The 56,927-nt window shown below is 66.5% G+C and carries 47 protein-coding genes and 4 tRNA genes (2 of these 51 cut by a window edge); 27 read left to right on the forward strand and 24 right to left on the reverse strand.

Annotated features, from left to right (window positions below):
• The 3 genes from AB0N24_RS19400 to AB0N24_RS19410 form a co-directional block, all read left to right on the forward strand.
• On the forward strand, positions 1-125 hold the 3' end of the coding sequence (locus tag AB0N24_RS19400; RefSeq protein ID WP_364127732.1) for a histidine phosphatase family protein. 406 nt of this gene lie to the left of the window's left edge; the window shows 125 of its 531 coding nt (coding positions 407-531); the start codon falls outside the window, past its left edge; the stop codon is at positions 123-125.
• A gap of 95 nt (positions 126-220) precedes the next feature.
• Entirely contained in the window at positions 221-892 is a 672-nt protein-coding gene (locus AB0N24_RS19405) for a hypothetical protein (protein WP_364127735.1), read from the forward strand.
• A gap of 43 nt (positions 893-935) precedes the next feature.
• Positions 936-2,042 carry an EamA family transporter gene (locus tag AB0N24_RS19410; RefSeq protein ID WP_364127737.1) on the forward strand — a complete coding sequence of 369 codons (1,107 nt, stop codon included), beginning with the start codon at positions 936-938 and terminating at the stop codon, positions 2,040-2,042.
• 431 nt (positions 2,043-2,473) lie between these two features.
• On the opposite strand, the gene AB0N24_RS19415 is transcribed toward AB0N24_RS19410, so the two are convergent.
• From AB0N24_RS19415 to AB0N24_RS19430, 4 genes are all read right to left on the reverse strand, one after another.
• Positions 2,474-3,091: a TetR/AcrR family transcriptional regulator gene (locus tag AB0N24_RS19415; protein WP_364127740.1), complete on the reverse strand. Its 618-nt coding sequence runs from the start codon at positions 3,089-3,091 to the stop codon at positions 2,474-2,476.
• Positions 3,088-5,124, reverse strand: a complete 2,037-nt coding sequence (locus tag AB0N24_RS19420) for a YhgE/Pip domain-containing protein (RefSeq protein ID WP_364127743.1) — start codon at positions 5,122-5,124, stop codon at positions 3,088-3,090. Before AB0N24_RS19420 ends, AB0N24_RS19415 begins: the two co-directional genes overlap by 4 nt.
• A complete protein-coding gene (locus AB0N24_RS19425; protein ID WP_364127746.1) occupies positions 5,121-5,858 on the reverse strand; it encodes an ABC transporter ATP-binding protein in 738 nt (245 codons plus the stop codon). Before AB0N24_RS19425 ends, AB0N24_RS19420 begins: the two co-directional genes overlap by 4 nt.
• A gap of 87 nt (positions 5,859-5,945) precedes the next feature.
• Positions 5,946-7,415, reverse strand: a complete 1,470-nt coding sequence (locus tag AB0N24_RS19430) for an NAD(P)/FAD-dependent oxidoreductase (RefSeq protein WP_364127749.1) — start codon at positions 7,413-7,415, stop codon at positions 5,946-5,948.
• A 173-nt stretch (positions 7,416-7,588) separates the two neighbouring features.
• Between AB0N24_RS19430 and AB0N24_RS19435 the strand changes: the two genes are divergently transcribed.
• Positions 7,589-8,317 carry an FCD domain-containing protein gene (locus AB0N24_RS19435; RefSeq protein ID WP_364127752.1) on the forward strand — a complete coding sequence of 243 codons (729 nt, stop codon included), beginning with the start codon at positions 7,589-7,591 and terminating at the stop codon, positions 8,315-8,317.
• 123 nt (positions 8,318-8,440) lie between these two features.
• Here AB0N24_RS19435 and AB0N24_RS19440 read toward each other — a convergent pair.
• Positions 8,441-8,514: transfer RNA gene (locus AB0N24_RS19440), tRNA-Arg, on the reverse strand.
• Between the two features lie 278 nt (positions 8,515-8,792).
• Here AB0N24_RS19440 and AB0N24_RS19445 point away from each other — a divergent pair.
• The 4 genes from AB0N24_RS19445 to AB0N24_RS19460 all read left to right on the forward strand — a co-directional run bounded on the left by AB0N24_RS19445 (position 8,793) and on the right by AB0N24_RS19460 (position 15,542).
• The gene (locus AB0N24_RS19445) at positions 8,793-10,619 is read left to right on the forward strand and encodes a phosphoenolpyruvate carboxykinase (GTP) (RefSeq protein WP_364127755.1); all 1,827 of its coding nucleotides are present in this window, start codon (positions 8,793-8,795) and stop codon (positions 10,617-10,619) included.
• Between the two features lie 220 nt (positions 10,620-10,839).
• On the forward strand, positions 10,840-12,387 hold the full coding sequence (locus AB0N24_RS19450) for an MDR family MFS transporter (RefSeq protein ID WP_364127758.1): 1,548 nt from the start codon (positions 10,840-10,842) through the stop codon (positions 12,385-12,387).
• Complete coding sequence (locus AB0N24_RS19455; protein WP_364127761.1) at positions 12,380-14,920, forward strand: PEP/pyruvate-binding domain-containing protein; 2,541 nt, start codon at positions 12,380-12,382, stop codon at positions 14,918-14,920. Before AB0N24_RS19450 ends, AB0N24_RS19455 begins: the two co-directional genes overlap by 8 nt.
• 1 nt (position 14,921) lies before the next feature.
• Positions 14,922-15,542, forward strand: coding sequence for a TetR/AcrR family transcriptional regulator (locus AB0N24_RS19460; protein WP_364127763.1), 621 nt, complete (start codon positions 14,922-14,924; stop codon positions 15,540-15,542).
• A 9-nt stretch (positions 15,543-15,551) separates the two neighbouring features.
• Here the strand turns inward: AB0N24_RS19460 and AB0N24_RS19465 are convergent, their stop codons facing one another.
• The 4 genes from AB0N24_RS19465 to AB0N24_RS19480 form a co-directional block, all read right to left on the reverse strand.
• Entirely contained in the window at positions 15,552-16,712 is a 1,161-nt protein-coding gene (locus AB0N24_RS19465; protein WP_364127765.1) for a globin domain-containing protein, read from the reverse strand.
• A gap of 159 nt (positions 16,713-16,871) precedes the next feature.
• Positions 16,872-17,321: an Rrf2 family transcriptional regulator gene (locus tag AB0N24_RS19470; protein WP_214952323.1), complete on the reverse strand. Its 450-nt coding sequence runs from the start codon at positions 17,319-17,321 to the stop codon at positions 16,872-16,874.
• 20 nt (positions 17,322-17,341) lie between these two features.
• Positions 17,342-17,812, reverse strand: coding sequence for a hypothetical protein (locus AB0N24_RS19475; protein ID WP_104173962.1), 471 nt, complete (start codon positions 17,810-17,812; stop codon positions 17,342-17,344).
• Positions 17,813-17,821: 9 nt separating this feature from the next.
• Positions 17,822-19,240 carry a phosphomannomutase/phosphoglucomutase gene (locus AB0N24_RS19480; protein ID WP_364127769.1) on the reverse strand — a complete coding sequence of 473 codons (1,419 nt, stop codon included), beginning with the start codon at positions 19,238-19,240 and terminating at the stop codon, positions 17,822-17,824.
• Positions 19,241-19,390: 150 nt separating this feature from the next.
• Between AB0N24_RS19480 and AB0N24_RS19485 the strand changes: the two genes are divergently transcribed.
• Both AB0N24_RS19485 and AB0N24_RS19490 read left to right on the forward strand, forming a co-directional pair.
• Positions 19,391-21,580: a RecQ family ATP-dependent DNA helicase gene (locus AB0N24_RS19485; protein WP_364127772.1), complete on the forward strand. Its 2,190-nt coding sequence runs from the start codon at positions 19,391-19,393 to the stop codon at positions 21,578-21,580.
• A gap of 93 nt (positions 21,581-21,673) precedes the next feature.
• Complete coding sequence (locus AB0N24_RS19490; protein WP_364127775.1) at positions 21,674-23,119, forward strand: MFS transporter; 1,446 nt, start codon at positions 21,674-21,676, stop codon at positions 23,117-23,119.
• 62 nt (positions 23,120-23,181) lie between these two features.
• Here the strand turns inward: AB0N24_RS19490 and AB0N24_RS19495 are convergent, their stop codons facing one another.
• The 3 genes from AB0N24_RS19495 to AB0N24_RS19505 all read right to left on the reverse strand — a co-directional run bounded on the left by AB0N24_RS19495 (position 23,182) and on the right by AB0N24_RS19505 (position 27,386).
• Positions 23,182-24,789, reverse strand: coding sequence for an NAD(P)/FAD-dependent oxidoreductase (locus AB0N24_RS19495; protein ID WP_364127777.1), 1,608 nt, complete (start codon positions 24,787-24,789; stop codon positions 23,182-23,184).
• A gap of 118 nt (positions 24,790-24,907) precedes the next feature.
• A tRNA-Ser gene (locus AB0N24_RS19500) sits at positions 24,908-24,995 on the reverse strand.
• Between the two features lie 102 nt (positions 24,996-25,097).
• Positions 25,098-27,386, reverse strand: coding sequence for a prolyl oligopeptidase family serine peptidase (locus tag AB0N24_RS19505; RefSeq protein WP_364127779.1), 2,289 nt, complete (start codon positions 27,384-27,386; stop codon positions 25,098-25,100).
• A 61-nt stretch (positions 27,387-27,447) separates the two neighbouring features.
• On the opposite strand from AB0N24_RS19505, the gene AB0N24_RS19510 reads away from it, so the two are divergent.
• Positions 27,448-29,436 carry an FAD/NAD(P)-binding protein gene (locus AB0N24_RS19510; protein ID WP_364127782.1) on the forward strand — a complete coding sequence of 663 codons (1,989 nt, stop codon included), beginning with the start codon at positions 27,448-27,450 and terminating at the stop codon, positions 29,434-29,436.
• 187 nt (positions 29,437-29,623) lie between these two features.
• On the opposite strand, the gene AB0N24_RS19515 is transcribed toward AB0N24_RS19510, so the two are convergent.
• The 3 genes from AB0N24_RS19515 to AB0N24_RS19525 form a co-directional block, all read right to left on the reverse strand.
• Positions 29,624-34,213: an ExeM/NucH family extracellular endonuclease gene (locus AB0N24_RS19515; protein WP_364127785.1), complete on the reverse strand. Its 4,590-nt coding sequence runs from the start codon at positions 34,211-34,213 to the stop codon at positions 29,624-29,626.
• Between the two features lie 362 nt (positions 34,214-34,575).
• Positions 34,576-35,397: a VOC family protein gene (locus AB0N24_RS19520; RefSeq protein WP_364127788.1), complete on the reverse strand. Its 822-nt coding sequence runs from the start codon at positions 35,395-35,397 to the stop codon at positions 34,576-34,578.
• A gap of 171 nt (positions 35,398-35,568) precedes the next feature.
• Positions 35,569-35,656, reverse strand: a tRNA-Ser gene (locus AB0N24_RS19525).
• 123 nt (positions 35,657-35,779) lie between these two features.
• On the opposite strand from AB0N24_RS19525, the gene AB0N24_RS19530 reads away from it, so the two are divergent.
• The 7 genes from AB0N24_RS19530 (at position 35,780) to AB0N24_RS19560 (ending at position 42,362) form a co-directional block, all read left to right on the forward strand.
• Entirely contained in the window at positions 35,780-36,763 is a 984-nt protein-coding gene (locus AB0N24_RS19530) for an NAD(P)H-quinone oxidoreductase (RefSeq protein ID WP_364127791.1), read from the forward strand.
• Positions 36,764-36,911: 148 nt separating this feature from the next.
• Positions 36,912-37,448, forward strand: coding sequence for a PadR family transcriptional regulator (locus tag AB0N24_RS19535; protein ID WP_364127794.1), 537 nt, complete (start codon positions 36,912-36,914; stop codon positions 37,446-37,448).
• 177 nt (positions 37,449-37,625) lie between these two features.
• On the forward strand, positions 37,626-39,926 hold the full coding sequence (locus AB0N24_RS19540; protein WP_364127797.1) for a carbon starvation CstA family protein: 2,301 nt from the start codon (positions 37,626-37,628) through the stop codon (positions 39,924-39,926).
• 13 nt (positions 39,927-39,939) lie between these two features.
• Entirely contained in the window at positions 39,940-40,131 is a 192-nt protein-coding gene (locus tag AB0N24_RS19545; protein WP_364127799.1) for a YbdD/YjiX family protein, read from the forward strand.
• A gap of 180 nt (positions 40,132-40,311) precedes the next feature.
• Positions 40,312-40,935: a bacterial proteasome activator family protein gene (locus tag AB0N24_RS19550; protein ID WP_364127802.1), complete on the forward strand. Its 624-nt coding sequence runs from the start codon at positions 40,312-40,314 to the stop codon at positions 40,933-40,935.
• A 7-nt stretch (positions 40,936-40,942) separates the two neighbouring features.
• The gene (locus tag AB0N24_RS19555; protein ID WP_214952352.1) at positions 40,943-41,398 is read left to right on the forward strand and encodes a hypothetical protein; all 456 of its coding nucleotides are present in this window, start codon (positions 40,943-40,945) and stop codon (positions 41,396-41,398) included.
• 118 nt (positions 41,399-41,516) lie between these two features.
• Positions 41,517-42,362, forward strand: coding sequence for an aldo/keto reductase (locus AB0N24_RS19560; protein ID WP_364127805.1), 846 nt, complete (start codon positions 41,517-41,519; stop codon positions 42,360-42,362).
• 86 nt (positions 42,363-42,448) lie between these two features.
• Here the strand turns inward: AB0N24_RS19560 and AB0N24_RS19565 are convergent, their stop codons facing one another.
• Positions 42,449-42,685 (reverse strand): hypothetical protein, encoded by a 237-nt coding sequence (locus AB0N24_RS19565; protein WP_364127808.1) that lies wholly within the window; start codon positions 42,683-42,685, stop codon positions 42,449-42,451.
• 39 nt (positions 42,686-42,724) lie between these two features.
• Positions 42,725-43,741: a hypothetical protein gene (locus AB0N24_RS19570; RefSeq protein ID WP_364127811.1), complete on the reverse strand. Its 1,017-nt coding sequence runs from the start codon at positions 43,739-43,741 to the stop codon at positions 42,725-42,727.
• Between the two features lie 219 nt (positions 43,742-43,960).
• On the opposite strand from AB0N24_RS19570, the gene AB0N24_RS19575 reads away from it, so the two are divergent.
• A complete protein-coding gene (locus AB0N24_RS19575; RefSeq protein ID WP_364127814.1) occupies positions 43,961-44,245 on the forward strand; it encodes a hypothetical protein in 285 nt (94 codons plus the stop codon).
• Positions 44,246-44,349: 104 nt separating this feature from the next.
• Here AB0N24_RS19575 and AB0N24_RS19580 read toward each other — a convergent pair.
• Positions 44,350-44,422 (reverse strand) — tRNA-Thr (locus tag AB0N24_RS19580).
• 271 nt (positions 44,423-44,693) lie between these two features.
• Here AB0N24_RS19580 and AB0N24_RS19585 point away from each other — a divergent pair.
• Positions 44,694-45,449 (forward strand): HAD family hydrolase, encoded by a 756-nt coding sequence (locus tag AB0N24_RS19585; RefSeq protein WP_364127816.1) that lies wholly within the window; start codon positions 44,694-44,696, stop codon positions 45,447-45,449.
• A gap of 27 nt (positions 45,450-45,476) precedes the next feature.
• On the opposite strand, the gene AB0N24_RS19590 is transcribed toward AB0N24_RS19585, so the two are convergent.
• From AB0N24_RS19590 to tmk, 3 genes are all read right to left on the reverse strand, one after another.
• Entirely contained in the window at positions 45,477-47,051 is a 1,575-nt protein-coding gene (locus AB0N24_RS19590; RefSeq protein WP_364127819.1) for an alpha/beta hydrolase, read from the reverse strand.
• Positions 47,052-47,128: 77 nt separating this feature from the next.
• Positions 47,129-48,271, reverse strand: coding sequence for a DNA polymerase III subunit delta' (locus AB0N24_RS19595; RefSeq protein ID WP_364127823.1), 1,143 nt, complete (start codon positions 48,269-48,271; stop codon positions 47,129-47,131).
• A complete protein-coding gene (gene tmk, locus AB0N24_RS19600; RefSeq protein ID WP_364127825.1) occupies positions 48,268-48,924 on the reverse strand; it encodes a dTMP kinase in 657 nt (218 codons plus the stop codon). Before tmk ends, AB0N24_RS19595 begins: the two co-directional genes overlap by 4 nt.
• Before the next feature lie 89 nt (positions 48,925-49,013).
• Between tmk and AB0N24_RS19605 the strand changes: the two genes are divergently transcribed.
• On the forward strand, positions 49,014-50,198 hold the full coding sequence (locus AB0N24_RS19605; protein WP_364127828.1) for an aminotransferase class I/II-fold pyridoxal phosphate-dependent enzyme: 1,185 nt from the start codon (positions 49,014-49,016) through the stop codon (positions 50,196-50,198).
• 9 nt (positions 50,199-50,207) lie between these two features.
• Positions 50,208-50,561, forward strand: coding sequence for a DUF2516 family protein (locus AB0N24_RS19610; RefSeq protein WP_364127830.1), 354 nt, complete (start codon positions 50,208-50,210; stop codon positions 50,559-50,561).
• Positions 50,562-50,588: 27 nt separating this feature from the next.
• Here the strand turns inward: AB0N24_RS19610 and AB0N24_RS19615 are convergent, their stop codons facing one another.
• Positions 50,589-51,320 (reverse strand): class I SAM-dependent methyltransferase, encoded by a 732-nt coding sequence (locus tag AB0N24_RS19615; RefSeq protein ID WP_364127880.1) that lies wholly within the window; start codon positions 51,318-51,320, stop codon positions 50,589-50,591.
• 274 nt (positions 51,321-51,594) lie between these two features.
• Here AB0N24_RS19615 and AB0N24_RS19620 point away from each other — a divergent pair, with 274 nt between their 5' ends.
• Complete coding sequence (locus AB0N24_RS19620) at positions 51,595-52,341, forward strand: phosphoglyceromutase (RefSeq protein ID WP_364127833.1); 747 nt, start codon at positions 51,595-51,597, stop codon at positions 52,339-52,341.
• Between the two features lie 140 nt (positions 52,342-52,481).
• Here AB0N24_RS19620 and phoU read toward each other — a convergent pair whose 3' ends face one another.
• Positions 52,482-53,144 (reverse strand): phosphate signaling complex protein PhoU, encoded by a 663-nt coding sequence (phoU, locus tag AB0N24_RS19625; protein ID WP_364127836.1) that lies wholly within the window; start codon positions 53,142-53,144, stop codon positions 52,482-52,484.
• A 204-nt stretch (positions 53,145-53,348) separates the two neighbouring features.
• Between phoU and AB0N24_RS19630 the strand changes: the two genes are divergently transcribed.
• Positions 53,349-54,569, forward strand: coding sequence for an ATP-binding protein (locus AB0N24_RS19630; protein ID WP_364127883.1), 1,221 nt, complete (start codon positions 53,349-53,351; stop codon positions 54,567-54,569).
• Positions 54,566-55,246 carry a response regulator transcription factor gene (locus AB0N24_RS19635; RefSeq protein WP_011690590.1) on the forward strand — a complete coding sequence of 227 codons (681 nt, stop codon included), beginning with the start codon at positions 54,566-54,568 and terminating at the stop codon, positions 55,244-55,246. The genes AB0N24_RS19630 and AB0N24_RS19635 overlap by 4 nt, the downstream gene beginning before the upstream one ends.
• 99 nt (positions 55,247-55,345) lie before the next feature.
• Here the strand turns inward: AB0N24_RS19635 and AB0N24_RS19640 are convergent, their stop codons facing one another.
• Positions 55,346-55,882 carry a hypothetical protein gene (locus tag AB0N24_RS19640; protein WP_364127886.1) on the reverse strand — a complete coding sequence of 179 codons (537 nt, stop codon included), beginning with the start codon at positions 55,880-55,882 and terminating at the stop codon, positions 55,346-55,348.
• A 339-nt stretch (positions 55,883-56,221) separates the two neighbouring features.
• Between AB0N24_RS19640 and AB0N24_RS19645 the strand changes: the two genes are divergently transcribed.
• The gene (locus tag AB0N24_RS19645; RefSeq protein ID WP_011690592.1) at positions 56,222-56,704 is read left to right on the forward strand and encodes a CarD family transcriptional regulator; all 483 of its coding nucleotides are present in this window, start codon (positions 56,222-56,224) and stop codon (positions 56,702-56,704) included.
• A 112-nt stretch (positions 56,705-56,816) separates the two neighbouring features.
• A protein-coding gene (gene ispD, locus AB0N24_RS19650) for a 2-C-methyl-D-erythritol 4-phosphate cytidylyltransferase (protein ID WP_364127840.1) crosses the window boundary here: on the forward strand, positions 56,817-56,927 show its 5' end (the start). 714 nt of this gene lie beyond the right edge of the window; the window shows 111 of its 825 coding nt (coding positions 1-111); the start codon lies at positions 56,817-56,819; its stop codon lies off the right edge, out of view.

Genomic DNA, 56,927 nt, shown 5'->3' on the forward strand with positions numbered 1-56,927 from the left:
TGGACGCTGCCAACCGGTTTCCCACGAGCGGCCTGACCGTCCTGGAAACTGAAAAGACCTGGGCTGAACTGGACGGCCAGGACGCCCGGCTGACGCACTTCAAGGTTCCCCGGGCGCACAAGTAAGCCCCGGCAATTTACCGCCGCGGTTCATGGTCAGCAGTGGGTTTGTGATGTTTACTGGAGATATTCATCGGCGGCCCAGGTTAGAGGAGATCATCGTGGACTCAGGACAGCTTGTGGGCATCATCATCGGCGTTGTGGTGGTGGCTGCGATCATTGCAGCGTTACTGTTCTTCAACCGCAAGCGCAAGGTGGAGGCGGACAGGAACCGGGCCGCCGAAATGCGTGAAAAAGCGAAGGCCGATGAGCTCGGAGCACGGGAGCGCGAAGCCAAAGCCGCGCGTGCCGAGGCCGATGCCAAGCAGGCAGAGGTGGAGGCCGAGCGCCTGCGCCGGGATGCCCGCGAAAAGCAGGATGAAGCGGAACGCGTGCGGGCCTCTTCGCAGGAGCAGCTCCGCGAAGCCGATGAAGTTGACCCGGACGTGGTCACCGCCGACCGGCAAGACACCGACCGGCAGGACACCGACGAGTACGATGAGGCCCCCGTCCCGCCGCAGACGCGTGCGGAAGCCGGCACCCGCGGACGCGGGGACAACATTCCGCCAACTGGTGGCCCAGCCGGCGCAGAACCCCGCACAACCGACCCCCGCACTGCTGCCCCCACCACGAACGAACCCCGCACCACCGACTCCCGTACTACGGAATCCACCACCACCGAGGCGGGCGCCGCGGAACCCGGGACGACACGGCGGACCGATTCCGTCCCGGGCGGCGACAAGCATGACGGCGGAGCGGACGGGTCTCCCGGAGAGCGCCCCCGGAACCTTTGACCGGCGTACCGTGGCGCTGCAGTACTGAACCGGCAGCCGGAGCGTGAACCTTCGCCATTCCGCCCTTGCGGTCCTCGTGGCCGTCCTGTGGGGCGCGAATTTCGTTGCGATCGACCTCGGCCTGCACGCCAACGGCACGGAAGTGCCGCCGCTGCTATTTGTCGCTATGCGCTTTGTACTGGTGGTCTTTCCGTGGATCTTCTTCATCCGCAGGCCCGACGTCAGCTGGCGGGCCATCCTTGGCGTCGGCCTGTTTATGAGTGCCGGACAATTCGGCCTCCTCTACCTGGCCATGGCCCTGGGTATGCCTGCCGGGCTGGCCTCACTGGTCCTGCAGGCACAGGTGCTGCTAACGGTGCTGCTGGCTGCCGGAATCCTTGGTGAACGTCCCAGCGGACGCCAGTTCGCCGGCGTCGTGCTCGGTGTGGCGGGCCTTGCAGTGGTGGCAGTCGGCCGCAGCATGGTGGCGCCTGTACTTCCCCTGGTTATCGTGCTGGCGGCCGCGCTGTCCTGGGCGGCGGGCAACATCGTTGCCCGGCAGGCCAAGGCGTCCTCCGGCCTGGGCCTCGTTGTGTGGTCCGGTGCCGTGGTTCCGCTGCCGCTGATCGGGTTGTCGCTGTTGATCGACGGTCCGGCCGCCGTGGGCGGCACTCTCACCGGGCTGCAGTTGGTCACCATCCTGAGCGCCATCTACACGGCTGTCCTCGGGTCCCTGGTGGGCTACGGAATCTGGAACTGGCTCCTGGGCCTCTACCCGTCCTCGGCAGTGGTCCCCTTTACGTTGCTTGTCCCGGTGGTGGGAATGACGACGGCGTGGCTGGTCCTGGGAGAGGTCCCCTCACCTGCTGAGATGGCCGGCGGGCTGCTGCTGCTGTGCGGAGTGGCTATCGCCGTCCTCCGGCCGGGCCGGCAGGGGGCCACTCCGGGCCAGCGCAGATGGCATGCTCAGCGACGTGATGTGGCCTTTGCGGGCGACTTGGGCGATGGCTTGGGCGCCGGCTTGGGCACGGCGGGCTTAGGCGCGGCGGACTTGGGTGCTGGCCGGGACACGCGCGTCACGGGGGCCTTGGCGGATGACGACGCCGACGCGGGCCGTTTGGCCGCCGGGGCGCGGGTGGCTCCTGACCTTGACGCGGGAACGCGTCCGTAGGCGGTCCCGGCACCGGGCCGTGCGGCCGGCCACACTGCGCCGGTGAACAGAACCAGCAGCGTTCCCGCCCCGGAAACGGCAGCGAGGTAGAAGTAAATATCGGAGTCCTGCGTGGTCACGGCCGTGCCCAGCGAATCCGGTTCCGCGGTGAAGGCGAGCCCCCACATGCGCAGGAAAGCAATGGCGAAACCGATGAACAGGCTGGTTCCCACGCCTCCCGCCAGCAGGGCCACGTTGCGTCGCCGGGCCACCACCTGGACGACACAGGCAAGGTATCCCACGGCCACGGCTCCGAGGAACGTGTACATCACTGCCTCTTCGAGCGTGATCGCGGTGAGCACCAGAAGGCCCGCGGCGGCGAAGGCCGCAATGATGGCTAGTCTTCCACTGTTACCCATGTGGCGCATGTGACTAATCTTCCCCGACGCACGCTACTTCCTGACGTAGCCACGCATGATTGCCATGATGGCCGCGACGCTCTGTTCGCGCGTGCGCTCGGGGTTGTACGTCTGGCGGTCCAGGCCCACCACAAAGCATGCGCCGAAGATGGCGGTCTCCAGGCTGCCACGGGAGATGGATTCGTCAACGTCGTACCGTCCGGCCACGCCCTCGATCGCGGCGCCGATCACTTCCAGCAGGCGGCCGCGGAGCTCGGCAAAGGTGTCCTGCCACTCGCTGGGGGTCCGCCAGTTCTCGCTGACCCAGAGCCTGGCGAAGGACGGGTACTCGGCCATGAAGTCCATCGCCTGGCCGATCATCTCGTCCATGGCCGCCAGCGGGTCAGCGGAGGAGTCCTTCACGCTCAGCAGCCTGGCCAGCAGGATGTCCACGCCGTGGCGCAGCAGCTGGGCGATCAGGTCGGACTTGCTGCCGAAGTTGTAATACACGGTTCCCTTGGAAACGCCGGCGGCCGCAGCGATCTCGTCCACCGTGACGCCGGCCGCACCGCGTTCCCCGATGAGTTCCATGGAGGCTTCGAACAGCTTCTGCTTGGTGGCATTGGTGCGGGCGGGGCGGAGCTTCTTGTCGCCGGCTTCCTGCCTGCTCATACGGCGATCTCCGGTTTCAGGGACTTCAGGGTCCAGAACTTGTGCTTGTGGACGGCCAGCGTTGATAGCGCGGCCCCCAGCACAGTGTAGCCAAGCAGGCCGGCCACGGTGGGCAGGATCATCGACAGGTCCGCGCCATAGATCAGGTGCCGCATCCCGGTGACCACGTAGCCCATCGGGAGGACCTCATGCACCACGTGCAGCGGCTGGGGCGTGGTCTGCCAGGGGAAGGTGCCTCCCGAGGACACCAGCTGAAGCACCAGCAGGATCAGCACCACCAGCTTCCCGGGTGAACCAAGCAAAGCCACGATGCCCTGGATGATGGCGCTGAATGCCATGGAGGCCGCAAGCATGAACAGCCACATCAGCACCGGGTGCGCGGGGTCCAGGCCCAGCGCCAGGTCCACGACGAGAGTGAGCAGGCTCGCCTGGACAACGGAGACAGCCAGGAAGGGAAGCCAGCCGCCCACGGCGATCTTCCACGACGGCGCGTTGGACGCCAGCGCCCGCTGCGTGACCGGCCGCATGGCCTGGATGAGCATAAAGATGCCGATCCACAGTGCCAGGGTCAGGAAGAACGGCGCGAGGCCGGCCCCATAGGACCCGGCCTTCGCCTGGGAGACGTTGCTGACGGCCACGGGATCGGCCATGACCTTGGCGAGGCTGTCCTTCTGGGCATCGTCGGGATTGGGAACCTTCCCGGCGCCCTTGGCCAGCTCCGAGGCAAGGGTGCCTGCTCCGCCGGCAGCCGTTGCCGCGCCGTCCTCAAGCTGCGCCGCGCCGCCGTCGAGCGTCCGGGCGCCTTCGGCCAGCTTCGCGGCGCCGTCAACGGCACTCTGCTCGCCGGCCGCCAGTGCGGATGATCCGGTGTGGAGCTGGTCGGCGCCTGCGGACGCCTGGGAGATGGCGCCCGTCAGGGCGGGAGTGGATGCCGCCAGCTTGGCGGCACCGGCGCTCACTGCAGCCGAACCGTCGGCAAGCTGTTGGATCTGCGCCGCATCAGACTGGATTTTGGCCCTGGCGTCCGCGACAGGTCCGGAGGCAGCAGCCGCATCAAAGTCCGCCAGGATGCTGTCCGCCTGGGCCTGGGTGATGATCCCTGCGGCCATCAGCCTGCTGTTGGACTCGACAACCCGGTTCCGCAGCCCCTGGTCCGCCGCGTTCAATTGTCCGACGACGTCCTGCACCTTGGTGTTCAGGGTGGCGTTTCCGGCGGCCACCTGGGCGGCGCCGTCGGCCAGCTTTTGCGAATCGGCCGGCAGCGAGGCCGTCTTGTCCTCGAGCTGGCCGAGTCCGTCGCTCAGCTGTGCCGCTCCGGCGTTCAGCTGGTTGGCGCCGTCGCGCAGCTTGAGCTGGCCGCCGTAGAGCTCGCCGGCCCCGCTGCTCAGCTGCGTGGTGCCGTCGTGGAGGGTCACGGTGCCGTCGTGGAGCTTGGTCACGCCGTCGGAAAGCTGGCCGGCGCCGTCCGCGGCCTTGACCATCTGGGTGTGGATGGTGCCGAACCCGGTGAGCAGCTGGTTGGCGGTTTCCTCGCCCACTTCCTTCGCGACGCTCGAGTGGACGGCCGTGGTCAGCTTGTCCACGATGGTGCTCAGGAGGTAGTTGTTGGCGTCGTTCGTGGTCACGTTCAGCATGGCCTGGCTGGCTGCGTCGAAGCTGCCGGGGGAGGCAAGGTTCGCGGAAAAGTCCTTGGGAATTTTGAGGGCGAAGGCGTACTTGCCGCTGCTGACTCCTTCATCGGCCTTCTCTGCGGAATCGACCGGCTGCCAGTTGAACACGTGACCGTCGATGAGGCTGTCCGCTACATCCTGGCCGGCATGCAGCTGTGTTCCGTCGCCGGACGTGGCACCGGTATCTTCGACCACCAGTGCGGCGTCGATCTGGTCCAGGTTGCTGTACGGATCCCAGTTGGCGTAGAGATACACCGCGCCGTAAAGCAGCGGCACCATGGCCAGGGCAATGATGGTCAGCTTGGGCAGCAGCCCGCCGGTCATGCGCTTGAGTTCGGAGCGGGCCAGCCGCAGCACAGTCACTTTGCGTCCTCTGTTTCGGTTTCGGTAATGGAGTTTTTGTCCAGATCCGGGGACTTCGGGGCCGTTTTGCTCGCGTTATCTGGACAAAAACTCTTGCTGGCCGGGGGGAGAGGTACGGCGTTGCCGATCACCGCGGCGGGGCCGGTCCAGTTGTCCGGGAGGGAAGCGACCGTGGCGACGACGGCGAGGTGCCGGCCGCCGTCGTACGCCAGCTCCTGAAGCCGCGGCAGCCAGTCTGCGGTGTCAGCGCTGTGGCGGTCGGGGGAGTCGACCACCAGGAGGTCGGTGTCCGGGTTGGCGAGCGAGAGGGCGGTGAGCAGTTCGATGCGCCTGGCGGGGGCCAGCTGTTCCGTCCACAGGCCAGCGATGTCCTCGAAGCGGTTGACTTTCAGCCATGGTTTGCTGAGCAGTGCACCGCGGTAGCGCCGGGGGATCAGGGCCAGGTCTTCGGTAACGAGATCGCGCACGCTCAGGTGCTGCTCGGGTTCGTTGACCCCGGGGGCGTCCACCAGGGAGCTGGCCAGCCGAATGTGCTTGGTTTTCGCCACGCCGTCCCAGAGGAGCTCGCCGGACGACGGTTTCATGCGTCCGCTCAGTGTGAGTGCGAGCGCAGTTCTCTGGTCCTGGCCGGCGCCGGTGACCAATACCAGCTCGCCCCGCCGGGCCTGGAGTGAAGTCGGCGGGAGGAGGTCATCCCGCCGGCCTTTCACGTGAAGCTGTCGAACCGAGAGCATTGGAGCCTTTCGCAGAGGGTTTCTGCTTCAAGGCTAACTGAACTGACCAGTCAGTTCAAATAGAATGCGGCGGATGTGACCAAGCAGTCAGAGGCCGTACTCCTCGAGCAGCCGAAGCCACACCTCGCTGATGGTGGGGTAGGACGGCACCGCATGCCACAACCGGTCCAGGGGCACCTGGCCCACGACGGCGATGGTGGCGGCATGGAGGAGCTCGGCCACGTCCGGGCCCGCGAACGTGGCCCCCAGCAGCACCTTCCGGTCCTCGTCCACCACCAGCTGCGCCCAGCCCTCGTAGTGCTCGGAATGCAGCGAGGAGCCGGACACGTTGATGGCGAGTTCCACAGAGGAGACGTTGTAGCCGTCCTTCTCCGCCTGCCCGACGGACCGGCCTACGCTGGCGAGCTCGGGATCCGTGAACACCACGTTGGGGATGGCATGGTCGTTGGCGGTCTGCGCGTAGCGGCTCCACGGCGCCGGCGTTCCGTGCAGCTCACCCTTGGCCCGCGCGGCGATGGCGTCGCCTGTGGCGCGTGCCGAATATTTGCCCTGGTGCGTGAGCATGACCTTGCCGGCCGCGTCCCCCACCGCATAGAGCCACGGGCCGTTGCCGCCGTCGCCGCCGCCGGCGACGATGCCCTCCACCAGCCCGGTGGTGTCCGTGCGGAGCGGCGGTACTTTGCCGTCGGCGGCGCCAAGGCCCACGGCTTCCAGCCCCAATCCCTCGAGGGCGGCATGGCGGCCGGTTGCCACCAGCAGCTTCTCGGCGCTGAGGCTGTTGCCGTCCGCCAGGGCCACGGTGACGGAGCCGTCGTCGTTCTTGCTGACCCGCTCAGTGCCGGTGTTGAGGCGGACGTCCACACCGTCCGCGCGGAGCCCGGCCAGCACCAGATTTGCGGCGTCCTGCGGGTACATGCTGAGCAGATCGCCGCGGGCCACGAGAGTCACGGACGAACCAAGTCGGGCGAATGCCTGCGCCAGCTCGGTGCCGGCCACTCCGCCGCCGAGGACCACCAGGCTGCGCGGAACGCTGCGTGCGGAGGTGGCCTCACGGGTGGTCCAGTAGTCCAGCTCCGCCAGGCCTGCTACCGGCGGGGCCGTGGGGGCCGATCCGGTGGAGAGTACGACGGCGTGCCTCGCCGAGAGGAGGTAGTTCTTGCCGTCCAATCCCGTCACTTCGACCGCACGGGGGCCGGTGATGCGGCCGCGGCCCCGGATCAGTTCAATCCCGGTGTCCTCCACCCATTTGACCTGGCCGTCATCCTGCCAGTTGGACGTGAAGTAGTCCCGGCGCTTGAGTACGGCGGACGCGTCCAGGGTCCGCGTGACAGCTTCTCCGGCACCGGGAACGGTTTGTGCGCCATGGAGGGCGGTGCCGGGGCGCAGCAGGGCCTTGGAGGGCATGCAGGCCCAGTAGGAGCATTCGCCGCCAACCAGCTCCGCCTCCACCAGGACCGCCGTCAGGCCGCCCTGGACCACGCGGTCCGCGACGTTCTCCCCCACGGCGCCCGCGCCGATCACTATGACATCGAATTCGCGTTCAATCGTCGCCGTCATGGCAACAGACTACGCCCGGCATCCAGGACCTGGGGCGGGATGCAGCCCCGGGGATTGGCGCCGGGAATCGGGCCCGGGACAGGCGCGGGAGCTTAACAGTAGGTGGGACATCCAATATTGTTTGCTGTGACCCACTGTGTCCGGTGGTTCAGGACTCTCGGTTAGGGGAACCCATGACTACATCAGGCGTCGCTTCGCAGGCGCGGTTCAGCGCCCAGGCGCGGCTCCGCGCGCTTCAGGCGGACATCATGGACCTCATTCTGGAACGTGAACTCGAAGTGGGTGATCCGCTGCCCACTGAAAACGAGCTCGCCGTGGCGTTGGGCGTGGGGCGGAATACGCTCCGTGAATCACTCAAAGTGCTGCAGGCGCTTGGCGTTGTGGAAATCCGCCACGGATTCGGAATGTTTGTGGCGCCAAGTAATTTTGATGCCCTGGCAGACGGATTGACATTCCGTGGCAGGCTGTCGCTGCGGCACAGGGGCGGTGAGGCCCTGGAGCTGGTGGACGTCAGGCAGGCCCTCGAATCCGGCCTGGTCGCCAGCGCCATGGATGCGATGAGCTCCGGGCAGCTGGCAGCTGTTGAGGAGTCCGTGGTCCGGATGGAGGAGCTGGCTGCCGCGGGGGAGGCGTTTGTGGAAGCGGACGCCGAGTTCCACCGGCGGTTGTTTGAGCCGCTTAACAACGCGCTGCTGATCAACCTGCTCGCCGTTTTCTGGAAGGTCTACCGGCAAATCCACCTCGAGGTCGGCACCGGTGCCGAGGACCTGACGGAGACGGCGGCGATGCACCGCGGGATCTATGAGGCAGTGGCGGATGGGGACAAGGCCCTGGCTGCTGAACGGCTCAACCACCACTTCGACGGCATCCGTCACCGCATCACCGAGTCAATAGAAAAGTAGGGCGGCGGCCTGACCCGAAGGGGCGGTCAGGCCTGCCGGGCGGCCGCCCTCGGCGGTCAGGCCGAAACATACTGAAACAAAAAAAGATCCGCACCGGCGAACCGGTGCGGATCTTTCTATCTGTGCGCCCAAAGGGATTCGAACCCCTGACCTTCTGTTCCGTAGACAGACGCTCTATCCAGCTGAGCTATGGGCGCATTCTCGGCTCCGGGAGTTTTTCGTTCACCCCCGAACCTCGAATTACTTTACGCGAGTTGCCACGGAGTTCCAAATCGAAACGTGTGTAATCTACGCGACTAGACCGGTCTATGTGACCTTCCTCACAAAATTGCGTGATTTCTTGGGTGCTGTTCCTTGATTTTCCGCGGTTTTTGCTTTTTAGCCCCGAGGACATCCCATCTCTAGCCCAGAAATTCCAGTGGTCTAGAGCCCTAGCATTTAGGACACACGACTGAACCCGAGGAAGGGAACCGCAATGGGCGATCTCGCACGACTGCCGCTGCTTGAGAAAGCACCCACTACACATGCTGGCCTGCTGGCATGGGTCGAAGAGGTTGCAGAACTTACCCAGCCGGACCGCATCCACTGGGTTGACGGTACCGAAGAGGAAAACAAGCGCCTCACCGACGAACTCGTCGCAGCAGGAACGCTGACGCGCCTGAACCAGGAGCTCTTCCCCAACTCTTTCGCTGCATTCTCTGATCCCGCGGACGTAGCCCGTGTGGAAGAGCAGACCTTCATCTGCTCCGAGAAGGAGCACGACGCCGGCTTCACCAATAACTGGATGGCCCCGGCTGAGATGAAGCAGAAGCTGCGCGGACTGTTCGCCGGCTCCATGCGCGGCCGCACCATGTACGTGATCCCGTTCGTCATGGGCCACCTGGATGCCGAAGATCCCAAGTTCGGCGTCGAAATCACCGACAGTGCCTACGTTGTTGCCTCGATGCGCATCATGGCCCGCATCGGCACCGACGTGCTGAACCGCATCACCGAGACCAACGCGTTCTTCGTCCCGGCCCTGCACTCCCTGGGTGCCCCGCTCGAGGCCGGCCAGGCCGACGTGCCGTGGCCGTGCAACCCGGACAAGTGGATCGTGCACTTCCCCGAGGAACGCTCCATCTGGTCCTACGGCTCCGGCTACGGCGGAAACGCGCTGCTGGGCAAGAAGTGCTACGCCCTCCGCATCGCCTCCGTGATGGCCCGCGACGAAGGCTGGCTGGCTGAGCACATGCTCATCCTGAAGCTGACGTCCCCGGAGCAGAAGACGTACTACGTCTCGGCGGCCTTCCCGTCCGCATGCGGCAAGACCAACCTCGCGTTGCTCGATCCCACCATCGAAGGCTGGAAGGTGGAGACCCTGGGTGACGACATCACCTGGATGCGCTTCGGCAAGGAAGGCGAGCTCCGCGCCGTCAACCCCGAGGCCGGTCTCTTCGGCGTCGCTCCCGGCACCGGCTGGGGAACCAACCCCAACGCGATGCGCGCCATCGCCAAGGGCAACAGCATCTTCACCAACGTCGCGCTGACCGACGACGGCGGTGTGTGGTGGGAGGGCATGACCGAGGAAGTGCCCGCGCACCTCACTGACTGGCAGGGCAACTCCTGGACTCCGGATTCGGACAAGCCTGCTGCGCATCCGAACTCACGGTTCTGCACGCCGATCGACCAGATCGACATGCTGGCCGAGGAGTACCACAGCCCGAACGGTGTGGAGCTTTCCGCGATTCTCTTCGGTGGCCGCCGCAAGACCACCATTCCGCTGGTCACCGAGGCACGCAGCTGGTCCAACGGCATCTTCATGGGCTCCACCCTGTCGTCCGAGACCACTGCCGCTGCAGCCGGCGCCGTTGGTGTTGTCCGCCGGGATCCGATGGCCATGCTGCCCTTCATCGGCTACGACGCAGGCGACTACCTGAACCACTGGGTGAACCTGTCCGCCAAGGCCAACCCGGAGCGCCTGCCCAAGATCTTCCTGGTCAACTGGTTCCGCCGCAATTCCGAGGGCGGCTTCGCCTGGCCCGGATTCGGTGACAACGCCCGCGTCCTGAAGTGGGCCATCGAGCGCCTCGAAGGCAAGGCTGACGCCGTGGAGACCCCCATCGGGTTCGTTCCCACCGGTGATGCGATCGACCTCAAGGGCCTGGACATGACCCCGGCCCAGGTTGAAGAGGCCGTCCGTGTCGACCCGGCCGAGTGGGCCACCGAGCTCGCGTCGATCGAGGAATGGTTCGCCAACTTCGGCGGTTCGCTGCCCGAGGCACTGCAGTCCGAACTGGAGGGCCTGAAGGCCCGCCTCGGCTAGGTCTTTTAGTGCCGAGTACGACGGCGGCCCCGCACCTTTCCCCCTGGAAGGTGCGGGGCCGCCGTCGTCAATTCACCGTCGATTGCTCCGTAACGGCCCTTTTCCACGGTCAAAACGGCTGTTCTGGAGCAGTCGATCATACGCCTGGCCATTGTGCGGCGCAGCGGCCGGGCGTAGCTTTTAGAGAACTAGTTGTTCTCTAAGTTGAGGGACCGGGGCCTTGGACAACGCCCAGCAGCACACCAAGCGGATCCCGACTGCCATCAGGGCGGCGCTGCCCGGCATCCTGCTCGTGATGTTCCTGGGAGCCCTTGACCAGACGGTCATGGCCTCTGCGCTGCCCACCGTTGCCGGAGACCTGGGTGGTCTGGACCAGATGTCCGCCATCATCACCGGCTACCTTGTCGCCGCCACGGCCGCGATGCCCCTGACCGGCAAGCTCGGCGATGCTTTTGGGCGCAAGCGCGTCCTCCAAGGCTCCCTGATCTTCTTCGTTATTGGCGCGGCGTTGTGCTCCCTGGCGCAGACCGTGCCGGAACTCATCGCCTACCGGGCGGTTCAGGGCATCGGCGGCGGAGGGCTCATGATCGGGGCACAGGCGATCATTGGCGAACTTGTCAGTCCCCGCGACCGCGGCAGGTTTCTTGGCATCATCGGCGCCGCCTTCATTGTGGCCGCGGTAGCCGGTCCACTTGCCGGCGGGGCGGTGGTGGACCACTTCTCCTGGCGCTGGATCTTCTATTTCTACGTGCCGTTGGGCCTGGCCGCCCTGGCCGTGGTGACCCTCACACTCCGGCTGCCGGACACCCCGCGCGGGCGGCGGGTGGACTACGCCGGCGCGGCTTTGCTGTGCCTGGCAATTGTCTCCGTGATCCTGCTCTGCAGCGGCGGCAGCTATTCGGGGCCGGGCTGGGTGGCGCCCGTCCTGGCCGCGGTGGCTGTTGCGGCCACGGCCGGGTGGTTGTTTGCCGCGCGCCGCACGGCGGATCCGATCATCCCGTTGTCGCTGTTCCGCGACGCCGCATTTGCGGTCCCCGCGGCGGTCAGCTTCCTGATCGGCTTCGCCATGTTCGCCACGCTGAGCTACCTTCCGGCGTTCCTGCAGGTGGGCATGGGCATGTCGGCCACCGCTTCGGGCGGAATGCTGATCGCCCTGATGGCCGGACTGTTGTTCACGACGGCGGCATCCGGCGCACTGATCACCCGCACCGGCCGCTACAAGCTGTACCCGGTGGCCGGGACGCTGCTGGCCGTTCCGGGAACCTGGCTGTTCAGCACCATGGATTCGAGGAGCAGCCCGTGGCTGGTGCTGGCGTCGATGCTCTTGCTCGGCCTGGGCATCGGGCTGGTTATGCAAGTCATGGTGCTGGTGGTGCAGAACTCCGTGGAGCGGCGCGACCTGGGCGCCGCCACGTCCACCGTGACCTTTCTTCGCCAGGTGGGCGCCTCTGTTGGTGTAGCAGTTCTGGGTTCCCTGATCACTGTGCGCTTCGCCGCCGCCGTCCCAGCGCCGCTGGCAGCAGCACTGGGGGAGAGCCTCAAATCACTGACGCCCAAGGCGCTTGAGCGTCTGCCTGCTGCGGACCGCAGTGCAGTGGCCGAGGCGTTCGGCCATGCACTTCCGCCCGTTTTCGGCTATGCAGCCATGGTGCTGGCCGCGGCATTCGTCCTGACGCTCTTCCTGCCCGAGCGGGTGCTGCGGACCACGGCGCACTCCGACGCCGCAGACCCTGACGACCGCAAACCACGAGGAGCCCCCGATGACTGAGAAGACCACCGCCCCGCTGGCCGATTTCGGCGCAGGAGACATCGCCTCCGCCGGTGGAAAGGGTGCCGCCCTGGGCGAGCTGGTGCGCCAGGGATTTCCGGTGCCGCCGGGCTTCATCATCACCACCGGCGCGTACCTGTCCTTCCTGGCGGAGACAAGGGTGGGTGCGGCGCTGGAGGGCCTGCTGCGAGCAGACCCCGCCGGCGGCCCGGACATTGGCACGGCTGAGGGTGAAAGCCGCGGCGCCGCCATCCGTGCCCTGTTCGTGGGCACGGAAATTCCCGGGCAGTTGAGGCAAGAGATCGCGGCAGCCTATGCGGAGCTGGGCGGCGGGGCCGTGGCAGTCCGTTCCAGCGCCACGGCGGAGGACTTGCCGGGGGCCGCGTTCGCCGGCCAGCAGGACACGTATTTGAACGTACTCGGCGAGGACGCCGTGGTCCAGGCGGTCGCCGACTGCTGGGCGTCGCTGTGGACGGACCGGGCCGTTGCCTACCGCCAGCGTCAGGGGATCGATCCGCGCGGGCTGGCCATCGCCGTCGTCGTGCAGAGAATGGTGCCCGCCGATACGGCCGGAGTCATGTTCACCGCTAACCCCGTCACGGGCGAGCGTGGTGAAATCGTGGTGGACGCGAGCCCTGGGCTGGGGGAGGCAGTGGTCGCAGGGCGGGTGACGCCGGAACACTATGTCCTGGACCGCACGGGAAAGGCGCTCAGCTTTGCGCCCGGTGGCCGGGAAGTGGTGATCACCGCGGCCGAGGGCGGCGGCACACAGGAAAACCCCGGAGCGCCGGGCACCGGGCCGGAGCTGGCCGCGGATCAACTGACGGAGCTGGCCCGTCTGGGCCAGCGGGCACAGCAACACTTCGGGCGGCCGCAGGACATTGAATGGGCGGTGTCCGGGGGATTCCTGTACGTGCTGCAGTCGCGGCCCATGACGGCGCTGCCGCCCCAGCCGCGGACGCTCAACCCCTTCCAACGTCGGCTCGGGCCGTTTTTCATGGAGATGTTCCAGGAACGGCCCTATCCGCTGGATGTGTCCGGCTGGATGAGCCGGGGGATCCTGGCCATGCTGCATCGGATGGCCGGAAGCGTGGGGGTGGTCTTCCCAACGGTTGATCACCTGCTCCCGGAGGAGGACGGCGTGGTGGTGCGGCTCGTCCCGCCGATTCCGCACCCGACCATCCGGACGCTGGCCGCGCCTGTGTCATTGGCGCGCCGCGCCAGGCAGTTCAATCCGGCCAAATGGACGCAGGATCCACGGTTTTCCGCGTTCCTTGAGAACGTGGAACAGCTGAACGGGAAGGATCCCGGCCCGTTACGGTGGCGTGCCGTCGTCGCACTCGCGGAAGAATCCTTCGCAACGATGCGGGGCATCACGGATCTGCGCGTCTCCTACCTGCCCGGAGTATTCGTGCCGTTGCTGAAAATGCGTCTGATGCTCGTGCTGCTGGGCAAGGCTAAGCTGGCGGCTGCGCTGATCGCCGGGGCGGAAACCCGGACCAGCCAGGCGAACCGCGCCCTTGAACAGCTGGCTGCGGTTGCCGCCGATGATCCCGGACTGGCACGCGCCTTTGCTGAGTCGGACCCGGGCCGGCTGCTGGAGTTGGTGGAAAAGGAACCCGAACACGTCGCCTTCCGCGAGGCTTTCAAAGCGTTTCTGCTCGAATACGGCCACCGTGAAACCATCAGCGTTGTCCTGAGCAGCGCGCCCACCTGGTCCGATGCGCCGGAAGTGGTGCTGGGGCTGGTGAAGGCCATGTTCGGAGAGCGGCTCCAGACGGTGGACCAGACCGGGATGGCGCTGTCCGAGTTGAGGAGGCACCCGCTGCTCCGGTTCGCGCCGCTGCGCCGGAGCGTGCTGGCCGCCGTCGGGTCCGCACGGAGCGGAATGGCGTTCCGCGAGGACAGCCACTTCTACGCGACAAAGGTCATTCCGCCGATGCGCCGCGCGTACCGGGAGCTCGGCCACCGCCTGGTTCTTGCTGGCGTGGTCGACGACGCGCACGACGTCTACCACCTGCGCTTCGAGGAGCTGGCGTCCATCACGGACACGGACGACGGCGGGGCGCTGCCAGCTTCCGTCCGGGAGCGTTTCCGTCCGGTGGTGCTGGCGCGGGCGGCGAAGCGGCGCGAGCTGGAGGGTATCCCGTTACTGGACCCGGCTTTGCTCTTTGGCCGGAACCGCCGTGTGAAAGATGCCCTCGTCACCGGAACGCCAGCCAGCCGCGGCCAGGCGAGCGGGCCCGTGCGGGTGATCCGTGGTCCTGCCGAGTTCGGCCAGCTGCGCACTGGTGAGGTGCTGGTCTGCCCGTATACCAACCCGTCCTGGACACCCCTGTTCCAGCGGGCCGCCGCGGTGGTGGTGGACACCGGAGGGCTCGGCTCGCATGCGGCGATCGTGGCGAGGGAGTACGGAATTCCGGCTGTCATGGGCACTGGTTCAGGTACCAGCACCCTGGCCGACGGGCAGCGCGTACTTGTGGACGGAACCGCCGGAGCGGTCCTGTCCGCGCCCACGTCGGACGGGGCCTGAGATGCCGGATCTCCAGGACCACCGAAAGCTGCCGCGCCGCCGCGGAGCTGCCCTGAACAGTGCCATCTTCGAAGCGGTCCGGGCGGAGATCGCCGAATCCGGGTATGCCGCCTTGACCATGGACAGCGTCGCCGAGCGCGCCCGGGCCAGTAAGGCCTCGCTGTACAGGCGGTGGCCCGGACGTGCGGCGTTGGTACTTGAAGCGGCTTACGATGCGATGCCCAGCCCCGCGTCCGTCCCCGACACGGGAAGCCTGCGCGGAGATGCGCTGGCAGTCCTGCGGCAGGTGGCGCAGCAACTTCAAGGAGTGGTGGGGCAGGCCATGCGCGGGCTGCTGGGCGAGGCGCTTCAGAACCCGTCGGTGGCCGCGGAAATCCACGACTACACACGGGGCAACGTCGTCAAGGTCATGCGCGCCATTATTGAGCAGGCCGTGGCCCGGGGCGAATGCGACCCCGCCCTGGCCACGGCCTGCAAGATCGAGGCGGGCCCCGCCCTGCTGCGGCAGAGATTCATCTTCTCGGCCACGCCCATCGAGGACGATTATCTGGTGCAGGTGGTGGACGAGGTGATGCTGCCGTTGCTGGGGGTCAGCCCGCCTGGGGCGCCGGCAGTCGGCTGAAGGTCTCGGCTAGCTCGCCAGCCAGATGTCCGGGCCGAAGACCTCGTAGTGGATCTTCGTGGCAGGGATTCCCGCATTGATGGCCTCGTTGCGGATGCTCTTCATGAACGGCAGCGGTCCGCAGAGGTACAGCGAGGCGTTGGCCGGCAGGTCCACTTCGCGCAGGGACATGAAGCCGGCGTTGGAACCGGCCTGCGGTTCTTCCAGCCAGAGCTGGAGGTCGGCTCCCTCGAGGCGTTCGACGTCGTCCGTCATCTGGGAGCGCAGCGCCCAGGACTCCAGATCGCTTTCCGCGTGCAGGACCAGGACCTGGCGGTCCGAGCCGGCGTCCGCGAGGGAACGCAGGATGGACGCGGTCGGCGTGCAGCCGATGCCTGCGGAGGCCAGGACAACCGGGCCCTCGCCTTCCTTGAGCGTGATCTCGCCGTAGGGGTTGGAGATCTCGAGGATGTCGCCCACCTGGACGGTGTCGTGCAGGACGGGGGAGACCTCGCCGCCGTCGTCCTTCTTGGTGGTGAAGCTGCGGCTCGTGCCGGCGTCGCCGGAGAGAGAATACTGGCGGACCTGGCGCAGCCCGTCCGGGAGGGTGACCTTGACGCTGACGTACTGGCCGGGCAGGGCGGGCGTGATGGGGGTGTCGTCGGCCGGTTCCAGGGTGAAGGTCATCGACCCGGTGCCGGCGGGGGTCTTGGCGGCGACCTTCCACGGGCTCCACATGGTGCCGTTGGCCTGTGCGGCGTAGAGGCCCTTTTCGAGCTTGATCAGGGCGTCCGCCATCAGCCAGTAGACCTCGGTCCAGGCTTCGGCGATTTCCGGGGTGATGACCTCGGCAAGGTCTTCGGCGATGGCGGCGAAGAGGTGCTCGTAGACCACCTGGTACTGAGGTTCGGTGATGCCGAGGGAGGCGTGGCGGTGGGCGATGCGGGCGAGCACGGTCTCCGGCAGGGTGCCGGGGTTGTTCACCAGGTGGGTGGCGAAAGCGGCGATGCTTCCGGCCAGGGCCTGCTGCTGGTTGCCGTTGCGCTGGTTCGAGCGGCTGAAGAGCCCGTCCAGCAGCTCCGGGTGCGCCGCGAAGAGCCGGGCGTAGAACTTGGGGGTGATTTCGCCGATCCGGGAACCGACCAACGGGAGGGTGGCTTCGATGACGGGGCGGGATTTGTCCGAGAGCATGCGTACTCCTGAGGTAAGGGCCCGGGGCGTACATCCGAACCGCGTCAATACATGTATTCGAAATACAAGTATTTATACCTAAGTTCTACACTTCGTAGAAGAGATATCCAAATCGGGGGCGGCGGATCCGGAAATACCCGGTCTGCAGGGGGCCGGGGGTCAGAGCCCCGGACGGAGCCCGATCGCCTGGAACACAGGCGCCATCTGGCGGGATCCGGGAAGGGTGGACACCACAATGTCGTCGAGTTCCCGGTAAAAGGCTTCCCGGGCGCGCGAGAGTGCCCCGCGAAGCCGGCAGTCGTTGATGAGCGGGCAGTCGCCATTCAATGAGTGGCAGTCGGCCGGATCCACCCGGGTGTTCAGGAGCCGCAGCAGCTGGCCCACGGTGGCCCTGCGTCCGGCTTCGTTGAGCCTGGAGCCGCCGTTCCGGCCCCGTTCGACGTCGATCACGCCAAGTTCACGGAGTTTGGCCATGGCCTTGCTGACGTGGTTGTACGGGGTGCCCACGGCATCGGCGATGCTCTGCGTGGTCAGCAGGTTGCCGTCAGGGGCTGCGGACAGCACCATCATGGCCCGCAGGCTCACATCCGCGAAGGCGTTGATCTTCATGTCATCAACCTAGTGGAGGTCTAGTCCACCCAGATGGCGGGTTCGTTGGAATCAGCTGAAAGCTGCCCGAACTCCCATTCGCGTGACTCGGTGTTGGGTTCGTAGGGCAGGACGGCGGCGAACACGGACCCGTCACGGTGCTCGGCCGCCACGTGGATGGCATCCGTGTCTTCTTCCAGCAGGGTGATGTCGCAGACCACGGCGGCGGCACGGAAATCGTCCCGGTTCTGCCGAAGCAGTTCCGTGAGGTCGCTGATCATCGTATCGGCATCGAATTCACCCTCCGAGCCGTCCTCGGCGTCCGCAGGGGTGACGGCGACGAGGCGCACCTCGCCGTCGTTCTCCACCACGAGTGCGAAGGGCAGGAACCCGCCATTGCGCCCGAGCTGCTCCTGTGCCGCGCCGACGCCCGTGCCCAGCAGGTTTTCCAGGTCGGTGGCCGTGGCCTCGGGCACAGAGTCCCGCCAGGGCGTTCCGGAAAGTTCAGCCATGCGGGCGGCCTAGCCGTTGACCAGGGCAAGCACGCGGTCGCGGATGCGTTCCATCGTGGCCCTGTCCGTGGCCTCGGCGTTCAGGCGAAGGAACGGTTCGGTGTTGGAGGGGCGCAGGTTGAACCACCAGCTGCCGTCGCGGGCAGTGAACGTGCTGCCGTCCAGCAGGTCGACATCCACGTCTTCGCCGGCAAAATCGGCACGGACCCGCTCCACGGCGCCTGCCTTGTCGTCAATTTCGGAGTTGATTTCCCCGGAGGAAACGTAGGGTTCGTACTCGTGGCCGAGCTCGGACAGCGGGCCGTCCTGCTCGCCGAGGGCGGCCAGGACGTGCATGGCGGCCAGCATGCCGGTGTCTGCATTCCAGAAGTCGCGGAAGTAGAAGTGCGCGGAGTGCTCCCCGCCGAAGACGGCGCCTTCCTCTGCCATGACGGCCTTGATGAACGAGTGCCCGACCCGTGTGCGGACGGCGCGGCCGCCGTCGTGCTCCACCAGTTCCGGAACCGCCTTGGAGGTCAGCAGGTTGTGGATGATGGTGGGCGTTTCCTCGCCCTGTGCCTTGGCGCGGGCGATCTCGCGGCGGGCCACCATACCGGTGATGGCCGACGGTGAGACGGGGTTGCCCTTCTCGTCGATGACGAAGCAGCGGTCAGCGTCGCCGTCGAAGGCCAGTCCGATGTCCGCGCCGTGCTCGATGACGGCAGCCTGCAGATCCAGCAGGTTTTCCGGCTCGAGCGGGTTGGCCGGGTGGTTCGGGAAGGAACCGTCCAGCTCGAAGTAGAGGGGAATGATGTCGAACGGCAGCTTGGGCAGGAGGGCGCCGCCCAGCACCGCCGGGGTGGTCAGGCCTGCCATGCCGTTGCCGGCGTCCACCACCACCTTCAGGGGGCGGGATCCCTTGAGGTCCACGAGCTTGCGCAGGTATTCGGAGTAGTCCTTGAGGACATCGTGGACACCGATGAGGCCGCGCGTGCCCGCGGCCGGGATGGATCCGGCGTGGAGATATTCCTCCGCGCGGGCCTGGATTTCCTTCAGGCCCGACTCCGAGGAAATGGGCTGGGCTCCGGCCTTGGACATCTTGATGCCGTTGTATTCGGCGGGATTGTGGCTGGCGGTGAACGTGGCGCCGGCCGCGTTGAGTGCACCGCAGGCGTAATAGAGCTCGTCCGTGGAGATGAGGTCCAGCAGCTGGACGTTTGCTCCGCGGGTGGCAGCGCCGTTGGCGAAGGCCTTGCTGAACTCGGGGGAGGAGGGGCGCATGTCGCCGCCCACCAGGACCGTCTGGCCCTCGAGCTCCAGGACATCCACGAACGCGGCGCCTACGGCTTCGACGATTTCGGCAGTGATGGATTCGCCCACAATGCCACGCACGTCGTAGGCCTTGAACGATGCCGAAAGGTCAAAAGTCTTTGTCTGGTCGCTAGTCACGCGTTCCATCTTACGTTGAAGCGCAACGCGGCTGTGGAGGAGTAGTTGAGTTACGCGGGCGTGCCGTGCGGGCCCGGGTGTAACATCTGCTGTCCACATGGCCGGAGCCTGAACTTCCCGGCTGTCAGAGAGGGCTGGGATACTGAACCAATGGCCAATAACCAGAATGCTTCAGTCCTTTCCGCTTCCGTCGATCTTCCCGCAGGTGAAACGGGCACCCGGGACCAGGCCCTGGAAGTGCTGCGAAGCCTGGTGGGACATCCGGAAGCCCGCTTTCACGACGGCCAGTACGAGGCCATTGAGGCGCTGGTCGACCGCGGCCGCCGCGCCCTGGTGGTGCAGCGCACCGGCTGGGGAAAGTCGGCCGTCTACTTTGTGGCCTCGCTGCTGCTCAGGCGCCGCGGAGCCGGCCCCACAGTGATCGTGTCGCCGCTGCTGGCACTGATGCGGGACCAGGTGGCGGCAGCGGCCCGGGCCGGCGTCCGCGCCGTCGCCATCAACTCCGCCAACCAGCTGGAGTGGGATGCTGTCCGCGGGCAGCTGGCTGCGGACGAGGTGGACGTGCTGCTTGTTTCGCCGGAGCGGCTCACCAATCCGTCCTTCCGGGAGAACCAGCTTCCGGAACTGATCCGCCGCACCGGGCTCCTGGTGATTGACGAGGCACACTGCATCTCGGACTGGGGCCATGACTTCCGCCCTGACTACCGGCGCATCGCGGACCTCATCACACAGCTTCCGGACACCGTGCCCGTGCTGGCCACCACCGCAACCGCCAACTCCCGCGTGGTCCACGACATCGAGGAACAGCTGGGCGACGGCGTGCTCACCATCCGCGGCGCCCTTGGCCGTGAGTCGCTGCGGCTCGGCGTGCTGAGCCTGCCGGACTCCCGCGACCGGCTGGGCTGGCTGCTGACCCACCTGGCGGACCTGCCGGGCAGCGGCATCATCTACACCCTCACAGTCTCCGCTGCCGAGGACACCGCGCGCCTGCTCGCCGAGGCCGGCCATGAGGTGCTCGCCTACACGGGGCGCACGGATCCCGCGGACCGTGAACGGGCTGAGCAGCTCCTCAAGGACAACGAGGTCAAGGCGCTGGTGGCCACCTCGGCCCTTGGCATGGGCTTCGACAAACCTGACCTGGGCTTCGTGGTGCACCTGGGTGCGCCATCCTCCCCGGTGGCCTACTACCAGCAGGTGGGCCGTGCGGGGCGTGGCGCGGCGAACGCCGATGTCCTGCTGCTGCCCGGCTCGGACGACCGCGACATCTGGCAGTACTTCGCCACGGCATCCATGCCGTCGGAGGAAAAGGCCGCGGCGGTCCTCACTGCGCTGGCCGAGGCCGGCGCCGCTGTATCCACCGTGGCCCTCGAAGCCCGTGTGGACCTCCGGCGCACGCCGCTCGAACTGCTGCTCAAGGTCCTGTCCGTGGACGGAGCAGTGGAGCGCGTGGGCGGCGGCTGGCGTTCCACCGGCCAGCCCTGGACCTACGACGCCGAACGGTACACGCGCATTGCCGAGGCCCGGGTCGATGAGCAGGATTCCATGGTGATCTACCAGGACACGGCCGGGTGCCGGATGGAGTACATCACCTCGGTCCTGGACGACGAAACGGCCCACGCGTGCGGCCGCTGCGACAACTGCGCCGGACGCTGGTTCCCGGCGGACATCGCGTCAGCTGCAACGGAAGCGGCGGGGCAGACGCTCAGCCGTGCCGGCATCGCACTGGAGCCGCGCCTGCAGTGGCCCAGCGGCATGGACAGGCTCGGCGTGACCGTCAAGGGCAAGATCAAGCCGGATGAGAGCCTGGCCGAGGGCCGGGTGCTGGCCCGCCTGACGGACCTCGGCTGGGGCGGTGCCCTGCGGGAAATATTCGCATCAGGAGCCGCGGACCGCGAGGTGGACCCCGCCATGCTCCAGGCCTGCGTCCAGGTCCTCCGCGAATGGGGCACCGGAAACGAACGCAACCCCGGCTGGAGCGGCGCCGGACGTCCCGCAGCCATCGTCAGCATCCCGTCGCGCAGCAAGCCCGCCCTCGTTGGCTCCCTTGCGCGGGGCATCTCCGGGATTGGCCGCATACCGTACCTGGGCGAGCTGAACCTGGAGCACGGCGGACCCACCGGCGGGCGCGGAGGCAACAGCGCCTACCGCCTGGCCGGAGTCTGGGAACGCCTCGCCGTGGGACCTGAGCTGGAAGCGGCCATGGCCGGCATCCAGGGGCAGAGCATCATGCTGGTGGACGACCTCACGGACAGCCGCTGGACGGTCACAGTCGCGGGCCGGGCCCTGCGCCGGGCCGGGGCCGGGGCCGTGCTTCCGCTCGTGCTGGGACAGGCGGGGTAGGGCCCTCCGGCGGGTCCGCGTAAGGGGCGGACTTATTCTGGCACCATGCCTGGCACGCCTATAGGATCGGCGAATGAGTCCAGGCCAGGAGCCATGAGCGAACCACTGAACAACGCCGCTTCGGCTGTCCGCCAGGAGTGGCAGCCCCGGCTGGCCCTGCTCGTTGCTGCGACCTTCTTTATGGAATTCCTGGACGGCACGGTGCTGACCACTGCCATCCCCAGCATTGCGGGGGATTTCGCCGTGGCGCCGGCGGACGTCAACATCACCATGACGGCTTACCTCATGACGGTGGCCATGGGCATTCCGGTCAGCGGGTGGCTGGCCGAACGGGTGGGCGCCCGTCGTGTCTTCTGCGCCGCCATCGCCGTGTTCACCATTGCCTCGCTTTTGTGCGCGCTGAGCCAGGACCTCACTATGCTCACCGTCAGCCGTGTCCTGCAGGGCGCCGGCGGCGCCATGATGGTGCCGGTCGGCACGCTCGTGGTGCTGCGCCGCACCCCCAAGGAAGACCTGCTGCGGGCCACGGCCTACCTGGTGTGGCCGGGGCTGTTGGCACCGGTCCTTGCGCCGTTGGTGGGCGGAGCGCTGACCACGTTCCTGTCGTGGCACTGGATCTTCCTGATCAACATTCCGTTGGGACTGGCTGCGTTCATAGCTGCCCTGCGGTTGGTCCCCAAGGGAGCGGGAGACCAGTCCCGGCGCCTTGACTGGGTAGGGCTGCTGCTGACAACGCTGGGCGTGGGTGCCCTGGTGGTGGGCCTCGAACTCGCCACTGCCCACCCCTCGGGGCCGTTCGGTGCGACCTGCGTGGCCGCGGGCTTCGTGTCGATTGCGGGGGCGGTCCTGTGGTTGCGGCGCACCACCAACCCGCTCTTCCAGCTGAATGTCTTTGCCACCCGGACGTTCCGGGCAACGTCCACGGGCGGGTTTATCTATCGCCTGACCATCAGCGCGGTCCCCTTCCTGCTGCCGCTCATGTTCCAGGATGGTTTCGGCTGGGATCCCCTGCATGCGGGCATCATGGTGGCCGCGGTTTTCGTGGGCAATATCGGCATCAAACCGGCAACAACACCGCTCATCCGCAGGTTCGGCTTTAAGCCCGTCCTCGTTTTCGCGTCGCTCGCATCGGCCGCAACCTTTGCCGTGTGCGCCCTGCTGGACGCCGGAACCCCGGAACCGCTCATCTTCGCCTTGCTGGTCTGCAGCGGCGCGTTCCGCTCCATCGGTTTCTCGGCGTACGCTTCCATCCAGTACGCCGACATCGTCCCGGGGCAGCTGCCGTCCGCCAACGCAATTTCGGCCACCCTGGTCCAGCTTGCGGCCGGTGCCGGCATCGCCGTTGGCGCCCTGTTCCTCCGGCTCTTCGCCGCCCCCGGCGCCTTCGGGGCAGACCCCGTTGCGCCCTACCGGGGCGCGTTCCTGGCCATCACGGTTCTGATGCTGCTCAGCACCGCCGACAGCCTGGCGCTGCACCGGCAGGCCGGAGCCGAAGTCAGCCGCGGGCGTTCCGCGGCACCCAAGGCCGCGAACTCCTAGGCCGCAAACCCCAGGCAGCTCGCCGGGCCCCGAACCCCCAGGCAGCTCGCCGAGGCCGTGAATTACAAACCACCGGACCTCTGGGACTCCAGCACCGCCATGGCCGCGTTGTGGCCGCCAAGGGCGCTCACTGCCCCGCCGCGCCGTGCTCCGGAGCCGCACAGCAGGATCCGGGGATCGTCGGTGGCCACGCCCCAGCGCCGGGCAGGGGTGTCCAGCGGGGCGTCGTCCTCGGCGAACGGCCAGTCGAGCCCGCCGTGGAAGATGTTGCCGCGGGGCATGCCCACGGCACGCTGGATGTCCAGCGTGGTTTTGGTTTCGATGCACGGGGTTCCGTCGGCGCTCATCAGCATCAGCTGCTCTATCGGTTCTGCCAGCACTGCGTTGAGGGATTTCACGACGGCGGCCTGCAGCACCGTGCGCATCCGGTCGTTGTTCTCCGCCGTGATGAGCCTGTCCGGAACGTGCAGTCCGAAAACAGTCAGGGTGTGGGCGCCGGACGCCTGCAGCTCCGGGGAGAGGATGGTGGGATCGGTCAGCGAATGGCAGTAGATCTCGCATGGCAGCGGATCCGGGACTGTCCCCTGCTCCGCTGCCAGGTAAGCGTCGTCCAGCTGGGTCCAGGTTTCGTTGATGTGGAACGTGCCGCCGAAGGCCGCCTCCGGGCTGACGCGGCTGTCAAGCAGCCGCGGCAGCCGCGTGAGCAGCAGGTTCACCTTGACCTGTGAACCCTCGCGCCGGTGGTTCGGATTTGCGGGCTCCCCGGTACTGCTGCCCCGCAGCCTGTCCAGGACCACGGGCGCGACGTTGGACAGTACCCAGCCCGCGGAGACTGAATGTTCCCGGCCGCCATGGCGGTAGTCCACCGAGCCGCCGGACCGGACGGCCGTGACCTCGGCAGACGTCAGGATGGCGGCGCCGGCTTCGCGGGCGGCGCGCTCGAGCTCGCCCGAGACCGTCCCCATGCCGCCGATGGGAACATCCCAGTCACCGGTTCCGCCGCCCAGGAGGTGGTACAGGAAGCAGATGTTCTGCTGGAGGTCGGCGCCGTCCGCCCGGGCGAAGGTCCCGATCAGGGCATCCGTCAGGACCACGCCGCGCACCAGGTCGCTGTGCAGCCTGCTGGTGATGGTTTCGCCAAGTGGCTGCTCGACCAGCGATGCCCACACCGCCCCGGCTCCTGCCGCGGTGGCGAGCCGCTTGGCCTCCGACCGGGTGAGCAACGGCGATGTCATGGTGGGCCACAGTGTCCCGGTGAGCTTCCCGCACTCCGCGTAGAAGTGTTCAAAGTCGGCGGCCTCGGTGGCCGCCGCCCCCACTGCGGCAAATGATGCGGCTGTTGCCCCGGCGTCGCCGTTGTCGATCAGGAGGCCACGTCCGGGGTTTGCCGGGTCCGGCGTATAGGAGGAGTAGCGCCGGCGGGCGAGCCGGATCCGCAGTCCGAGGTCGTCAATGATTTCCTGCGGCAGCAGGCTCACCAGGTAGGAGTACCGGGAAAGCCGCGCGTCGACGCCGTCGAACGCCTGGGCGGAAACGGCAGCGCCTCCGGCATGGTCCAGTTTCTCCAGGAGCAGGACCTCCCGCCCGGCTCTGGCCAGATAGGCTGCAGCCGCCAGGCCGTTGTGCCCGCCGCCGACAATAACCACATCATGCTTGCTGCTGCTCGCCATCTGGCCATCCTGCCACCTCTTGCACCTTCCCGGCGGGACGCCAATCGCGGGAGTACCCCCGGAAACGGAGCAGGCCCGGGAACGCAAAAGGCCCCGGTCCAAAGACCGGGGCCAAACGCGGAGACGGGGGGATTTGAACCCCCGGTGGAGTTGTGCCCCACACTTCATTAGCAGTGAAGCCCATTCGGCCGCTCTGGCACGTCTCCAATTGCTATTCCTAGCCCACCAAGGATACGCAGAACGGGGCATTCAGTGCAAAACGGCACCAAAACGAGCCAAACGGGACACGCAGGGACCCGCCGCGGGAGCTACCCGTCGGCACGTCCCGCCAGGGAACGCCACAGGAAATGCTGGCTACGGCTCTGCAAAGCGGCCGCCTGCCGGTTGTCGGAAGCGCCGGCGTGGCCGCCCTCCAGCGCCTCGTGGAACCAGACGTTGGGGATGCCCATGGCCTGCATCCGGGCCGCCATCTTGCGCGCCTGCACGGGCCCCACGCGGTCATCGGACGTTGCAGTCCAGATGAAGGTCTCCGGGTAGTCCACGCCGTCGTGAAGGAGGTGGTACGGCGAGAACGTCCGGATGAACTCCCACTCCTCAGGCACATCCGGATCCCCGTATTCGGCGATCCACGAGTACCCCGCGGACAGCTTGGTGTAGCGGCGCATGTCCAGCAGCGGCACCCCGCAGGACACCGCGCCGAACAGCTCCGGGTACCGCGTCAGCATGTTGCCCACCAGCAGCCCGCCGTTGGAGCCGCCCACGCAGCCGAGCCGCTCCTTGGACGTGACCCCGCGCGAGATCAGGTCCCGGGCCACGGCCGCGAAGTCCTCGAACGCGCGGTGGCGTTTTTCCTGCAGCGCCGCGCGGTGCCACGACGGCCCGTACTCGCCGCCGCCACGGATGTTCGCCACCACGTAGACGCCGCCGCGGGCGTGCGCCGGGCCGCCGTTGGCTCCGCCGGGCGCGTCCGTCCGCCGTTCCAGCCAGGCCCGGCCGATTGCGCCGCTGTAGGCAGGCGTCCGCGAGACTTCGAACCCGCCGTACCCGGACAGCTGCGTGGGATTCTGGCCGTCGAGCACCAGGTCCCTGGAAGCCACCTGGAAGTAGGGGACCCGGGTGCCGTCGTCCGAGACGGCGAAGTGCTGCTGGACCTCGTAGGCGGAATCGTCAAAGTAGGACGGCGAGGTGCGGATCACCGCGTGCTCGCTCACCACGCCGCCGTCCCCGCTGCGGCGAAGCGTTCCCCGGGTCAGGGTGCTCGGTGTCGTGAAGCCGGTGGCCACGAGCCAGAAGTCATCCCCGGCGCCGGGAGCTTCCCCCTCCGGCACGGGCACGGTGCCACCGGTGCCGTCGTCGTCATCGTGCTCCTCGTCGAGGGCGACGCTGTCGTCCTCGTCGTCAACGGCGAAGGCGTTGACGTCATGCAGCGGCGGGCAGGCGTCCAGCAGACTGGAGGCCCAGGCCGAATCAGTTCCGGGCCGTTCCGGGTCCAGGACGCGGATCTCCGAAGAGACATCCCGCAGGAGGTTGAGGAGGAGGAAGTTCCGGGTCCAGCTCCAGGACTGCAGCGACGTGTGCGCGTCCGGGGTGAAGAGGGCCTGGAGTTCGCGGCTGCCCGCAAGGTAGCCGTCGAAGTCCGCGGCGAGCAGCGAGCCGGCCGGATACGTGGTTCCGTTGACCTCCCATTCGCCCTGCGGTCGGAACAGCAGCCACCCACGGTGCACGCTCAGGTTCACGTCGGTCGGGGCGTCGATGACAACCCACTCCCCGTCCCGCAGCACGGACGTGTTCCTGTTGAAGAAGCTGATCCAGTCCATGGCGAAGGTTCGCTCGTACCCGGGTGTGGAGTCATGGGCTACCAGCGCCATCATGTGGTCCTCGGGGATTTCAAACACCTGTTCGGCGGACGCGAGCGACCCGCCGCGGGGAAGCCTGACGGCGGTGCGCGCGTAGGACGAGGACGTCTTGGGCATGCCTTCGGCGGTGCTGGCCACCAGCAGCGTGTCCCGGTCCAGCCAGGAGGCGTTGCCCTTGGCCGTCGGGAGGTCGAACCCGCCGGATGCGGGATCGACGAACGTGCGGGTCTCGACGTCGAACTCACGGTATCGGTTGGCATCGCCGCCGTCGGGGGAGAGGGCCAGCAGCGCCAGGCGGTGCGGTTCGCCGGCTGAAGGACGGAGGAAATTGGCGCCGTGGAATACCCACTCCTCGCCTTCGGCAGCGGCGAGGGCATCGACGTCCAGCAGCACATCCCATTCGGGCGACCCGCTCCGGTAGCTGTCCCAGGACGTCCGGCGCCACAGGCCCTTGGGGTTCTGTCCGTCGCGCCAGAAGTTGTAGTACCAGTCGCCGTGCTTGCCCACCATGGCGATCTTGTCCGTGGAGTCCAGCACCTCCAGGATGCGGCTTTCGAGCCTGGCGTAGTCGGCATCCTCGAGCAGGTCCTCGGTGCGGGCGTTCTGTTCACGGACCCAGGCCAGCGGTTCCTCGCCGTAGACCTCCTCGAGCCAGATATTCTCGTCGGTCGGTTCGGTCGCTTTCCCGGCGGAGGAAGGGGAGCCGGACGCGGGCTGGTGATCAGCTGCTGTGGTGGTCATGGCCCCTACGAAACAACATCGGCGCGCAGCTAGCAAGTCACATGCGGATACTCTGGATGGCGTGGGCATATCGCAAAGCATCCGGACAGCACTAATAGGGGCCGGACCCCGCGGTACCAGTGTCCTGGAGCGGCTCCTGGCCAACTGGCGCCGCAGGAACCCCTCCGCTTCCGGACCGGGCGGCGCCCCGGGCCTCCACATTGACGTGGTGGACCCCTACCCTGCCGGTCCGGGCCACGTGTGGCAGCCCGGCCAGTCGCGGTTGTACCTAATGAACACCCAGGCGTTTTATCCCACAGTCATTCCCGAAGACCCCGAACTGGCTGCACCGGTAGCGGGCGCCACCTTCGACCGGTGGCGGGCCGCGCAGCAGGACAACCCGCTCGCCTCGCTGACCGAGGACGAACGGGCCGAACTGTCCGGCCTCGGATCGCAGGACTTTCCAAGCCGTGCCATCTACGGCCGCTACCTGCGCTCCACCCTCGACGAGCTGCTGGCCCACCTCCCGGCAGGCGTGACCGTCCGGTTCCACCGCACCACAGCCACCGCTGTCCGGCGAACAGGCAACGGAACGTTCGACGTCGAACTCGAGGACGGCGGGCCGCTCACCGTCGGTTCCGTGGTGCTGGCCCTGGGGCACCTCGAATCCAGGCTCAACGCCGAACAGCGCGAGCTCCAGGCAGGTGCCGGCCAGCTGGGGCTCCTGTACCTGCCGCCGGCAGCACCTGCCGACGTCGACTGGTCCGTAGTGCCCGCAGGCCAGCCCGTGCTGGTCCGCGGCATGGGGCTGAACTTCTTCGATGTGATGGGGCAGCTCACCGAGGGGCGCGGCGGGAAGTTCGTGGCAGCCGAGGCCGACGGCGACCCGGCCGCGGGTCCCAGACCGGTGCGGACCGAACTGGAGTACATCCCGTCCGGGGACGAGCCGCTGATTATTGCCGCGTCCCGCCGCGGGACGCCATACCGGGCCAAAGCGAACCTCGCCGGGTACTACCCGGCCGGTGTGACGCTCCGGTACTGCACCGAGGGCGCCGTCGGGCGGTTCGCGGCGGCGGGAATAACTCCCGGCTTCGATCACGACCTCTGGCCCCTGCTGCAGCGCGACGCCCTCTGGGCCTACTACTCCACCCTGGTCCGGACCGGCCCGGACGCCGTCACCGAGCCCGGGGAGTTCCTGGCCATGCTCCAGGAGACGATGCGGCCCCACGCCCACAGCGTTTCCCACTGGGAGGCCGAAGCCGACGTCCTGATCGCCAAGCATGTGGCGCCCGGCCAGCGCCTGAACCTCCCGGGACTCGCAGCGCCCTTGGCCAGTCGGTCCTTCGCGTCGCGGGCGGACGTGGATTCCGCCGTCGTGGAGTACCTGCTCGATGACGCCCGGCGCTCGGCCCTGGGCGAGGACGACCCGGTGAAGATGACCATCGGGGCGCTGCACCACGGCAGGGCTGTGCTGAAATCGGCAGTGGCCGACGGCGGCATCACCGATGAGTCCTGGGTCGCCGGCCTCCGGGGCTGGTTCGAGTCGTTCGTCGAAGGACTGGCCAGCGGCCCGCCGGCCATCCGCGCGGAGCAGCTCGCAGCGCTCGCAAGGGCGGGAGTGGTCAGTTTTGTGGGGCCGGACCCGAAATTCGCGCTCGACCGCAATGCCGGCACCTTCTCGGCGGCATCTCCGTGGGTCAGGGACGGAGCAGTCCGCGCCCGCACCATGATCGAAGCCCTCGCTCCCGCCAACAGGGTTGCCGTGAACGTGTCCCCGGTGCTGGAGCAGCTCCTGGCCGACGGCCTGGTGCGGCCGCGCCTGATGATGACGGTGGAGGGAATCCCGGTGGAGACCTCCGGCCTGGATGTCAGTCCGCACCCCTACCGGCCGGTGGGCGCCAACGGATCCGTCACGGAGGGGCTGTACGTGCTGGGCCTGCAGCTCTCCGCGGCGCAGTGGGGCACCGCCATTGCCGCGGAGTCGCGTCCGCAGAGCGGGCCGGTGTACCGCAGCGGCCAGCGGACCCTCCGCGACGCCGACGAAATAGCCCGGCACATCCTCGACCACTGACTCCCGGCGGCCCAATCCACCCCGACGCTCTCTCACTTCCTGCACCCTTTTTGCCGACGCTCTCTCACTTTTGGGGGCTTTTTGGTGGACGCTCCCGCACCCGCTCCACATGAAACGTGCCCCGCCCCGGACACGGACTCCGAGGGGAATCCGTAGCCAGGGGCGGGGCACGTTCACTGGTTAGGAACTAGCCCTTCAGGCACTTCTGGTACTGGAGCCAGGCCACGCCGTACCTGATCCAGCCCGGGAAGTCGTACCACTTGGTGGGTGGCACAGGAGCAGTGCAGGCCGGCGGGACCGGGCCGCTGGCGGCAACCTGGACTGCGGCCTTGACCACGGTCCCGGACTCAGCAGCGGTGAGCACCAGGGTGCCGGTGCCTGCAGCTGCGCCGGCCGGAACCTTCACATCCACTGCCGCCGCGCCCGCTGAGACCGGGACGGTGCCGAGCTGCGTCACGGTGCCAGCGGCGTCCGTGAAGGCCGCCGAGAGCGAGGTGTTGACCGGGCTGCCCAGGGACGTGAGATCCAGCTTGGAGACAGCCAGTGTGATGGAGTCCCCGGCCTTGACCTCCGCTGCCGTGGTGTTCACCACAGCGACGGTTCGGCGGGCAAAGTCCGGCGAGGCCGGATTGTGGTCCTGCAGGTACTTGATCCAGGCATCGCGGTCCACCAGGCCGGAGTCCTTGGTGCCGGCGCCTTCCTTGAATATCCGGAAGTTGTCGCCGCCGGTTGCCAGGAAGCTGAAGGTGCCAACGCGGTAGGACTTGGCCGGATCGATGAGGGCACCGTTGACCCGGATGGACGTGATGCGGTCACCTGCGGCGCGGGTGGCGTCGTAGGTGTAGTTGACGTTCTTGGACAATCCCAGTTGCTGGTAGGCGCGGCTGGGGACCGTGCCGTCCGGGTTGGTCTGCCACTGCTGTTCCAGGAGCGTCTTGAACTGTGCTCCGGTCAGCGACGTGGTCCAGAGATTGTTCACGAACGGAAGCACGGCATTCGCTTCCGCGTACGTGATGGTTCCGTCCGGCGCGAAGTACAGCTCGTTGCGCAGGCCGCCGGGGTTCACGACGCCGATTTCGGCGGCACCGACATCCGGCGCCTTGAGCGCGTCCACAAGGGAATCCGCCACGAGGTTGCCCAGGGTGGACTCGTTCGCGCGGTCGTCACGGGACGCCGGGCTGGTGGCCGTGGCGGGCGTGAAGGCGGTGGTGATATCGGCGGTGACCTTGCCGACCGGCTGGTTGCCGATCACGGCCGCGTCCGCCAATGCCTTGTCGACGATCGTTTTGACTGCTGCGACGCGCGGGTACCTCGCCACGAGGTCCGCGGCCGTTTCGGTCTCGGTGGGCACGGTCCGCTTGACGTTGCCGGCTTTGTAGCCCGTCACCTGCATGGTCGTTGTATCAACCGTCAGCTGGATCTGGCCGATGAATTCGCCGTAACTGCCGGTCTGCACGATGGGGCGGGTCTTGCCCGTCGGCTGGCCGCTGGCATCGAGCACCGGGGCATCCCAGGAGTACTGCTTGTGGGTATGGCCGTTGAAGATCGCGTCCACTTCGGGAGAGGTTTCACTGACCAGTTTGGCGAAGGGGCCTCCGGCCGCCACTTCCTGTTCGAAAGTGGAGCCGTCGGGCGTACCGGACCCGGCGCCGTCGTGGTTTTCCACGATGATGATGTCGGCGAGCTTTTCGCCGGTGATCTTCGCAGCAACGCGGTTGATCGCCTCGACCGGATCCCGGAACTCAAGCTCGGTGATGCCCGCCGGGGTGACCAGCGACGGCACTTCCTGGGTGACTGTGCCGATCACGGCCACCTTGACGCCGTTCATCTCCAGCACGGTGTATTCCGGCAGGGCCGGTTCCGTGGTCCCCTTCTTGTAGACGTTGGCGCCAAGGTACGGGAATCTGGCATTCGTTCCGCCCGCGACGACGCGGTCGCGCAGGTCCGCCCAGCCGCCGTCGAACTCGTGGTTGCCTACTGAGGACGCCCTCAGTTCGAGGGTGTTCAGCACATCGAGGGTGGGCTGGTCCTTAACGACGGCCGAGGCGAACAGCGAGGCCCCAATGTTGTCTCCCGCGGACAGGAACGCCGTGGCGCCGGGCGCGGCAGCCTCGCGGAGCTTTTCGATGGTTGCCGCGAACAGGACGGTGTTGGAGTCGATGCGTCCGTGGAAATCGTTGATGCCCAGGAAGTTCAGGTCAACGCTCGCCGGGGTGACAGGTGCGGCCGGAAGGTCCAGGCCCACCACCACGGGATCGTGGTCGCTGGCCCTGAACTGGTCCGGCGCATAGTAGTTGGTCACATTGTTGTTATACCGGCTGTACTCCAGCGCCACGGACTCTACGGAGTTAATGTTCCAGATGTCGGCGCCGGTGACCACAGCGTTCGCACCCGGCGACGCAAGGACGTGGTCCAGGGAACCCACCAGTCCACCGAAGAGGTACGAGTGCTTGGCGGTCCCGTCGGCGTTCCTGGCCTTCTCGTCCTGGTTGGCGTAACCGGCAGCCGTGAGGACATTGAGGGGGTCCTCCTTGGCGTAGGCGTTGAAGTCGCCCAACAGGAAGACCTTGTCGGTGCCCTTCGAGGACTGCAGTTCGTTCGAAAACGCGAGGAGGGATTTGGCCTGCCCGGTGCGGGCAAGGTTCGAGGCGCCCTGGCCCTTGTCGGTGTCCTCCGGAGTGGCAGCCGATCCTTTCGATTTGAAGTGGTTGGCAATGGTGATGAACTTCTTGTCGTCGGACGCGCCAACCGGTTTGAACACCTGTGCCAGCGGTTTGCGGGCACTGGCGAAGGCAACTGTGTCGTTGTGGATGATGGATTCGCCCACCGGCTCTGCCGCGGCCTTCTTGTAGATGAATGCAGTGCGGATCATGTCCTCGTCCGCCAGCGGGGGAGCGTTGGCAGGGGTGCGGACGTAGTCCCAGATGCCGGGCGTGGCAATGTTCAGGGCGTCCACCAGTTTGGCCAGGGCGTCGTCGCGGTCCTTGCCGAACTGTGCCGAGTTCTCGACCTCCATAAGGGACACGACGTCGGCGCCGGACTTGCCGATGGCCGCTACGATCTTGTCCTGCTGCCGCTTGAGGTTCTCGGCATTGGCGGCACCGCGGGCGTCACAGCCGCCCTGGACAGTGATCGGGTTGCCGTCACGGTCCTTGTAGAACGTGCAGCCCGCGAGCTGGTCGCCGGTGGTGGGGAAGTAGTTCAGCACGTTGAAGGAGGCAATTTTCAGGTTGCCTCCGACGGCGGCCGGGGACTCGGCGCGGGTGGCGCCGAAAGTTGCCGGCTGGACGATGCCCGCATTTTCCGGCGTCAGGTGGGTCAGCGGCTGGAACTTCCAGGCGCTGTTGGCGTAGCTGAGCACCACGTCGGTTTGGAACGTCACCGGCGAACCCACCCGGACGGGATCCGCAGTGGTCAGGTACGGCAGCACCTGCGCCTTCGTCGTGGCGTCCTTGAGGAAGTTGGTGGTGGCACCGTCGTCGAGCTTGATAGCGCGGGCGGTGTTGGCCGTCACGGTGGCCGTGTAGTCAGCCGAACCGTACGGGGCGACGGCGGTGGGCTGTTCGAGCGGAGTGGTTCCGCCTGCCAAGCCGATTTCGCCGTACTGGTTCAGGGAGTAGTTGTCGGTGACGGTCACGGGGCCCTGCGGTGTCAGCAGCATGCCTTCGAGGGATTCGCGGACGGCTTCCTCCGCCGGGAGGGTGAAGCCGGTGGACTTCACTTCCGGAGCAGCTTCGGCAAGCTTTGTCAGGCCGGCGGCGTCAGTCACGTTCACCTGCGTCATGCCGAAGAACTCGCTGACGGCGCCGGTGATTTCGACGTAGTCGCCGACCGTGACGGACCCGACGGCGGCGGGGGAGTAGACGAAAACAGCGTCCGACGCCGTGTGGTTGGCCGGGGTCAGATCGCCGCCGGTTCCCGGCGTCTGGACGTAGAACCCGGCGAAACCGCCGGTGGGGAACGCCGCGGTCACCTTGCCCCGGGTAGTGACAGTCGCGCCGACGTACGGGCTGGCCGCACCGGAACCCTGGATTTCAGCGATGGTCCTGGCTGCGGGAGCAGGGGGAGGATCCACGGGGTCAGGATCGACGGGATCCGGATCCACAGTGCCGCCGGCAGTTGTCGGCGTAATGGTGGAGCTGAGCGCGAAGTCGGTGGCGTTGTTGTTGCCGTCCGTTCCGTTGGAGCGGTTCACGCTCTTGACGTCGGTGTTCCCGGCCGGCGCCGCCGCGGCCTGCGTCTCGAAGGTGTTGGATGTGCCGTAGCCCAGGAGGTCCGCAACGTTGGCCGGCTCGATCACCGAACCGGTGGCCAGCGGGCTGACGGCAGTGGCCTGCCTGGCCAGGATCAGCGTTCCTGCCGTCCCGGACGGGTTCAGCCCGGTGGCCACGGCGTCGGGCGCGGGCAGCTCGGCGGCCGTGGACGTGGCGCTGTTCGTGCCGCCCTGGACCAGGTAGTGCCCCTTCGCCGGGATGCTGCCGCTGAGGGCCGCAACTCCGTTCGGCGCCGATGTGCCCGTTGCCGAGCGGTACTGAAGGGACCAGCCGTCCAGCGATACGGGCGCATCAGAGGTGTTGTACAGCTCCACAAACTTGTGCTTGTAGGCTGCGCCGGTGCTGCCGCCGCTGAGGTATGCCTCGTTGATGACGACGGGCGATGTACCAGCAGCGGCTGGTGGGACCTCCGCTGCAAACGCCGGGACGGCCGTCAACGGAGCGGCGATGAGCCCCGCTGACAACGCCGAACCCAGCGCAATTTTCCAAGGTGTGCGTTTCATCCGCTCTGACTCTCATTAGGGTGCCCCGGGTAAGGGGCTCAGTGGAATGTGTCCGGCTTGTGGCGACGGACAAAGGGCCCGGACTTTACTCCTGGTCAAGTAGTTTCCGGCACAGCAAAACGGGGTTGAATGAACGTGCGATTGATTGAGCGTGCATTCTGCGAGACGTCCCCCAGCGAAACGTTCACCGCCGGCCCCGGGGCGGCATCGGCCCGGTCCCGGCAACGGTGTTTTTGTTTGGTGTGCATGCCGGCCCACCCCATGTGCCGGACATGCCAAAAGAATACCGGCCAGTAGCTCGGATGGGAGCCGCTGGCCGGTATTTCTTAAATCAATTTACTTAGATGGATCGCCCGGACGCTTTAGGCCCCGGCGGTGTCTCCTGTTCCGGCCTGATCGGCGGCTCCCTGCCCGGTATCTGCCACGATCTTGAACATTGCGCCGGTGGGGTCGGCAAGGGTGGCGAGTCGGCCGAACGGAGTGTCGTCCGGTCCGTCGATCACCTGCGCGCCAAGTTCGACGGCCTTCGCGATCGAGGCATCCGCGTCCTCGACGGCGAAATAGACCTGCCAGTTGGACGGAACCTCGGCCGGCAGGTAGCCCGAGGCGTCCATGATGCCGGCCTTCGCTGCATCCCCTGCGCCCAACGTGGTGTACCGGAACTCGGGAGTGTCGCTCATGACGTCGGTTTCCCAGCCGAAGACGTCCTGGTAGAACTTCACGGCGGTGGCGTAGTCCTTGGTGTGGAGTTCGTGCCAGGCTGCTGCGCCGGGCTCGGCCACGAGCTGGTAACCCGTCATTTCGCGGGGTTGCCAGATTCCGATGGCTGCTCCGGTGGCATCTCCGAACATGGCCATCACGCCCTGTTCCGGGACGTCCATGGGCGGCATGAGGACCTGGCCGCCGTGCTCGGTGACGGCGGCTGCCGTGGCGGCGGCGTCGTCCGAGCGGAGGTAGGTCGTCCACACGTCCGGCATCCCGGCCATGGTGTCATCCTTCTGCATGATTCCGGCCACGGACTTGCCGTTTTTCCAGGCCGTGATGTAGCCGCCGTATTTCTCCTCGTCGCCCGTCTGGAAGTCCCACCCGAACAGTTCTCCGTAGAACTGCTTGGCGTTGGCGGCGTCCGAAGTCATGAGGTCGATCCAGCTGGGTGCGCCGGGAGTGATGTCAGGGCTGGGCATGGTGGCTCCTGTCGGTATCCGCGGCAACAGGGCCGCGGTGAAGGGATGGTCGGTGAAGACAAACCAGACACTATGCCGGAGCACCGACACTTTCAATGGTCCCGGTCCAAACTTTCCCTTAACGGAAAATGCCCCGGGGCCTGATGGTTCAGGGCCCCGGGGCATCGTTCGCGGAAGGTAAGAGATTCGAACTCTTGGTACGGGGTTACCGCACACTGGTTTTCAAGACCAGCTCCTTCGGCCGCTCGGACAACCTTCCTTACCGAGTAGTGTTTCATAGGCAGTTGGCTGCGACAAAAACCGTCCGGAGTATTTGGCGGGCCGGCGCGGCCGCTGCACACTATTTTTGTGGCAGGAAGCAGCTAGGAATCGGGAGTTCTCCATGAAGGCCGTCTACGTGAGCAAGGCCGGCGGGCCCGAGGTGCTCGAAGTGCGCGAGGTTCCGGCACCGGTTCCGGGCCCCGGCGAGGTGCTGATCGACGTCGTCGCCGCGGGACTCAACCGTGCCGACGTCCAGCAGCGCAGGGGCTTCTACCCGCCGCCGCCCGGCGCCTCAGAGATCCTTGGCCTGGAAGTTTCCGGCCGGATAGCCGGCTTCGGCCCGGACGTGTCCAAGCCGTTTTCCGTGGGGGAGAAGGTTGTGGCGCTGCTCGCGGGCGGCGGCTACGCGCAGCAGGTGGCGGTCCCCGCCGAACAGGTGCTGAGGATTCCCGACGGCGTGGATCTGGTCACCGCCGCTTCCCTCCCCGAAGTGGCGGCCACGGTCTACTCGAACCTGATTATGACGGCGCAGCTCCACCCGGGCGAGACCGTGCTGATCCACGGTGCCACGGGCGGCATCGGCACCATGGCCATCCAGCTCGCCAAGGCGTTCGGCGCCAAGGTTGCCACCACCGCCGGCACCGCGGAGAAGGTGGGGACCGCCAAGGCCTTCCTGGGCGCAGACATTGTCATCAATTACACCGAGGAGGATTTTCCGGAATCCCTCCGGGCACAAAACGGCGGCCGGGGCGCCGACGTCATTCTTGATGTCGTGGGTGCCAAGTACCTCCAGCAGAATGTTGACGCGCTGGCGGACTACGGCCGGCTCATCGTGATCGGGCTCCAGGGCGGCACTAAAGGGGAACTGGACCTCGGGAAGCTCCTCAGCAAGCGGGCCGCGATCATCGGCACGGCACTGCGCCCGCGTCCGGTGGCCGAGAAAGGCGTGATTATGAACGCGGTGCGGGAATCCGTGTGGCCGCTCCTGACCGACGGGCGAATCCGGCCCCTGGTGGCAAAGTCCTTCCCTCTGGACCAGGTGAGCGCAGCCCACGAGTACTTCGACTCCGGTGACCACGTGGGCAAGGTCCTCCTGGTCATGTAGCGGTACCCCGCGGTTGCAGCGGAGCCCCCGCGAATGAATACCCAGTATTGCCCCCGGCGTTAAATCACGCTACTGTGATTCCATACGCGGTATGCACGCGTCTTGGGGGCGCGTGTATGCCGTCGTCTTTGCGACATCAGGGGGCAGCATGTCCATTCGTCATAGTCTCCTCGCCCTGCTCCAGGACAAATCCCGCTACGGGTACCAGTTGAGGGTCGAGTTCGAGGACCGCACCGGCTCCGCCTGGCCGCTGAACATTGGGCAGGTTTACACCACCCTGGACCGGTTGGAGCGGGACGGACTGGTCAGGAACGACGGCGGCGACGGTGAAGGCCACGTCATCTACAGCATCACGGACGCGGGCCGGAGCGAAGTCGTCGGATGGTTCCAGGCTCCGGTAGGCCGCGGCAACCCTCCCCGGAACGAACTTGCCATCAAACTCGCCCTCGCCGTGACGATCCCCGGTGTGGATGTTGCTGCCGTCATCCAGGCACAGCGGGTCGCGTCAGTGAAGGCCCTGCAGGACTACACCAAGTCCCGTCGTGACACTTCTGCCAACCAGCGCAGTGCGGACACCGCATGGCTGCTGGTGCTTGATTCGCTGATCTTCCAGACCGAAGCCGAGGTCCGGTGGCTGGACCTCTGCGAAGCACGGATGGCCCAATTGAACAGCGCGGCCCCCTAGCCCCGCCAGCCACGGCGAAGACGGACGGGCGCCCAATTTCTGCCGCTTAACGCTGCCCTCCGACCGCTCGGCGAGGGACGCATGGCCCCGTCCCAAAACCAATATCCCGGTCCATGGCGCCCTGCTATGGTGCCATGGGGCAGATCACTCTTAAGCTGGGGTTCTCGAGGAGGAGACATGGGCAAAATGCCAGATGGCAAGGCACGGACAGCACTGGACGACGACGTGCTGGTACCGGATCCAAAACTTCCGCCAACGTCGGTGGACGAGGTGGCACTGGAGGCCGAAGAGCGCAAGTGGACACCGACGAAGATCGCGATCTGGGCCGCCATCGCACTGCTTGGCGGTGTCGCCTGGTTCATGCTGGCCATTGTCCGGGGGGAAACAGTCAACGCGATCTGGTTCGTGTTTGCCTCCGTCTGTACGTACCTGATCGGCTACCGCTTCTACTCCAAGGTGATCGAACGCTACATCACCAGGCCGAACGACCGCCGCGCCACTCCCGCTGAGTACAAGGCGGACGGCAAGGACTACGTCCGCACCGACCGCAACGTCCTGTTCGGCCACCACTTCGCGGCAATCGCCGGGGCCGGACCCCTGGTGGGCCCGGTCATTGCGGCCCAGATGGGCTACCTGCCCGGCACTATCTGGATCATCATCGGCGTCGTCTTGGCCGGAGCGGTGCAGGACTACCTCGTCCTGTTCTTCTCGATGCGGCGCGGCGGCCGTTCGCTGGGCCAGATGGCCCGCGAGGAACTCGGCGTCATCGGCGGAACGGCCGCCCTGGTCGCCACCCTGCTCATCATGGTGATCATCGTGGCCATCCTCGCCCTCGTCGTCGTGAACGCCCTGGCCGAAAGCCCCTGGGGCGTCTTCTCCGTAGGCATGACCATCCCGATCGCGCTGTTCATGGGCGTGTATCTCCGCTTCCTGCGGCCCGGCAAGGTCCTGGAGGTCTCCCTGATCGGTTTCGTCCTGCTGATGGCCGCGATCATCGGCGGCGGCGCCGTGGCTAACACCGAGTGGGGTGCGGCGTTCTTCCACCTGGACAAGGTCACCATCGCCTGGGGCCTCATCGTGTACGGCTTCATCGCAGCCATCCTGCCCGTGTGGCTGCTCCTGGCACCCCGGGACTACCTTTCCACGTTCATGAAGATCGGCGTCATCGTTATGCTGGCCCTGGCCATCATCGTGGTGAGACCTGAAATCACGGTTCCCGCGTTCAGCGAATTTGCCAGCCGCGAGAACGGGCCTGTGTTCCCGGGGGCCCTCTTCCCGTTCCTCTTCGTCACCATTGCCTGCGGCGCGCTATCCGGGTTCCATGCCCTGATCTCCTCGGGCACCACGCCGAAGCTGATCGAAAAGGAACGCCAGACCCGCCTGATCGGCTACGGCGGCATGCTGATGGAATCCTTCGTGGCCATCATGGCCCTCGTGGCAGCCATCTCCATCGACCGCGGGCTGTACTTCGCAATGAACTCCCCGGCCGCCCTGACCGGCGGCACGGTGGAAACCGCCGCCACCTGGGTCAACAGCCTGGGGCTTGCCGGCGTCAACATCACGCCCGATCTGCTCTCGGAGACGGCCGCCAACGTCGGCGAGGAAAGCATTGTCTCCCGCACGGGCGGTGCCCCCACCCTGGCAGTGGGGCTCGCCCACATCATGCAGCAGTTCATCGGCGGCACGGCCATGATGGCCTTCTGGTACCACTTCGCCATCATGTTCGAGGCACTGTTCATCCTGACTGCCGTGGATGCCGGGACCCGTGTGGCCCGCTTTATGCTGCAGGACTCCATCGGCAACTTCATCCCCAAGTTCAAGGAACACTCCTGGCGGCCGGGAGCCTGGCTCTGCACGGCCATCATGGTGGGCGCCTGGGGCGCGGTCCTGCTGATGGGCGTCACTGACCCGCTGGGCGGCATCAACACGCTGTTCCCGCTGTTCGGCATAGCCAACCAGCTGCTCGCGGCTATCGCGCTGTCCGTCTGCATGGCCATCGCCGCCAGGCGGGCCTCGTTTAAGTACCTTTGGATCGTGGCGCTTCCGCTTGCCTTTGCGGCGGTCGTCACCATCACCGCCAGCTTCCAGAAGATCTTCTCTACTGTTCCAGCGGTGGGTTACTTCGCCAACAACGCGGCGTTCGCCAAGGCACTGGCTGACGGCAAGAAGGAATTCGGCACGGCCAAGACCGTCGCGGCCATGGAAGCCGTGGTGCGCAACACCATGATCCAGGGCTGGCTGTCGGTGATCTTCGTGGTGCTGAGCATCATCGTCATCATTACGGCGATCGTGGCAACCGCAAAGGCGTTCCGCAACGCACGGGACGGCGTCGCCCACACGGACCACGAGGACCCGGCCGTGCCGTCCCGGGGCTACGCTCCGGCGGGATTGATTCCCACGGCGGCAGAGCGGGAACTCATGGCCGAGTGGAACAAACTTCCCGCCGAACTGCGGCTCGAAACGCCCGGGCACCACTGATGCAGACCCGGTCATGAACGCCATCCTCGAGGGGGTCCGCGGCTTCGCCCGGTACTTCGGCAGCGTGATGGGTGCGGACGCCTATAGGAAGTACCTGGAGCATCACACGGCCTCGGGTCATAAGGATGCACCCATGAGCGAGCGCGAGTTCTGGCGGGACCACACGGACCGCCAGGACAGCAATCCCCAGGGCCGCTGCTGCTGACCGGCCGTTGCTGCGGAGCGGCCGCTCCTGCTGAAAACAACTCCGCAGCCCGAGGGCGCCGCCGGATCCTTAAAGGGGCCGACGGCGCCCTCGGCATTTCCCGGGCACCGCCAGTCCCGTCCGGGTCAACTGCGTTCATTGACTGGCACCTGTCCTCGTCGCTCATGAGAGTATGAAGCCATGAGCGACCCGAACGACACTCAGCCTGCGGTTGACGCCCCCGTAGAGGGCACCACTCTCGACGACCCGGCTCCTTCCGCCCCCGCGTCGAACCCTGAAGCCGGGCCCCGGCCCAAGCGGAGCAACCTCCAGGACCTGGTGGACGAGCCCGCCAAAGTGATGCGGATCGGCACCATGATCAAGCAGTTGCTGGATGAAGTGAAGTCGGCACCGCTGGACGACGCCGCGCGCGGGCGGCTGGCGGCTATCCACGAACGCTCCATCAAGGAACTGGAAGACGGGCTGGCACCGGAACTCGTTGCAGAGCTGGAACGGATCAGCCTGCCGTTTCCCAAACAGGCCACACCGTCCGACGCGGAACTCCGCATTGCCCAGGCCCAGCTGGTCGGCTGGCTGGAAGGACTGTTTCACGGCATTCAGACCGCCATCGCCGCCCAGCATGCAGCCCGCGAGCACGCCATGGCACAGCGGCAGCTGCGCCAGCTGCCTCCCGGGACGGTGATCGCCCCCGGCGTCGTGATCGGCGAGGACGGCACGCCGGAGCGCGCCCGGGCCGCGCACCCTGGCGCCGAGAAGGCCGGCACAACGGATGATCCGGACCATGGTCCCGGCCAATACCTTTAGGGTCCCCGTGGCATTTTTCGCAGCTGCCCGCCAGGGGCGGAAGGACGACGCCGAGCTCGGCAAGGGTCTGTGGCGTCGCGCCCATGACCGTTTCCACCGCGGGCTTGACCGGTACCACCAGGTCCTGGAGGGTGTGGAGGATGACCAGCTGTATGCCGAGCTGGTGGAAATCGCCAACGAACTCGCCGCCCTCTCCGTCCGGGTCCGGGAGGTTTGTGTCGAAGCGCAGCGGCGTTCACCCAGCGACGGTCTGGATATCCCCGGAGCACTGGCAGGCGTCCACCGGTCGCTGTCCAAGGCCGGCAACTCCCTCGCCACCACGGCTGAGGCGGCGGCGATGCTGCGCCTCGCCGTCGGGCCCGTGCCGGTTGGGGCTGCCTCGGTGCGCCGCCGTGCGGAATCGGTTTTTGAACAGATCGCCGACGCCGAACGCCGCCTGGCTGAACAGCCGCAGGATTCGTAGCGGGCTGGGAGCCCCTGCGGTCAGCCCGGCTGACCGGGCCGCTATTCCCGGTTAAGCGCCTAGCTTAGCCGGCCGGTTTCGCTGGCCGGGCGGTGCCAGTCCTTGGCACGATGAACGAATGACTCTTTCTCCTGAACTGACTTTCAACGACGGCAACACCATTCCCCAGCTCGGCTACGGGGTGTGGCAGGTTGAGGATGACGTTGCGGAAAAGGTAGTGGTCCAGGCCTTCGAGGCCGGATTCCGCCACATCGACACCGCCAAGATCTATGGCAACGAAGCAGGGGTGGGCCGCGCCATTGAACGCTCCGGGCTCACGCCGGAGGACATTTTCATCACCACCAAGCTGTGGAATGCGGACCAGGGCTACGAGTCCACCCTTGCCGCCTTCGAGGCATCCATGGACCGGCTGGGCCTCGAAACCCTGGACCTGTACCTGATCCACTGGCAGCAGCCGCAGCAGGACAAGTACGTGGACACCTGGAAGGCGCTGATCGAGCTGCAGAAGCGCGGCCGGGTCAAGTCCATCGGTGTCTCCAACTTCACCGCGGAGGGACTGCAGCGGATCATCGACGAAACCGGTGTTGTCCCGGTTATCAACCAGGTGGAGCTGCACCCGTTCTTCAACCAGGCGGAACTGCGCGAGTTCAACGCGTCCAAAGGCATCCTCACCCAGGCGTGGTCGCCGCTGGGCCAGGGCGGCGAGCTCCTCGAGCACCCTGCCATCGCAGAGATCGCAGCCAAGCACAGTGCCACGCCGGCACAGGTGGTCATTGCCTGGCACCTGGCCATCGGCAATGTGGTGATTCCGAAATCCGTTACGGAGTCCCGGATCCGCGAAAACCACGCGGCCCTCGACGTGACACTGGACAGCGCCGACATCGAGACAATCAACGGGCTGGACCGGACTGCTGAGGGCGCCGGCCGCATCGGCCCGGACCCGGCCGTCTCCGACTTCGCCTAGGCGGACACCAGACCGAAGGTTTAGCGCCGAGGCCGGCTATCACGGGACGCCCCGCACTTACGCAGTGCGGGGCGTCCCGCGTTTGCTCAGGCTGCCAGGCGCCCCTGCTGGGCAGGTACGGCGTCGATGACAGCCCAACCCTGCTCGTCCGAAACGTTGCGGCCAGCGAAACGCTCCGCCTCGGCCAGGGTGTCGAACACCTCTGACCGGATCAGGCCGCAGTCGGCATCAAAGTAGGTGACGTGGAATTCCCGGTGCCCAGTGGCGTCGCCGCCGTGGTTGGCCCGGGCGGAGGCCTTTGTGTTGCTGAGGTTCGTATCCATGAATCCAGTGTGCGACCGACCCCTGACAGTAAAGGCCACTCAGTCCGGCGTGTTGCGAAGCCGGAGCACCCTTTCACGGGCGAGCACTTCCGCGCGCCGGCCTTTCTCCGCGGCACGGGAAGCCAGTTGCATCTGGGCTGCCGCCGTCTCCCGCCGTTTCCTGGCCTGGTCGAACTGGACGTCAACAACCTTGAGCCGTTCGCGAAGGCTGCGTGCTTCTTCCCCGAGCCGGGTCATGTCCGCTTCCGCCTCTTCGAATTCCTTCGTGCGGAGTCGGGCTTCCTCCGCTGCTGAGCCAGCCGTTTCTTCCGCTTCGGCCAGCCGCGCCGCGGCGCGCTCGACAGCCGACGGCGTTGGGGCCGGCCGCTCCGTCCTGACGGCCTGCAGGCGCGGTTTCTCAGCGGACGTCGCCGCGGGCGCACCGTCAGCGGGGGTGCCGGCCCTGGTGGCGCGCCGTGTGGGCTTCCGGGGCGCCTGCACGGGCTGCGCCGCCTCCGGTGCCTGCCCCGCTTCCGGCGCCGGGACCGCCGGGAGGGTCAGTACGGAGGGGACCGCCACAGCGTCGCGTAGGTCCACGCGGTCCACGCCGTCCGCCGAAAGTACCCGGAGCAGCCTGCCGCTCCGCACGGCGGCTGCCGCACCCTCGTCCACGGTGGCGGCCCGCAACGTTTGTTCCACTTCGGTGGCCACGGCGCCGCTGAGCTTGCGGCCGTGCTCCTCCGCCACCGTGCGTGCTGTGTCCATGACCTTGTTCAGCAACTGCCGCCGCTCCTGTGCGAGCGAGCGGAGAGCACCGGCGTCGAGGTCATCCTGGGCGCTGCGCATCAAGGCTCCAAGCTTTGCAAGCTCGTTGAGCGGGCCAGGACGGTGCACTGCGAGCATGTTGACGGCCCACGCCGCTGCGGAGGGTTTGGGCAGGGCACGCACATCGTCGGCCGGGGCGCGGCCGCTATCCGCCGCGGCAGCCTTTGCCGCTGTTGTCCGTGCTGTCACGAACTCCTCCAGCGGCAGCCTGTAGAGCGCGGCGGCGATGTCCGCGAGTTGTTGCTCGTCCATGCGAGCATCATATGGTCCGCGGCCGCTTCCGCACCTTCGGGTGAGCTGCAAGGACTGCGGCGGCGCCCTGCACCACCCGGTGGATAAGATCGCAGAGTGACGAACTCACCGAGTAATGAACGCTATGTCGTCCGCCAGTGGTGGAGGCGGCGGGAGCTGCATTGGGCGGCGTTAGTCGGTGCTTCCATCGTCCTTACGGGCATATCTTTGGAGCGGACCATGCTGTCCGCCTACGAGCCTGTACCGGAGTTTGTGGAGCGATTGCGCGTCGGCAGGCTGTTCATGCTCGCCGGGTCCGCCGCATCCATTGCGGCGGCCGTCTGGTCCCAGATCCGGCAGTATCCGCTCTGGGTCACGATCTGCGTTGCCGCGCCGGTTGCCCTGGTGGGCCTGGCCACAATGGTCACGACTCCACCATCCCTGATGCCGCAGGTCTTTGGTTTGTTCGCCCTGCCGGCGGCCCTGGCAGGGCTTATAGGAGGGGTCACTTTCAACCGCCGGTGACAGGCAATGGGTGACAGCTGCACAACCTGTCACGGGCACCCGAATCAAACCAGTAAAAAACCCCGCATCGTCGCCGAACCAGCGACAACACGGGGTTCTTCCCGAGCTTCCTATCAGAATCGAACTGATGACCTTTTCATTACGAGTGAAACGCTCTACCGACTGAGCTAAGGAAGCACCGCGTGACAGGACCCGGAAGAACCGGGCGGATCATGCAAGAGACAACTGTAATAGAGTCCCCTGCCCGGGTCAAAATGAGCCATTCATGCATCCGCAAGATTGCCGGTCCGGCCGGGCAGGAGGTGTCGCGGAAGTACCGGGGCGGACGTTGTCTGGATGTTCATCCTGCGGTCGAAGCGGGTTCAGCAGGGGGTTCCGGCGGGCTCCCACTGTGGAAGGATCAACCGCGGCCGGGTCGACGGCCGCAAGTCACCGAAGGGGCTTGGCCATGACTCCGGACACAGCAGACGTATCCGCAAGGGAATCCGAAGCCGCACTGCAGGGGGTGGAGCCGGGCACCGCCCATGACGTCCGGCTCGCCGTACTGGCCATGGTGGGAACAACAGTGTTCGACGGCGGCCTCATGGAGCGTGCCATGACCCGCACCCTGGCAGACCAGGGGGTGAGGGAAGGGTCGGAGCAGTTCGAACGCATGCTCCGGTACGCCAGGGACACGGCAGGGATGTCAAAACTCGCTGTGTTCAGCCGGCTGTTTGAGGACCGGCACCGTGCCGCGGCGGCGAACACCTTCTTCGAGCGCAGCTGCGATGAGCTGATAGCAGACGGCATCATCCGGGCTGTTCCCGGCGCCGAGGACGCGATTGGCTGGCTGCGTGAGGCCGGCATCATGGTCTGCCTTGCCACCGGCTTCGGACGCCACACACAGAACATGGTGCTGGAGAGCCTTGGCTGGATGGGGCTGGCGGACCTCAGCCTGTGTCCTGCGGACGCAGGGCGGGGCCGGCCGTATCCGGACATGATCCTGACGGCGGTCCTCGCCCTGGACCTGGACGACGTCCGCGAGGTCGCCGTGGTGGGGGACAGCTGTGCAGACATCCAATCGGGACTGCGGGCCGGTGCCACCACGGTTGCCGGAGTCCTCACCGGGGCACACGGGGAGCCGGCGCTCCGCGCGGCCGGCGCCACCGCCGTCGTGCATTCGATCCGCGACCTGCCGGTGCTGCTGGAACCCCGGTCCGCTTAGCCCGTTACGTCAGGCCGGGCTGCTGACCTAGCACTGCGTGTTGTCCGCAGGCGGCTCGCCGGTCAGGAGGTAGCCGTCGACGGCGTCGCTGACGCAGGTGTTCGAGCGGCCGTAGGCGGTGTGCCCCTCGCCCGTCCACGTCACCAGGGACGCGTTGCCCAGCTGCTTCCGCAGGGCGCCGGCCCACTCCACGGGGGTCGCGGGGTCGCCGGTGGTTCCCACCACCACGATAGGGGCCGAGCCGGAATACTCCACGGGTGCGGGCGTGCGGATGCTCTTGTAGGGCCAGTCCTGGCAGTTGGCGCCGCCGTAGGCGAAGAAGTAGCCCAGCGTGGGGGATTCCTGCCGCAACTTCTGCTCGTCGGCCCGCATGGCGGCCGGGTCCGAGACCATGGGGTAGTCCAGGCAGTTGATGGCGGTGAAGGCGAAGGCGCTGTTGGACGTGTACTTGCCGCTCGGATCCCGGTCGGCGCCGAAATCGGCCAGCCGCAGCATCGGTGAGGGGTCGCCCTTGAGGGCCGCGTCCAGCGCCTGGGTCAGCAGCGGCCAGTTGTCGTTGTTGTACAGGGGCAGGATCAGGCCGCTGACAAACGCCGAGCCGGTGACCAGCCTGCCGTCCTGGGCGCGCTGTGGATTGGCGTCAACCGCCTCCACCACCTCGCGGATCTGCTGGACACCGTTGTCCACGGTTCCGCTCAGGGGGCAGCCGTCGTCCCCGAGGCACTTCTCCACGTAGGCGCGGATGGCTTTCTCAAACGCGCGGGCCTGGCCGTTGGTGAGCTCCTCGTTGCTGAGGGAGGGGTCAAGCGCGCCGTCGAGGACCATACGGCCCACGTTGTCCGGGAAGAGCGACGCGTACATGGACCCCAGGAACGTGCCGTAGGAATAGCCCAGGTAGTTCAGTTTGGTGTCGTTGACCACCGCGCGCAGGATGTCCAGGTCCTTGGCTGCGCTGACGGTGTCCACGTGGGCCAGCAGCGGACCGGTCTTTTCGGCGCACTTTGCGGCCGTTGCCTTGTTGTCCGCAACGGCCGCGGCCAGGCCGGCGTCGGAACTAAGGTCGTAGTTCTTCGCCCGGGACTCGTCCCGTTCCTGGTCAGTGAGGCACGTAACGGGGGATGAACGCTTCACTCCGCGGGGGTCGAACCCCACGAGGTCATAGCTGGAACGCACTTCACTGGAAATGTTCGTGGTGCCGGCGTCCTTGACGAAGTCATACCCCGAGCCGCCCGGACCGCCGGGGTTGACCAGCAGGCTGCCGGTCTTGTTTCCCGTTGCCGGCATCTTGAGCGCCGCGATCTCGATACTGTCGCCGTCGGGCTTGCTGTAGTCCAGGGGCACCTTGATCTTGGCGCACTGGAGCTTGTCCTCACAGGCTGTCCAGGAGACCTCCTGCGAGTAGAAGCCCCGGAGCTCCTCCGGGGCTGCCTCGGCGATCGCCGGATCAGCCTTGCCCGTGCTTGCACCGCTTGATCCGCCGTTGGAAGTGCCGAACAGCGTGCAGCCTGTCAGCGCGAGCAGCACGGCCAGGGAGCCAGCAGCTGCCTTGACCGCGGTCGCTCCGGACCGTGACCGTAGGGGCAGACGTCGGGCAGGCTTCATGCAGGGCTCCTTGAGGGATTTGGCGTGGGCTCGGGCGGGGGACGGGCGGCGGCGGGACGGGGCTGGACGGAACGGCACTAGATCAGGCTCGCGGCCATGGATTCGATGGCCAGCAGCGGTGCGACGTTGGTGGTGGTGATTCTTTGGCGGGCCTTGTTGATCGCATCCATCCGGGCGAGCGTGGCCTCTGCACCGGAACGGCCGGCAAACTCCGTCAGCTCGCTCCTGAGTTCAACGTTCACCAGTTCCACAGCGTTCCCCATCTGGATGATCAGCACATCCCGGTAAAACGAGAGCAGGTCCGTGAGCGTCCGGTCAAGGGAATCGGTGATGGAGCGTTTGGCGCGCCGCTTCTGGTCATCCTCGAGCTGCTTGACCTGGCCTCGCATGGCCGGCGGCAGCGTACCGCTTTCGGGGGCGCCGAGCGTGGCCAGGAGCGCTGCCTTCTCCTCGGCGTCACGCAGTTCGTTGGAGCTGTTGGCTTCTTCCGTGGCGATCTTCACCAGTTTTTCGGCCATCAGGACCGCCGCCGTGACGCCCCGCAATCCCAGCGGGAACCGCACGGTCTCCAGCCGGCGTTCGCGGGCATCAGCATCCCGGGCGAGCCGGCGGGCGATGCCGACGTGGCTCTGCGCCGCGCGGGCCGCACGTTCGGCGAGGGCCGGGTCCACGCCGTCGCGCCGCACCAGCAGTGCCGCCACATCGGCAGCGGGCGGGAGCCGCAGCGCCACCGCGCGGCAGCGGGACCGGATGGTGACCAGGACGTCCGCCGGGGACGGGGCACACAGCATCCACACGGTGCGGGGAGTGGGCTCCTCGATGGCTTTGAGCAGCACGTTGGTGGTCCGTTCCGCCATGCGGTCGGCATCCTCCACCACGATGATCCGCCACCGTCCGGATGACGGACGGTTTCCGGCGGTGGACACCAGGTCCCGTGCCTCATCAATGGTGATGGTGACTTTTTCGGTGCGGACAAATGCCACGTCCGAATGCGTTTCCCCCAGGATGGTCAGGCAGGCCGCACATTCGCCGCAGCCGCGCCGGGTGACGTCCTCCTGGTCACAGTTGAGGGCGGCGGCAAACGCCTTCGCGGCGTTGGACCGGCCGGATCCCGGCGGTCCGGTGAACAGCCAGGCGTGGGTCAGGGCCTCGCCCTGGGCGGCCTGGCGGAGCTGGGCGACGACGGCTGGCTGGCCCTGCAGGTCATCCCAGACGGTCATGGGGCAACACCGTGCCGGGACAGCATCAGCTCGTCCACGCGCGCCAGGATGACGCGGGCCAGCTCATCCACTGGAAGGTGGGCGGGCAGCACAAGGTAGTGGTCCGGCCGGTCGGCCGCGAGGCCGAGGAAGGCGGTGCGGATCTTGGCATGGAATTCGTCGGCTTCGGATTCCATCCGGTCTTCCGCGGCGTCGCCTGCGGTGCGGCGGAGCCGGCCCACGGCGGGGTCGACGTCGAGCAGCACTGTGAGGTCCGGCTGGAGGCCCGAGGTGGCCCATTCGTTCAGCTCACGGACGGCACCGGTTCCGAGCCCGCGCCCGGCCCCCTGATAGGCCACCGAGGAATCGATGTAGCGGTCCGTCAGCACAACGTCGCCGCGTTCCAGGGCGGGCAGGATGACCTGGTCCGCGTGGGCTGCGCGCGAGGCGGCAAAGATCAGGGCTTCGGTGCGGGCATCGATGTGACCGTGGCCGTGATCCAGCACCAGGGACCGCAGTTTCTCACCGATCGGGGTGCCGCCCGGCTCCCGGGTGCGCAGCACCTTATTACCGCGCGACTCGAGGGCCCCGGCCAGTGCTGCGGCCTGCGTGGACTTGCCTGCGCCGTCGCCGCCTTCGAAGGCGATGAACAGTCCGGGGTTTTGGTTAGTCACAAGACCAGCCTACCGACAATCACTGACAGCTTAGGTGCCCGGCCGTAACGGCTTTCATGCGCTGCAGGCCTCCCACGTACTCTTTGACCATGAGTCTTTCCGAACAGCAAGCCGCCGCGCTGTCGGCTGAAACGGTGGTTGTGGCCGCCGGCCGGCCGCCCCGCAAACGCGATGAGCCGGTCAACCAGCCCATCGTCCTGTCGTCCACCTACTTCGGGACCGGGCCCCTCGCCGACGGCGACCGCGGCTACGGCCGCTACTCCAACCCCACCTGGGATCCCTTCGAAGAAGCACTGGGCCAGCTTGAGGGCGCGGCACTCCCCGGCCTCCTGTATGCCTCCGGGCTGGCGGCCGTCAGCTCGGCGCTGTCCCTCATCCCTGCCGGGGGAGTCCTGGTGATGCCGTCGCACAGCTACGCCGGGTCCCTGGTCATGGCTACCGAGCTCGCGGAAAAGGGGCTGTTCGAGCTCCGCACCGTGGATATCGCGGACACGGACGCCGTGAAGGCGCTGCTGGCCCCGGCTGAGGGCAAGGCCGCCAGCATGCTGTGGCTGGAAAGCCCCACCAACCCGATGCTCGGGATCGCGGACATCCGAGCCCTGACCGCTGCCGCCCACGAGGCAGGCGCCATCGTTGTTACTGACAACACCTTTTCCACGCCCCTTGTCCAGCAGCCGCTGAGCTTGGGGTCCGACGTCGTCCTGCACTCGGTCACCAAGTACCTGGCCGGGCATTCCGACGTGGTCCTGGGCGCCCTCGTGACGTCGGACGCCGCGATCCGTGCAGCGCTGCTGCACCACCGCATCATCCATGGCGGCATCGCCGGGCCGTTCGAAGCCTGGCTTGCCCTGCGCGGCTTGCGTACGCTCGCCCTGCGCATCGAGCGCTCCCAAGCCTCGGCTGCAGTCCTCGCCCAGCGGCTGAGCGCGCACCCGCGTATCGAGAGCATCCGGTTCCCGGGGCTGCCCACCGATCCCGGCCATGAACGCGCCAAGTCACAGATGAAGAGTTTCGGTTCCGTCCTGTGCGTGCAGATTGCCCCCGCCGGCGGGCTCAGCGGCGCCGACGCGGCGGACAAACTGGTCCGCGCACTGCAGCTGTGGCTGCCCGCCACCTCGCTGGGCGGGGTCGAGTCCCTGATCGAACGACGACGGCGGCACGCGGCCGAGCCGGTCAGTGTGCCGGACAACCTGGTCCGCCTGAGCGTGGGGATTGAAAACGTCGACGACCTTTGGGCCGATTTGGAGCAGGCACTGGACGCTCTGGACGGATAGGCTGGGGTCGTGGACGGAAAACTGATGATTGGCTATGTCGAGACCGCGGTTTATTTCGTATTGGCGCTCGTGGCGTTCTGTCTTGAAGCGTGGGCGTTCTTTGACTGCCTCCGCCACAAGGCGAACGCATTCGAAGCCGTTTCCAAACGGACCAAGACTTTCTGGCTGGCCCTGACCGGCGGCGCCTTGGCCATCGGTGCCCTGTCCCTCTATGCAGGCGGTGGTGGCGGGTTCGGCACGCTCGGCCTGTTTGGCCTCGCCGCAGTCACCGCAGCTTCCGTGTATCTCGCGGATGTCCGCCCTGCAGTGAAGGATGCCGGCCGCGGCGGCAGCCGCAACATGGGGCCTTACGGCCCCTGGTAGGGGGCAGCCTTACTGAGGAGGCCGTCCCTAGGGTGCGGGCGCCACGGCGTCCCAGCCCACCGTCAACTCACCCAGCCGCCAACGGGAAGGTCCGTCCTGAACGGGCCAGCCGCCGTCGAGCATTGACCGGCACATGGCCGTCCACCGTTGCCTGTTCCCGAACGCCGCCAGCGGCGCCGCCTCCAGCCAGGCCCTGTCCAAGGCCTGGAGGAAACCGTGGATCTTCTCGCCGGGAACATTCCGGTGGATGAGGGCTTTCGGCAGCCGTTCGGCAATCTCCGAAGGCAGCGCGAAACCGCCGAAACGCATGGAAATGGTCAGGCTGAGCGGTCCGCCGCCGTCGAGCGCCACCCACGTCACACGACGCCCGATCTCGTCGCAGGTTCCGTCGATGAACAGTCCGTCGGGGCCCAGCCGGCCCTGGACCAGGCTCCAGATGGCAGCAACATCGGCCTCCTCATACTGCCGCAGGACGTTGAACGCCCGGACAATCACCGGCCGGCCCGGCACGGGAATCTCGAAGCCGCCCACATGGAAGCTCAGCCCGGCCCGTTCCAGTGCCTTGGCGGCGCGGACCCGCTCGGGTTCGATTTCTATTCCGGCCACCCGGACATCCGCGCGCACTGCGGACAAACGCTCAAACAGCTCAACAGCAGTGGCGGGGGATGCCCCGTAACCGAGGTCGATGACCAGCGGGTCGGCTGCCCGGCGCAGCCGCCAGGCCTGCGGCCCCGTGAGCCACCGGTCCAGCCGCCGCATCCGGTTGGGGTTGGTGGTGCCGCGCGTTATGTTGCCGATCGGTTTGCCGCTGTTACCCGCGCCGCTGGCTCCGCCCCTGGTTCGGCTCCCGGCCCGGGAGGGGTCTACCCGTTCAGCTTTCTGCACCACCGGACAAGCTTAACGGTCCGTCCCCGCCGTCCTGCCCCACGGTCTCCCAGCACCGCCGGCTCAAACCGACTGCCCAGAGCGTGCCTTCATTGCACCCGCTGTAACGCTCGGCACTGCCACCGCCTGCTCGGCTAGGATGAAAACCATGACTTACAAGCTGATTCTGCTGCGCCACGGCCACAGCGAATGGAACGCCAAGAACCTGTTCACCGGCTGGGTGGATGTTGACCTCAACGACCAGGGCCGCGAGGAAGCAGCACGTGGTGGTGAGCTCCTCGTGGAGAACGATATCCTCCCGGACGTCCTCTACACCTCGCTCCTGAAGCGGGCCATCAACACGGCCAACATCTCCCTGGACAAGGCCGACCGCGGCTGGATCCCGGTCAAGCGCGACTGGCGGCTGAACGAACGCCACTACGGCGCACTGCAGGGCAAGGACAAGGCCCAGACGCTCGCCGAGTACGGCGAAGAGCAGTTCATGGAGTGGCGCCGTTCCTATGACACCCCGCCGCCGCCCCTGGACGACAACAGCGAATTCTCCCAGGCTCATGATCCCCGTTACGCGGACCTGGGCGACGCCCTCCCGCGCACCGAGTGCCTGAAGGACGTCCTTGTCCGCCTGATGCCCTACTGGGAATCGGACATCAAGGAAGACCTCAAGGCAGGAAAGACCGTACTGGTCACCGCCCACGGCAACTCACTGCGCGCCCTCGTCAAGCACCTTGACGGCATCAGCGACGAAGCCATCGCCGGCCTGAACATCCCCACCGGCATCCCGCTGGTGTACGACCTCGACGAGGACTTCCAGCCCGTCAAGCCGGGCGGCACCTACCTCGACCCCGAGGCCGCTGCGGAAGCCATCCTCGCGGTGGCCAACCAGGGCAAAAAATAAGGCTACACATTAACAAACGGCGGGCCGGTCACTTAGGTGACCGGCCCGCCGTCGTTAACTCCTCGAACCTGAGTTTTTGTCCAGATAATGCGCCAAAACGCCAGCCAAAGGCCATTGTCGGGACAAAAACTCCAGGGAAGTTAGCTGGTTTCGGTGCTGTTCGGGTGCCAGGCGCCGGTGACAAGGTACGTGACCTTCTGGGCGACCGAGACGCCGTGGTCGGCGAACCGTTCGAAGTAGCGGCTGGCCAGGGCAACGTCCACCGTGGTGGCCGGGGACTCGTTCCAGTCACTGCGGGCAATTGCCTTGAAGACGCTCAGGTGGAGGTCGTTGACCGTGGCATTCGCTTTGAGGATGTCACGGGCGACTTCCAGGTCGCGCGTTTCCAGGAGTTCGGTGAGCTTGTTCGCGATCAGGAGGTCCTGTTCGGCGAAGCTCTTGAAGGTGTCCGCGAGCTGTGGCGGAATCACCATGGCGGGGAAGCGGAGCCGCGCCAGCTGGGCGATGTGCCGGGCGAGGTCGCCCATGCGCTCCAGCGAGGCACTCATCCGCAGCGAACCTACGATCATCCGAAGGTCGCTGGCCACCGGCCCCTGAAGGGCAAGAATGTCGATGGCACGCTCGTCCAGGCTGTTCTGCAGGAAGTCGATCCTTGCGTCAGCGGCGATGACGTCCTGGGCGAGGTCGATGTCGGCCCCTTCGAAGGCAGTCGTGGCCTTGTCAATGGCCTCGCTGACCAGCTTTGAAATCTCGACGAGCTGCTCGCCCACCTGTGTGAGCTCCTCCTGAAAAACCTTGCGCACTACGCGTCCTTTCCTTGGAAATCCTTTCCCACCGTGGTGGCGGCCGGATTTCGTGTCACCGCTCTGCAGTCCAACTGGTAACTCTGTCAGTGGCCGGTGAACTGTTAGGCACCTATAGGTGAACGTTAGTTGAACCCATCGGGTAATCGCATCACATTCGTCTTTGACGCCCGGGCCAGAGCATAAGCTGGAGCCGTGGATCCAATGCTCATCGGTGTCATCGCAGGCCTGGTCGGTCTGTCGTTCGGCATCTTTGGCGTGCTCGCCTTCAGGGTGAGCGAACAGCAGCGGAAGCTGGTGGATGTTGAATTCGACGAACCGGCGCTGCCTCCCGGCGCCGCGGAGGTACTCGCCGTCGTCGGCCGTGCCTTCGTAGTGGTCGACGCGATCGACGGCGTGGTGAGGGCGAGCCCGGCAGCCTACGCCTTCGGCCTGGTCCGCGGGCACACCGTGGTCCACAAACAGCTCCTGGACATGACAGCAAGGGTGCGGCGGGACGGCGTCATCCTCGAGAAGCAGTTTGAACTGCCCCGCGGCCCGCTGGGGCAGGGGACCATCGTCGTCCAGGTCCGCGCGGCCATGCTCGGCGAGGAATACATCCTCCTGCTGGCTGACGACCGGACCGAGATCACCCGGACTGAGGAGATCCGCAACGACTTTGTTGCCAACGTCTCCCACGAGCTGAAGACGCCGGTGGGCGCCATTTCCCTGTTGGCTGAGGCGCTGGAGTCGTCGGCGGACGACGAAGTGGCGGTCCGCCGCTTTGCCAAGCGCATGGAAAAGGAGTCGGCGCGGCTCGCGGCGCTCGTGCAGGACATCATCGAGCTCTCCCGGCTGCAGGGCGCCAATGTGGCCCAGCAGGGACACCCCGTAGACATTAATGCGGTGATCACCGAGGCCGTGGACCGTTCGCAGCTGCCCGCCGAAAGCAAGAACATCTCCATCGTGGTTGGCGGCCGCGTTGACGCCATGGTCTACGGCGACCAGGACCTGCTGGTTACGGCGTTGCGAAACCTGATCGACAACGCCATCCGCTACTCACCGGAGAACACCCGGGTGGGGATCGGGGTGCGTGCCAAGGCAGGCCTGATCTCCATCTCCGTCACGGACCAGGGGGACGGCCTGAGCCCGGAGGACCAGGAGCGCGTTTTTGAACGGTTCTACCGCGTGGATGCCGCAAGGTCGCGGCAGACCGGAGGCACAGGCCTGGGCCTGAGCATCGTCAAGCACGTCATCTCCAACCACGGCGGGGAAGTGACGCTGTGGTCGCAGCCCGGCCAGGGGTCCACGTTCACCATCCGGCTTCCAGAGATGGAAGGGCAGGACGACGGCGACGCCCCCGCGCCGCCGGCAGCGGCCGCCCAGAGCACCTCACCACACAGTCACGACGCCACCGGCGTCCAAGAGCAAGGAGCCAGCGCTTGAGCAGGATTCTCATAGTCGAGGATGAGGAGTCGTTCAGCGACCCACTGTCCTACCTTCTGGGCAAGGAAGGATTCGAGGTGGAAGTCGTGGACAACGGTTTGGACGCCATCACGGAGTTCGACCGCAACGGCGCTGACCTGGTGCTGCTGGACTTGCAGTTGCCCGGCCAGTCCGGCACCGAGGTGTGCCGGCAGCTCCGGCAGCGCTCCTCCGTCCCGGTCATCATGCTGACAGCCAAGGACGCCGAAATCGACAAAGTCGTAGGGCTGGAACTCGGGGCCGACGACTACGTCACCAAACCCTATTCCTCCCGTGAGCTGGTTGCCCGCGTCAGGGCTGTCCTTCGGCGGCAGGGGGAACCGGAAGAGCTCATCACCAACACGGTCCAGGCCGGGCCCGTGCGGATGGACGTCGAACGTCATGTAGTAAGTGTCGACGGCGAACAGGTGTCGCTGCCGCTGAAGGAATTCGAGCTGCTGGAGATGCTGCTGCGCAATTCAGGCAGGGTACTGACCCGCGGCCAGCTCATCGACCGGGTCTGGGGATCAGATTACGTCGGTGACACCAAGACGCTGGACGTCCACGTCAAGAGGCTGCGCAGCAAGATCGAGCCGGACCCGTCGGCGCCGCGGTACCTCGTGACAGTCCGGGGCCTGGGCTACAAGTTCGAACCCTAGGCAAACTCCGAACCCTAAACAGCGCGGACCGGTAACACAGAAGGAGGGCCCCCGCCGGGCGGGAGCCCTCCTTCTGCGTATCCGGATTGCTTATCCGGGCTAGTGGCTTTCGCTGCTCGTCGGAGTCGGCGTTGCCGTCCCGGAGACGGTGGGCTCGGCGCCTTCCGGCAGGTATTCCTTGTATTCAGGCAGCGTGGCGTCCAGGACGGGCACCTTGACCTTGGCGGTCTGGTTGGTGCCGTCTTCGGAAATGCTGACCTCGGACAGTGAGCCCGGTGCGGCCCCCGAGCTGCTCAGGATCGCCGGATCCGTGGAGTTGTTAAGCAGGGTGTAGGAATTCGGCTTCACAGACACCTGCGTCTGCGAGCCCTCTGCCCCGTTGATGGTCAGCTTGACGTCGCTGGAAGACGAGTTGTAAATCGCCCCGAGTACGCGGCCCTGCTTGTCCTCGCCGGTGGAAACGATCATGAAGTTGCGGATCCGGAGGGGGCCAAGATCTTCCCTGGTGCCGTCCGATGCCGAGTACTGCTCAGAAGTTTGCTGCGGGTTGATGTAACCGCAGCCGGTCACGGACAGCAGGCCGATGGCAACTGCTGCCGTTGCCATTGCCAGCTTGCCGCGCTGGCCCCGGTTCATCGCAGTGAAACGCACGTCACGCACTCCTTGAGAGTCTTGAAACATTATTCAGCCATAGCCTATCCTCAAACCGTCTCAAACAAGGATTCGGGCCGTACACATTGGTGTCCGGAAACATGGCCCGGCCCGACCACTCCGCACGCCGCCCGCCGGGCACGGACCTCTACCCCGGCCCCTTGGCATGATCCCCTACATGCACTAATATCCGCATCCGTCAAGGGGGTTGAGGGGGTGGATTGGGCCCTTTTTCCTTGTATTTACGCGGTTCCCGGCCCTTATCCGTGCCAGACGTATGCCTGAATCGTGATAAACTGGTCTGCGGGAAAGGGGAAAGTCCACATGGTTTTTGAGGTCGGCGAGACAGTAGTTTACCCTCACCACGGTGCAGCAAAAATTGAAGAAATCAAGATGCGCACTATCAAGGGCGAAGAGAAGATGTATCTCAAGCTCAAGGTGGCTCAGGGTGATCTGACCATTGAAGTTCCAGCAGAGAACGTTGACCTTGTTGGGGTTCGCGACGTAGTGGGCAAAGAAGGTTTGGAGCATGTCTTTGACGTGCTGCGGGCCGAGTTCACTGAAGAGCCTACCAACTGGTCGCGTCGTTACAAGGCAAATCTGGAGAAGCTTGCTTCCGGGGACGTCATCAAGGTGGCAGAGGTCGTTCGTGACCTCTGGCGTCGTGATCACGACCGCGGCCTTTCCGCAGGTGAGAAGCGTATGCTGGCCAAGGCCCGTCAGATTCTGATTTCAGAACTGGCACTGGCTGAAAAGACAGATGAAGAGAAGGCCGCAAGCGTTCTCGACGAAGTCTTGGCTTCCTAAGAATTGAACCCCGGTGGCTCAACAGCCGCCGGGGTTTCTTTTTGCCCGGATTCTGACGGATCCCGGGATTTTACCGGTTGCCGGAAGCGGGCGGACACGTAGTGTTGTGCCCATGAGCGCAACAGAATTTCCGGCCGGACCCGGGCCGGCCGCCGCGGACCACCACCGCCCACGTCCAGTCGTCGCCGTTATCCTGGTCGCGGCCGGATCAGGGCAGCGACTT

Origin of the sequence: Arthrobacter sp. NPDC093128 (genome assembly GCF_040683875.1) — a bacterium.
Lineage (GTDB): Bacteria > Actinomycetota > Actinomycetes > Actinomycetales > Micrococcaceae > Arthrobacter.

What these genes read in the sequence shown, in the direction of transcription:
- AB0N24_RS19550 (WP_364127802.1), top strand. Translation starts at nt 40,312, where the DNA reads ATGAGCGACCCGAACGACACTCAGCCTGCGGTTGACGCCCCCGTAGAG.
- AB0N24_RS19415 (WP_364127740.1), bottom strand. Translation starts at nt 3,091, where the DNA reads ATGAGCAGGCAGGAAGCCGGCGACAAGAAGCTCCGCCCCGCCCGCACC.
- AB0N24_RS19620 (WP_364127833.1), top strand. Translation starts at nt 51,595, where the DNA reads ATGACTTACAAGCTGATTCTGCTGCGCCACGGCCACAGCGAATGGAAC.
- AB0N24_RS19530 (WP_364127791.1), top strand. Translation starts at nt 35,780, where the DNA reads ATGAAGGCCGTCTACGTGAGCAAGGCCGGCGGGCCCGAGGTGCTCGAA.
- AB0N24_RS19585 (WP_364127816.1), top strand. Translation starts at nt 44,694, where the DNA reads ATGACTCCGGACACAGCAGACGTATCCGCAAGGGAATCCGAAGCCGCA.
- AB0N24_RS19545 (WP_364127799.1), top strand. Translation starts at nt 39,940, where the DNA reads ATGAACGCCATCCTCGAGGGGGTCCGCGGCTTCGCCCGGTACTTCGGC.
- AB0N24_RS19590 (WP_364127819.1), bottom strand. Translation starts at nt 47,051, where the DNA reads ATGAAGCCTGCCCGACGTCTGCCCCTACGGTCACGGTCCGGAGCGACC.
- AB0N24_RS19575 (WP_364127814.1), top strand. Translation starts at nt 43,961, where the DNA reads ATGCTGTCCGCCTACGAGCCTGTACCGGAGTTTGTGGAGCGATTGCGC.
- AB0N24_RS19630 (WP_364127883.1), top strand. Translation starts at nt 53,349, where the DNA reads ATGCTCATCGGTGTCATCGCAGGCCTGGTCGGTCTGTCGTTCGGCATC.
- AB0N24_RS19490 (WP_364127775.1), top strand. Translation starts at nt 21,674, where the DNA reads ATGAGCGAACCACTGAACAACGCCGCTTCGGCTGTCCGCCAGGAGTGG.
- AB0N24_RS19570 (WP_364127811.1), bottom strand. Translation starts at nt 43,741, where the DNA reads ATGGACGAGCAACAACTCGCGGACATCGCCGCCGCGCTCTACAGGCTG.
- AB0N24_RS19445 (WP_364127755.1), top strand. Translation starts at nt 8,793, where the DNA reads ATGGGCGATCTCGCACGACTGCCGCTGCTTGAGAAAGCACCCACTACA.
- AB0N24_RS19595 (WP_364127823.1), bottom strand. Translation starts at nt 48,271, where the DNA reads ATGACCGTCTGGGATGACCTGCAGGGCCAGCCAGCCGTCGTCGCCCAG.
- AB0N24_RS19565 (WP_364127808.1), bottom strand. Translation starts at nt 42,685, where the DNA reads ATGGATACGAACCTCAGCAACACAAAGGCCTCCGCCCGGGCCAACCAC.
- AB0N24_RS19505 (WP_364127779.1), bottom strand. Translation starts at nt 27,386, where the DNA reads ATGACCACCACAGCAGCTGATCACCAGCCCGCGTCCGGCTCCCCTTCC.
- AB0N24_RS19605 (WP_364127828.1), top strand. Translation starts at nt 49,014, where the DNA reads ATGAGTCTTTCCGAACAGCAAGCCGCCGCGCTGTCGGCTGAAACGGTG.
- AB0N24_RS19465 (WP_364127765.1), bottom strand. Translation starts at nt 16,712, where the DNA reads ATGCTCTCGGACAAATCCCGCCCCGTCATCGAAGCCACCCTCCCGTTG.
- AB0N24_RS19485 (WP_364127772.1), top strand. Translation starts at nt 19,391, where the DNA reads ATGGCCAATAACCAGAATGCTTCAGTCCTTTCCGCTTCCGTCGATCTT.
- AB0N24_RS19615 (WP_364127880.1), bottom strand. Translation starts at nt 51,320, where the DNA reads ATGCGGCGGCTGGACCGGTGGCTCACGGGGCCGCAGGCCTGGCGGCTG.
- AB0N24_RS19425 (WP_364127746.1), bottom strand. Translation starts at nt 5,858, where the DNA reads ATGCTCTCGGTTCGACAGCTTCACGTGAAAGGCCGGCGGGATGACCTC.
- AB0N24_RS19435 (WP_364127752.1), top strand. Translation starts at nt 7,589, where the DNA reads ATGACTACATCAGGCGTCGCTTCGCAGGCGCGGTTCAGCGCCCAGGCG.
- AB0N24_RS19455 (WP_364127761.1), top strand. Translation starts at nt 12,380, where the DNA reads ATGACTGAGAAGACCACCGCCCCGCTGGCCGATTTCGGCGCAGGAGAC.
- AB0N24_RS19515 (WP_364127785.1), bottom strand. Translation starts at nt 34,213, where the DNA reads ATGAAACGCACACCTTGGAAAATTGCGCTGGGTTCGGCGTTGTCAGCG.
- AB0N24_RS19540 (WP_364127797.1), top strand. Translation starts at nt 37,626, where the DNA reads ATGGGCAAAATGCCAGATGGCAAGGCACGGACAGCACTGGACGACGAC.
- AB0N24_RS19645 (WP_011690592.1), top strand. Translation starts at nt 56,222, where the DNA reads ATGGTTTTTGAGGTCGGCGAGACAGTAGTTTACCCTCACCACGGTGCA.
- AB0N24_RS19535 (WP_364127794.1), top strand. Translation starts at nt 36,912, where the DNA reads ATGTCCATTCGTCATAGTCTCCTCGCCCTGCTCCAGGACAAATCCCGC.
- AB0N24_RS19460 (WP_364127763.1), top strand. Translation starts at nt 14,922, where the DNA reads ATGCCGGATCTCCAGGACCACCGAAAGCTGCCGCGCCGCCGCGGAGCT.
- AB0N24_RS19475 (WP_104173962.1), bottom strand. Translation starts at nt 17,812, where the DNA reads ATGGCTGAACTTTCCGGAACGCCCTGGCGGGACTCTGTGCCCGAGGCC.
- AB0N24_RS19430 (WP_364127749.1), bottom strand. Translation starts at nt 7,415, where the DNA reads ATGACGGCGACGATTGAACGCGAATTCGATGTCATAGTGATCGGCGCG.
- AB0N24_RS19520 (WP_364127788.1), bottom strand. Translation starts at nt 35,397, where the DNA reads ATGCCCAGCCCTGACATCACTCCCGGCGCACCCAGCTGGATCGACCTC.
- AB0N24_RS19560 (WP_364127805.1), top strand. Translation starts at nt 41,517, where the DNA reads ATGACTCTTTCTCCTGAACTGACTTTCAACGACGGCAACACCATTCCC.
- AB0N24_RS19470 (WP_214952323.1), bottom strand. Translation starts at nt 17,321, where the DNA reads ATGAAGATCAACGCCTTCGCGGATGTGAGCCTGCGGGCCATGATGGTG.
- AB0N24_RS19640 (WP_364127886.1), bottom strand. Translation starts at nt 55,882, where the DNA reads ATGAACCGGGGCCAGCGCGGCAAGCTGGCAATGGCAACGGCAGCAGTT.
- AB0N24_RS19495 (WP_364127777.1), bottom strand. Translation starts at nt 24,789, where the DNA reads ATGGCGAGCAGCAGCAAGCATGATGTGGTTATTGTCGGCGGCGGGCAC.